At 60.7% G+C, this 57671-nt stretch carries 43 protein-coding genes and 2 tRNA genes (1 of these 45 cut by a window edge); 9 read left to right on the top strand and 36 right to left on the bottom strand.

From position 1 onward, the window contains the following. Together NE591_RS03885 and NE591_RS03880 are read right to left on the bottom strand one after the other, a co-directional pair. Positions 1 to 453, bottom strand: partial view of a hypothetical protein gene (locus NE591_RS03885; protein ID WP_114538960.1) — the 5' portion only. 177 nt of this gene lie to the left of the window's left edge; only the first 453 of its 630 coding nucleotides appear in the window; it begins with the start codon at positions 451 to 453; the stop codon falls past the left edge of the window. Positions 454 to 501: 48 nt separating this feature from the next. Next, positions 502 to 1263 carry a hypothetical protein gene (locus NE591_RS03880; protein WP_114538959.1) on the bottom strand — a complete coding sequence of 254 codons (762 nt, stop codon included), beginning with the start codon at positions 1261 to 1263 and terminating at the stop codon, positions 502 to 504. 66 nt (positions 1264 to 1329) lie between these two features. Here NE591_RS03880 and NE591_RS03875 point away from each other — a divergent pair, with 66 nt between their 5' ends. The 3 genes from NE591_RS03875 (at position 1330) to NE591_RS03865 (ending at position 5792) form a co-directional block, all read left to right on the top strand. After that, positions 1330 to 3495, top strand: a complete 2166-nt coding sequence (locus NE591_RS03875) for a toll/interleukin-1 receptor domain-containing protein (RefSeq protein WP_114538958.1) — start codon at positions 1330 to 1332, stop codon at positions 3493 to 3495. A gap of 111 nt (positions 3496 to 3606) precedes the next feature. Further along, a complete protein-coding gene (locus NE591_RS03870) occupies positions 3607 to 5136 on the top strand; it encodes a RyR domain-containing protein (RefSeq protein WP_227069416.1) in 1530 nt (509 codons plus the stop codon). Between the two features lie 149 nt (positions 5137 to 5285). Next, positions 5286 to 5792, top strand: a complete 507-nt coding sequence (locus NE591_RS03865) for a MarR family winged helix-turn-helix transcriptional regulator (protein ID WP_227069415.1) — start codon at positions 5286 to 5288, stop codon at positions 5790 to 5792. 234 nt (positions 5793 to 6026) lie between these two features. Here the strand turns inward: NE591_RS03865 and NE591_RS03860 are convergent, their stop codons facing one another. The 4 genes from NE591_RS03860 to NE591_RS03845 form a co-directional block, all read right to left on the bottom strand. Then, positions 6027 to 6890 (bottom strand): nucleotidyl transferase AbiEii/AbiGii toxin family protein, encoded by an 864-nt coding sequence (locus NE591_RS03860; protein WP_114538955.1) that lies wholly within the window; start codon positions 6888 to 6890, stop codon positions 6027 to 6029. Then, a complete protein-coding gene (locus NE591_RS03855; RefSeq protein WP_227069414.1) occupies positions 6887 to 7483 on the bottom strand; it encodes a type IV toxin-antitoxin system AbiEi family antitoxin domain-containing protein in 597 nt (198 codons plus the stop codon). Before NE591_RS03855 ends, NE591_RS03860 begins: the two co-directional genes overlap by 4 nt. Positions 7484 to 8082: 599 nt before the next feature. Continuing rightward, positions 8083 to 8940 carry a virulence RhuM family protein gene (locus tag NE591_RS03850; RefSeq protein WP_227069413.1) on the bottom strand — a complete coding sequence of 286 codons (858 nt, stop codon included), beginning with the start codon at positions 8938 to 8940 and terminating at the stop codon, positions 8083 to 8085. 52 nt (positions 8941 to 8992) lie between these two features. After that, positions 8993 to 9070 (bottom strand) — tRNA-Met (locus NE591_RS03845). A 180-nt stretch (positions 9071 to 9250) separates the two neighbouring features. Here NE591_RS03845 and NE591_RS03840 point away from each other — a divergent pair. Next, the gene (locus NE591_RS03840; RefSeq protein ID WP_227069412.1) at positions 9251 to 10291 is read left to right on the top strand and encodes a DMT family transporter; all 1041 of its coding nucleotides are present in this window, start codon (positions 9251 to 9253) and stop codon (positions 10289 to 10291) included. On the opposite strand, the gene NE591_RS03835 is transcribed toward NE591_RS03840, so the two are convergent. From NE591_RS03835 to NE591_RS03760, 16 genes are all read right to left on the bottom strand, one after another. Next, complete coding sequence (locus tag NE591_RS03835; protein WP_227069411.1) at positions 10267 to 11691, bottom strand: amidophosphoribosyltransferase; 1425 nt, start codon at positions 11689 to 11691, stop codon at positions 10267 to 10269. The genes NE591_RS03840 and NE591_RS03835 overlap by 25 nt on opposite strands. 139 nt (positions 11692 to 11830) lie before the next feature. Further along, the gene (locus tag NE591_RS03830; protein ID WP_227069410.1) at positions 11831 to 14554 is read right to left on the bottom strand and encodes an AMP-binding protein; all 2724 of its coding nucleotides are present in this window, start codon (positions 14552 to 14554) and stop codon (positions 11831 to 11833) included. A 92-nt stretch (positions 14555 to 14646) separates the two neighbouring features. Next, positions 14647 to 15486 carry a 1,4-dihydroxy-2-naphthoyl-CoA synthase gene (gene menB, locus NE591_RS03825; protein ID WP_256156338.1) on the bottom strand — a complete coding sequence of 280 codons (840 nt, stop codon included), beginning with the start codon at positions 15484 to 15486 and terminating at the stop codon, positions 14647 to 14649. 187 nt (positions 15487 to 15673) lie between these two features. Next, a complete protein-coding gene (locus NE591_RS03820; RefSeq protein WP_256156337.1) occupies positions 15674 to 16747 on the bottom strand; it encodes a type IV pilus twitching motility protein PilT in 1074 nt (357 codons plus the stop codon). A 19-nt stretch (positions 16748 to 16766) separates the two neighbouring features. Then, the gene (locus tag NE591_RS03815) at positions 16767 to 17186 is read right to left on the bottom strand and encodes a S4A5 electrogenic sodium bicarbonate cotransporter 4 (RefSeq protein WP_173114938.1); all 420 of its coding nucleotides are present in this window, start codon (positions 17184 to 17186) and stop codon (positions 16767 to 16769) included. Then, complete coding sequence (locus tag NE591_RS03810; RefSeq protein WP_227069408.1) at positions 17179 to 17955, bottom strand: hypothetical protein; 777 nt, start codon at positions 17953 to 17955, stop codon at positions 17179 to 17181. The genes NE591_RS03815 and NE591_RS03810 overlap by 8 nt, the downstream gene beginning before the upstream one ends. Then, entirely contained in the window at positions 17955 to 18581 is a 627-nt protein-coding gene (locus NE591_RS03805) for a DUF4860 domain-containing protein (protein WP_227069407.1), read from the bottom strand. The genes NE591_RS03810 and NE591_RS03805 overlap by 1 nt, the downstream gene beginning before the upstream one ends. Beyond that, positions 18578 to 18877: a hypothetical protein gene (locus NE591_RS03800; RefSeq protein WP_022741581.1), complete on the bottom strand. Its 300-nt coding sequence runs from the start codon at positions 18875 to 18877 to the stop codon at positions 18578 to 18580. Before NE591_RS03800 ends, NE591_RS03805 begins: the two co-directional genes overlap by 4 nt. Before the next feature lie 29 nt (positions 18878 to 18906). Further along, positions 18907 to 19959: a type II secretion system F family protein gene (locus tag NE591_RS03795; RefSeq protein WP_114538946.1), complete on the bottom strand. Its 1053-nt coding sequence runs from the start codon at positions 19957 to 19959 to the stop codon at positions 18907 to 18909. A 19-nt stretch (positions 19960 to 19978) separates the two neighbouring features. After that, positions 19979 to 20968 (bottom strand): transglutaminase family protein, encoded by a 990-nt coding sequence (locus tag NE591_RS03790; protein ID WP_256156335.1) that lies wholly within the window; start codon positions 20966 to 20968, stop codon positions 19979 to 19981. A 4-nt stretch (positions 20969 to 20972) separates the two neighbouring features. Continuing rightward, positions 20973 to 23972 carry a hybrid sensor histidine kinase/response regulator gene (locus NE591_RS03785; protein ID WP_256156334.1) on the bottom strand — a complete coding sequence of 1000 codons (3000 nt, stop codon included), beginning with the start codon at positions 23970 to 23972 and terminating at the stop codon, positions 20973 to 20975. 121 nt (positions 23973 to 24093) lie between these two features. Continuing rightward, positions 24094 to 24456 carry an Hpt domain-containing protein gene (locus tag NE591_RS03780; RefSeq protein WP_173111014.1) on the bottom strand — a complete coding sequence of 121 codons (363 nt, stop codon included), beginning with the start codon at positions 24454 to 24456 and terminating at the stop codon, positions 24094 to 24096. A 31-nt stretch (positions 24457 to 24487) separates the two neighbouring features. After that, positions 24488 to 26596 (bottom strand): diguanylate cyclase, encoded by a 2109-nt coding sequence (locus tag NE591_RS03775; RefSeq protein ID WP_197745960.1) that lies wholly within the window; start codon positions 26594 to 26596, stop codon positions 24488 to 24490. Positions 26597 to 26638: 42 nt separating this feature from the next. Beyond that, positions 26639 to 27874: a phenylacetate--CoA ligase family protein gene (locus NE591_RS03770; RefSeq protein ID WP_114548457.1), complete on the bottom strand. Its 1236-nt coding sequence runs from the start codon at positions 27872 to 27874 to the stop codon at positions 26639 to 26641. Positions 27875 to 28006: 132 nt separating this feature from the next. After that, positions 28007 to 28669: a response regulator transcription factor gene (locus tag NE591_RS16205; RefSeq protein WP_114548458.1), complete on the bottom strand. Its 663-nt coding sequence runs from the start codon at positions 28667 to 28669 to the stop codon at positions 28007 to 28009. 436 nt (positions 28670 to 29105) lie between these two features. Beyond that, entirely contained in the window at positions 29106 to 35996 is a 6891-nt protein-coding gene (locus NE591_RS03760) for an InlB B-repeat-containing protein (protein WP_157011882.1), read from the bottom strand. 374 nt (positions 35997 to 36370) lie between these two features. On the opposite strand from NE591_RS03760, the gene NE591_RS16200 reads away from it, so the two are divergent. Then, on the top strand, positions 36371 to 37567 hold the full coding sequence (locus NE591_RS16200) for a helix-turn-helix transcriptional regulator (protein ID WP_114548461.1): 1197 nt from the start codon (positions 36371 to 36373) through the stop codon (positions 37565 to 37567). Between the two features lie 132 nt (positions 37568 to 37699). Here the strand turns inward: NE591_RS16200 and NE591_RS03750 are convergent, their stop codons facing one another. From NE591_RS03750 to purE, 12 genes are all read right to left on the bottom strand, one after another. After that, on the bottom strand, positions 37700 to 38233 hold the full coding sequence (locus tag NE591_RS03750; RefSeq protein ID WP_371130569.1) for an FAD-binding protein: 534 nt from the start codon (positions 38231 to 38233) through the stop codon (positions 37700 to 37702). A gap of 97 nt (positions 38234 to 38330) precedes the next feature. Beyond that, the gene (locus NE591_RS03745) at positions 38331 to 38981 is read right to left on the bottom strand and encodes an FAD-binding protein (RefSeq protein WP_198160983.1); all 651 of its coding nucleotides are present in this window, start codon (positions 38979 to 38981) and stop codon (positions 38331 to 38333) included. 196 nt (positions 38982 to 39177) lie between these two features. Next, on the bottom strand, positions 39178 to 39909 hold the full coding sequence (locus NE591_RS03740) for a response regulator transcription factor (RefSeq protein ID WP_231699539.1): 732 nt from the start codon (positions 39907 to 39909) through the stop codon (positions 39178 to 39180). Then, entirely contained in the window at positions 39906 to 41648 is a 1743-nt protein-coding gene (locus tag NE591_RS03735; RefSeq protein ID WP_114548464.1) for a DUF3365 domain-containing protein, read from the bottom strand. The genes NE591_RS03740 and NE591_RS03735 overlap by 4 nt, the downstream gene beginning before the upstream one ends. A 94-nt stretch (positions 41649 to 41742) precedes the next feature. Continuing rightward, positions 41743 to 42339, bottom strand: coding sequence for a 4Fe-4S dicluster domain-containing protein (locus tag NE591_RS03730; protein ID WP_114548465.1), 597 nt, complete (start codon positions 42337 to 42339; stop codon positions 41743 to 41745). Between the two features lie 3 nt (positions 42340 to 42342). Continuing rightward, positions 42343 to 45009 (bottom strand): molybdopterin-dependent oxidoreductase, encoded by a 2667-nt coding sequence (locus tag NE591_RS03725; RefSeq protein WP_114548466.1) that lies wholly within the window; start codon positions 45007 to 45009, stop codon positions 42343 to 42345. A 419-nt stretch (positions 45010 to 45428) separates the two neighbouring features. After that, positions 45429 to 46736: an ATP-binding protein gene (locus NE591_RS03720; protein ID WP_022741614.1), complete on the bottom strand. Its 1308-nt coding sequence runs from the start codon at positions 46734 to 46736 to the stop codon at positions 45429 to 45431. Between the two features lie 202 nt (positions 46737 to 46938). Beyond that, positions 46939 to 47250, bottom strand: a complete 312-nt coding sequence (locus NE591_RS03715) for a type II toxin-antitoxin system RelE/ParE family toxin (protein ID WP_114538936.1) — start codon at positions 47248 to 47250, stop codon at positions 46939 to 46941. After that, on the bottom strand, positions 47243 to 47548 hold the full coding sequence (locus NE591_RS03710) for a type II toxin-antitoxin system prevent-host-death family antitoxin (protein ID WP_022741620.1): 306 nt from the start codon (positions 47546 to 47548) through the stop codon (positions 47243 to 47245). The genes NE591_RS03715 and NE591_RS03710 overlap by 8 nt, the downstream gene beginning before the upstream one ends. Positions 47549 to 47675: 127 nt before the next feature. Continuing rightward, the gene (locus NE591_RS03705) at positions 47676 to 48377 is read right to left on the bottom strand and encodes an indolepyruvate oxidoreductase subunit beta (protein ID WP_256156333.1); all 702 of its coding nucleotides are present in this window, start codon (positions 48375 to 48377) and stop codon (positions 47676 to 47678) included. After that, complete coding sequence (locus NE591_RS03700; protein ID WP_173111023.1) at positions 48374 to 50680, bottom strand: thiamine pyrophosphate-dependent enzyme; 2307 nt, start codon at positions 50678 to 50680, stop codon at positions 48374 to 48376. The genes NE591_RS03705 and NE591_RS03700 overlap by 4 nt, the downstream gene beginning before the upstream one ends. 417 nt (positions 50681 to 51097) lie before the next feature. Then, complete coding sequence (gene purE / locus NE591_RS03695; RefSeq protein ID WP_173111026.1) at positions 51098 to 51559, bottom strand: 5-(carboxyamino)imidazole ribonucleotide mutase; 462 nt, start codon at positions 51557 to 51559, stop codon at positions 51098 to 51100. A 177-nt stretch (positions 51560 to 51736) separates the two neighbouring features. Between purE and NE591_RS03690 the strand changes: the two genes are divergently transcribed. The 3 genes from NE591_RS03690 to NE591_RS03680 all read left to right on the top strand — a co-directional run bounded on the left by NE591_RS03690 (position 51737) and on the right by NE591_RS03680 (position 53473). After that, positions 51737 to 51967 carry a hypothetical protein gene (locus NE591_RS03690; RefSeq protein WP_173111029.1) on the top strand — a complete coding sequence of 77 codons (231 nt, stop codon included), beginning with the start codon at positions 51737 to 51739 and terminating at the stop codon, positions 51965 to 51967. An 85-nt stretch (positions 51968 to 52052) separates the two neighbouring features. After that, positions 52053 to 52139, top strand: a tRNA-Leu gene (locus tag NE591_RS03685). Positions 52140 to 52471: 332 nt separating this feature from the next. Then, positions 52472 to 53473 carry a hypothetical protein gene (locus NE591_RS03680; RefSeq protein ID WP_173111032.1) on the top strand — a complete coding sequence of 334 codons (1002 nt, stop codon included), beginning with the start codon at positions 52472 to 52474 and terminating at the stop codon, positions 53471 to 53473. 3 nt (positions 53474 to 53476) lie between these two features. Here NE591_RS03680 and NE591_RS03675 read toward each other — a convergent pair whose 3' ends face one another. Next, positions 53477 to 54823 carry a hypothetical protein gene (locus tag NE591_RS03675; protein ID WP_173111035.1) on the bottom strand — a complete coding sequence of 449 codons (1347 nt, stop codon included), beginning with the start codon at positions 54821 to 54823 and terminating at the stop codon, positions 53477 to 53479. A gap of 228 nt (positions 54824 to 55051) precedes the next feature. On the opposite strand from NE591_RS03675, the gene NE591_RS03670 reads away from it, so the two are divergent. Next, complete coding sequence (locus tag NE591_RS03670; RefSeq protein WP_173111038.1) at positions 55052 to 56680, top strand: FAD-dependent oxidoreductase; 1629 nt, start codon at positions 55052 to 55054, stop codon at positions 56678 to 56680. Between the two features lie 168 nt (positions 56681 to 56848). Here NE591_RS03670 and NE591_RS03665 read toward each other — a convergent pair whose 3' ends face one another. Continuing rightward, positions 56849 to 57178: a hypothetical protein gene (locus NE591_RS03665; protein WP_173111042.1), complete on the bottom strand. Its 330-nt coding sequence runs from the start codon at positions 57176 to 57178 to the stop codon at positions 56849 to 56851. Between the last annotated feature and the right edge of the window lie 493 nt (positions 57179 to 57671).

Genomic DNA, 57671 nt, shown 5'->3' with positions numbered 1-57671 from the left:
AGCTTTATCGAGCTTTTGAGCTAGCGATTGTCCCCCGTCGGGCATCATGCGAGAGAAATGCCAATCTTTGGAAAGGATAAAGTTGAAAATGGTTGAGTCAATTCCGCCCGATCGAATCTCACGCCCGATTGCGCTGTAACCAGAAGGCGCAATGCTGAAGAGATGAACTGCGTTGTCGTAGCCGATAGCAGTACTCAGCTTATCGATTATCTTTGAATGAGCCCGATCGCGGGACATGCGACTTTCTGCAATATACAAATAGTGATCAGAGGAGGGGTCGCTGAAAGATCTTCCGGTCGACATTTCTCCGCCAGCCAAAAGAGCTAGCCCGGGGTACTTTGCGGCCGGCGTCTCCTCAATCCAGCTATCCTTAACCCGAAAACGCGCTTGACCACCAGGCTTTATGCTTTCCCAATGCCAGCCGGGCGTCGTCTTAAAGTCCCATCTTCCCATGCTATCTCCTAATATCAAAGCGTCAAATCTTTTGATCGCAAATCCTTCTTAATTCAAAGAGGCGCACTCCTTTGTTGCAAGGTCGGCAAAAAAGGCCTGCGCCTCATGGCTCCCCGCATTTACCAAGACGCCCTCTCCAAATACTGGATGGGTCAGGGGATCGCCCGAATGAAGGCTTCCGTCTTCGTTCGAAAACCACGTCTTAAGCAAATCAGAATAAGGCATGTATTGAGTCGTCGCGCCATCGAAATCCGTACGAGACAAAGGAGTCGTTGACGCCAGTTCTATTTTATTAGGAACAAAGATCAATCCCTGTTTATTAAATGCTGTAAATATTGCACTTTCTAACAAACTTTCGGCGAATAGAATGCCCCATAGAACACCCTTCTCGCGCTTAAACAAATCTAAAGCCAAATCTTCATGCGACACAATCGCTTCTTTCGCAGACCTATAAGCCAATTGCTTAATCACCCCTGCATACTGTTGCGCATACGCCAAGATTGCTTGCCCATCCGCGCCGAAAGGTATATCCACTCTTTCGCGGAAGGCTTTTCTATAGGAGACGAATGAAGATATCTCCATGCTCTTGCTTGCTTCTGGTGGCAGCAAAATCGTCTGTCCAAGCAATGGCATTAACGCAAAAAGCTGCTCCCCGGAATTTGAGTATAGACAACCAACATCCTCAAAGTTTTGTGCGAAATTTCGTAGGCCGCCTCTTTCCATTATGGAGGAAATTATAGAGCACACATTCCATGCTTCGGCAATCCTAAACAATAACTCTTGGTTCGCCTCTTCACTTGCGGTATACAAAATAGCTCCTTCTAGCCAAGAATCAATAAGTGGAGAATAGCTGACGCACTGACGCCTCATTGCCCAATGGAGCTATTTCTTGTCATGCAAGGATCATCTCTTATAATTCCCCTCATGCGAAACGCGGCAACACATACTTCATCCCCCGGTTATGCAGCCTTTATTAGCTATCGGCATTTGCCTCGGGACGCGGAGGTGGCTTGTGAGGTGCAGCGGGCGATTGAGGAATACCGGCTACCACGGCATGTTGCGCAGGCGCACCAAGCCTTTCGTCCCCCTAAACTCGGCAAATGCTTTCGCGACGAGGACGAGCTTGCGGCTTCGCACTCGCTGCCCGACAGCATTCGGGAGGCATTGGCGGCTTCGCGCGCACTAATTGTCATTTGCTCGCCGGAAACGCAGGAAAGCCCCTGGGTGCGACGAGAAATCGAGATGTTCGAGCAGCTCCACGGGCGCGAGCGCATCATTTGCGTGCTGGCCGCAGGCAGTCCCGAGGAAAGCATTCCGCCCATTCTGAAGACGCGCCTGATACCCGACGCCAGCGGCGTTTTGCGGGAAATGCCGGCCGAGCCCCTCGCCGCCGATCTGCGTCCGGAGGCTAAGGCCAAGCGCAAGGCCGAACTGCTGCGCATCATCGCCGCCGTCGCCGGCTGCAGCTACGACGATCTCCGCCAACGCGAGCGAGCCCGCAAGCGCAAGCGCATTGCCCTCGCGTCCGTGGCAGCGGCCCTCACCATCGCCGCCGTCGGCGTCTTCGCCTTCCAATTTCACCAAACCAGCGAGGCGGCGCTCATCGCGGAATCGAAGAGCCTCGCCGCCCAGGCGCTCGACCAGTACGCCCAGGGGGAGACCGCGCAGGCCATCGAGACTGCGCTTCAAGCCCTCCCCTCTTCCGAGAGCGACACTAGCCGGCCGCTCGTTCCCGAAGCCCAAGCCGCCCTCGAAAAGATTCTAGCGCTCAATCCCGATCCGGAGCAGCCCTGGACGCCGTTCTATCTGTTCGAAACGGACGGGGAAATCGTAGATGTCACCTACAGCCAGGAAGGTACCTGGGCCGCCGTCCTCGACGCCACAGGAACCGTGTCCCTCTACAACGCCGACAACGGAACGCTTACGGGCACGGCAACACCCCACGTCTTTGAGCTGAGGGATGACACAGTTCCTGCGAGAGACTGGTTTATCAAGGCCATATCCCCTTCGTGCCTCGTTATGGGCAATGTAACGGGGCCAGGCGGCGTTGTGGTCATTGATCCCCTCACTAATGAAGTCCTCTTGGATCTGGATGACATCTACCCGCTTACGGCAATACCGCTCGAGAACGAGACGGGCTCCTCCGACTTCGGGCTGCTCACGTATGGCACTCGTTCCATAGCGGCTTTTCTCGTTGACGCGCAAGCGAAGAATCTCCTCGCAGGCGCCGAGATGCCCGTCGACCAGTTCCCGCGTATGGCGAACCTCGACACCTTCTGCATTCAGAAAGCGCCTGCAAGGGCCTATTATGCGCTCGATACGGCGCTCGTCACCTTCAATCTCGCCGATGAAACCGCACGCCAAGACACCGTTTCCGATGCCACGATCCAATCGGTGCACTGCAAAGACGACCTCGTCGCCTTTGCAGCGGCAAATATCGAGAACAGCAGCGACGGCATCAACAACTACCCCTTCTCCATCACCGTCGCCAGAAACACGGGCGACGGCTTCGAGACCCTTTGGACCTACGAGGACACCTTCGCTGTCACCGTCAGCACTAGGAACGATACCCCGCAGCCCTTCGCTAGCGTCCCGAAAATAGTCGACATTCTCCACTGCGGAGAAGATCTGGTCCTTGCCGCGGCCGGGAAGAAGCTCTACGCCTTCAGCCTTACAACAGGCGAGGTCGTCTACGAGCAGGAATTCGCCGCCTCCATCGTCGCAGCCCAACCCTGCTTCGTCGAAGAAGACCGCTACGCCATCTCGCTGGCCCTTAGCGATGCCACGCTCAACGTGATCAGTCCGTTGTTCGACGTCACAACCAGCACCGATTCCAGCACGACCGCAGTTCCGTTTACCCTCAATGGCGCATGGCTGGGTGCGGACAATTACGGCAATCTTGTAGCCTACCTGCACACCGCCGACCGGCTGAACCGCATCTACTGTTATCTGTTCCGGCCTTTCTGCGACAGCACCGTTGCCGAGGAGTTCACCCTCGACGAGCTTCTGGCCTATGCGCGCCAGGCCGTCGGCCAATCGTAGCGCATGCCCCTTCATTGCCCAATGTCGGTGCTTACGGCAGGTATGATAGGCACGTTATCATGCGGAATGCGCCATAGCGCACGCGGAAAGAAGGGAGGGATTGGCCAACCAATGACGAAAGTCAGACAGCGCGCGTCCCTTCCCGTTGACGCCGTCAAGCTCGCGCTTGAGCGGGAGCACCAAAAGCGTGAGGACATCAAGCCCATCGAGCTTCTGAAAGTGGCCCTGTCCGCCTATCTTGCCTTCACGTTCAACGAGGACGAAGCGAACGCAAAGGCGACGGCCAAGACGCCTCTCGAGTCAACGGACAGCGCCGCCCTTCGCCGCGGAACCCAGGCGGCCGTCGACCGGCTGCTCTTCAACGCTAATTACTGGCGTGCCGCCTACGAATCGCGCGTTTTCGAAGCCTGCGAGCGGCCAGAGAACGCCCGGCAGTGCCTGCAGGCCCTCTCGGTTTGGACGGCGCACACCCTCAAGCTGAACACGCTGTCGCCCAACGAGGCCGTGGCCACCTTCGAGCGCTTCTGCCCGCCTTTCGCCCTGAACCGACGGCGGGGATCCCACGATCGGGATCGCGCGGGAAAAGGCCCTCTTCCCGATTTCAAGCGCGCCATCAGCCAGATCGCCGCAAGCGGAAGCGAGTCCGAAGCCTCCCTTGAGGCACTGCGCGCTCTGCTAGACACCATGGAGGCCGAGGCCGTCGGCTACGAGGGCCTAGGAACTGAAAGCTCCCTCACCGCCCTGTTCGACATCCTGCCCGCCTGGTGCCTGCAGAACCGCATCGAGCTGGTCAGCGGCCCGTGGTGGGACGACTGCGCCGTCATGAGCGCCATCATCGACGCGCTGCACGCCCGCTTCGTCGAGCTCGGCTTCGGAGAGGCGGTCTGCCAGTACTTCCTCGATTCCTGCTACGAGGCGCTGGACGCCTACCACCGCGACCTTTCCAGCGAGCCCTGTGCCTGGAGCGAGCTCTCCGTTCCGGAGCTGATCGCCGTCATCCGCGAAGAGCGCGAGCGCCAGCCCAGCTTCGAAACCGACGGGTACGGCAGCAACCTGCCCGCGTGGCTCATCAGCAAAGAGCAGCTCATCTGGAACATCTGGGTCTGCGCCCTGTACAGCCCGGCGAGCGCGCGGCCGCTGCTGGTCGATTCGCCCGACTTGCTGGCCAGCCAGGGCTACGCCGGCAAGACCGACGTCATCACCGAGCTGGCCCAAACGTCGTTTCTGCGCTACACGACCGACCGCATCGCGTCGCAGACCGACCAGGAGTACGCCTCCTTCGCGAGCCTGCCGCCCGATTTGCGCGACTCCTCCATCGCCTACATCAGCAGCATCCACAGCAAGCTGGAAACGCTCGGCTACGAAGTGCTGCCCGCCGGCAGCTGCTACCCTGAGCGCTGCGTGGCCGCCTTTACCGCGAGCGAGGTGGAATGTCTGGCCATTCTGGAGCACCGTCGCTGGCTGCGCGAGCGGCAGCGCGCCGGCTGGCGCTACGGCACCGCCAAGGACGTGGAGCGCCGGCGCAGCCCCTACATGGTGCCGTGGGAGGAGCTGCCCGACCGCGCCAAGGAGTGGAACCGCTCGGCCGTGCGCAGCATTCCCAGCCTGCTGGCCAGCGTGAACCTGGCCGTGGTGAAGTAGCGGCGCCTTTCCCGCGCAATAGCGCCGTGGTGAAGCAGCAACGGGTCGGTAATGGTTGGCGGCTGCTTCTGGCGCGGCGACGTCGGGGGCTTCTAAGATGGAGGTCGCGCCTGCCCCTGCGGGCGTCCATCGACGAAAGAAGGCTCATCATGATTGAATCGACTCAGGTTCTGCATCAACTGAAAGTGGCGACCAACTACAGCAAGCTGGCCATGCACAAGTGCGGCCCGCGCAGCTTCAAAAGCGGGCAGGGCGCCATGTGTAAGGTGCTCTACAAGTTCGGCGACGGGAAACTGTCGCTGAAGAAGCTGGAGGAGCGTCTCGGCTGGGACGGCCACGAGGTCGTTCGCGTGGCCGAGAAGGCCCAGGAGAACGGCTACGTGCGCTTTGCCACCAGCAAGAAGGGCAAGCTGTCCGTAGCGCTGACCGACAAGGGCACCATGGTCGTCGAGAAGCGCCTGGCCGCCGAGGACCGCGCGGCCGACGAGGTGCTGGAGGGCCTGTCCGACAAGGAACGCGAGTGCCTGCTGAAACTGACCGGCAAGGTGATTGAGAACTGCAAGGCCATGAGCGTCGATTACCGCACCATCGCCGTCAAGAGCTGTCGCGACCGCAAACCCGGCCACCATCACAGCCACGGCTGCTGCCGGCACTAAAACAGAGCGAAAGAGCCGCCGATCGAATGAGCTCGGCGGCTCTTTTATGGTCGCAAGGAAAGTAGGACGACGAAGGCTCTCGTTGACACCGCGGGCGTTACCTGCAAAACCGCTTTCGCCACCCTTCAAAAACTCTGCCGTGACGGGTTGTTGGATGGAGGGGGTCAAAGCTCTCGCGACCCACAACAGTGTTACATATTGCGTAATGATTGATTACTCAGTATTGCGCAGTAGCTACTCAGCAAAGCACGCCTGCCAGTCAATGGCCTCCATGATCGCTACAACCGTCTCGCATGTCCCGGCGAGGGTCATGTCGCCCACGTACGGATACTTGCGGGCGTACGCCGCCCATCGATCCCGCATGACGGCGTCGGAGGCCACCTCGGCCATCACCGCGCGGTAGCTGCCCATCGCGGCAAGCGTGCCGCGCTTCCCGGATGTAGCCGCAAGGGCGTCCCGGAGCACGTCTGGCTCCACCTCCGCCCTCCTTGTGAGCCAGAGCATGCGCAGGTCGTAGTAGTCGCGCGGGCGTGTGTTCGCGATGCCGCGGCTCACGACCGTCTCCAACTTTTCCGCCAGCGTGGTGGGGAGCGGGTAAGCCATTAGCGAGAGTGAGCGGTTGTCGAACATGAGAGGATAGCTGTACTCGACAGCGTCGGGCGTGATCTTGTCGCCCGTGGTCACATCGACGGTGACAGGCGAGCGCATCTTCTCATAACTGGCCAACAGGTGCACGCGTATGCCCGGGTAGTCATCTGTCTCGCGTATGTCCTCCGTGCGGACGAACTCGAACGAGAAGTCGTCATCGGCCTCCACGGCCGCGATCTCGCGGAACGCCCTCTCTGCATTCTCGTGGGTAAGCGGGAAGCCGCGAACCGTCGCGTCGAGGTCCTTGGTGCTCCGCCTGTCAACGCCCATCAGCGAGCTGATGAGCACGCCTCCCTTGACGACAACGCTGTCACGCCAGGGCGAGAGGGATATCCGCTCGAGCAACCGTTCGAGCAGGTAACTCTGCATCACGAGCTGCGGGGGCACCCCTCCTTCCTTGGCGCGATTGCTGATGATGGCCTTGAGCTGCATCGCATTTTTAGTTCTCACAGCAGCACCTCCAGATAGTTGCGTATCTTTTTCTCCACACCAAGCGCCCGCGCGTAGCCCAGCAGCTTCTGGACGTCCTTCTCGCGGCTGCGGACGTACTGCTTCATCGCCGGGTTGACCACCTGCACGTCAACGGCGCGATGCCCCCGGACGATGTCGCAGAGCGTGCGCTCCAGGTCATAGGCGCTCACTTCGTTGCCGTACGGGGTTCTGACCGTCGTAAGCCCCAGGCCGAGCACCTCATCCGCGCACGTGCGCACCTCGATGCCCGCCTCACGCACCTTGGTAGCTCCGTACGAGCGCGGGAAGGTCATCGTAAGCTGAAACGGCACGCGGTCAGCGTAGCCATGGAGGTAGAGAGCAGCTCCATCCGAGAGAATGCCCTTGGGGAAGCGGAGCTGTGCGGCAAGAAATTCGTCCTCCCATGCGTCCGCCATGCGGTAGACGCCACGCTGCACACGCTCAAGCTTGCCCGCCTTCACCATGTCCGAAATTCGCGCACGGGGAATCCCGGCGTCCACAACCTGCGCCGTCGTCACCAGGCCGCTGCTCGATTCCGCCAAGTCAATGATAGCCTGCACCCCCACCACCACCTCCTCCTCCTCATTGTCCGTTTACGCTGAATATTTTCTCATATTCAGTTAATACGGACAACGGAAAAATCGGAAGAACGCACCCGCCTTCCATCCATCCAGTAGGCACCACTATGAGCGTCACGCCATCTATCAAGATTCAGTGGAACTCTCTTCGCTGGCACTGCCCAACCTCTTGCTCAAATTCCAACAGGCGGCTACCGGCCGTAACGCACGAGAACGGGCAATCCTTGAGGTCGCCGCAGAGCTTGAAATCAGTGAACGGACACCACGACACTTGATCCCTCAATTTGCTGATGGCAGGTTGCTCGTCGCTGAAGGCTCAACCACTAATCGTGTCTACTACACGCCAAGCAAGCCCTGAGAAGAACGTCTCCTTGCGCAGTTCGTTCAGGGTCCATCCGCCACCCAAGCTGCACGGGAGGAACCATGGCTACGGCGACAAAGAGCCTACTATCTCTCGATCTCCCATCGTTGTGCAAAGCTCTCAGCGCGCGCAACCCTTTCCTCAGGGCGCATGCGCGTTATAAAACGATCGACATCAACAGCACTTATAGCGCCAGACTTGCGGGCACCTTTATCGCGGAGCATGTCATACATCATCTGAACCGACAGCGTTGGTAAGCTTCGAACTCCTTCTCGGCTTTCTCGATAGCCTGCTTGTGGGAGATGGCTCTATGCCCTTCGAGCAGCGCTCGACGTGAGTTGACGATTTCCCGATCAAGCTCTTCAACCCATTCAGCCATGGTCATCGCTCGCTCTTCTAGAGCCTGCAATTCGGCATAATCGAGAAAACGAGCGACCAGCAGATTGAGCGTTTGCAACTCTTTTTCGGTGAGATAGTTTTTCGCAATGCATACGTCAGCTTTAGTGAGGTAGTCGCCATCGAACGTCGTCATACCCACAAGCGGCTTGTCGCGGTCGACGCGGTCGTAGATGACCTCAGCCGCCGTGTGCTCGTGAACAGCGTAATGAAGTTTGTTCTGCATGGTAGCGAAGAACGTGCGCATCATAGAGGATTTCGGATCATAGTCGATGGCCGTCGCATAAATGTCCGTTACCTGCTGATAGAGGTTGCGTTCGCTAGAACGAATATCGCGAACCCGCTGCAGCAGCTCGCGGAAATAGCGGCTGCGACCGTCCTTGAGCCGGCGATCATCGAGCGCGAAACCTTTGACAGCGTACTCCTTGAGAACGCACGTAGCCCATTGCCGAAAACGAACGCCCTGCTGGGACTTCACGCGATAACCTACAGAGATGATGACATCGAGGTTGTAGTGCTCGACCAGACGCTCAACCTCGCGCCCTCCCTCGACTTGAACTGTTGCAAAATTTGCAACAGTTGAGCATTCTTCGAGTTCTCCCTCATCGAAAACATTTTGGATGTGCCGAGAGATCGTCGACTTATCGCGTCCAAAAAGGCATCCCCAAGAACGTCTTCCCCAAGCCCATCGCACTTCTCATGCTAAACAAAAAAGCCGCCGAGCGAACTCAGCGGCTGACAATTCTTGGTCGCGGGGGGCGGATTTGAACCACCGACCTTCGGGTTATGAGCCCGACGAGCTGACCAGACTGCTCCACCCCGCAATGGGTTACCTCAAAGGGCGAGGATATATATTACTCGCCTGAGCGCGAATTGCAAGTCTTCGATCACACTTCGCCTCATTCGGCACAATTCCTGCACATGTTTGCCGTCCCAATAGCCTCCAGCACGATTTGTCGCATCGCACACGGATGATCACTCTGCTCCGTGCTATGATGCCGCCTATGCTTTCCCAGATCAGACAAAACGGATTGCCCTCATGGGCCTACAAGGCGGCGCTGCTTTTGGCGGCCGCCATTTGGGGCATGGGCACGGTGGTCATCAAGTCCACCGTCGACGAGTTCCCGCCCGCTTGGATCGTGGGCGTGCGCTTCACCTTTGCCGGCATCATCCTCGGCATTGCCACGGCGCCGCGCATCTCCCGCGCCTTCGCCCGCAACAAGCGCGGACATCTGCGCGACGGCGCGGTGCTGGGCGTCTTTCTGTTCCTCTCCTACTGGTTCAACTCCACGGGACTCACCGACACCACCGCCTCCAACAGCTCGTTTCTCACCACGCTCTACTGCGTGATCATCCCCTTCCTCGGATGGATCATCATCCAGAAGCGACCGACCCGCTACAACATTGCGGCGGCTATCCTGTGCGTCACCGGCGTGGGTTGCGTGGCCTATGCCGGCATCGGCGAGTTCTCGCTGCGCTTCGGCGACTTCATCACGCTGGCCTCGGCTCTCTGGCTGAGCTTCCACGTGCTGTACACGGCGAAGTACGCGCCGGGACGCTCTATGATGCTGCTCACGGTCATTCAGTTCATCGTGGCGGGCCTGCTGGGACTCATCACCGGGCTTATCACCGAGCCCATGCCTGACTTCAGCCAGTTGGGCGCCGACACTTGGATGAGCCTCATCTACATCACCGTGTTTGCCTCTTGTGTGGCCCTAGGATTGCAAAACGCCGCTGTGGCCCGCGTTGATCCGGCCCAGGCGGCGCTGTTCCTTGCCACCGAATCGGTGTTCGGCGTGACGTTCTCCATCCTGCTCTTGGGCGAGGCGCCGGCGATTTCCGCCTACCTGGGATTTGCCCTCATCTTCGTCGGCATCGTCGTCAGCGAGTATTTGCCCCTGCGAGCCGAAAAGATCGCGGCCCAGAAGGCAAAACGGCCGCCGAAACGGCCGTCCTCGATTGCAAGCGGGCCGAAACCCAAGCAACCGACCTCGAAGAGGCCGACGCGTTCATGCGCTAGTTACTCGCGGCCGTCCCAGCAGTAGGTGCAGATTTTCTCCGGATCGATGCCGATGGCCTCTATCATGCCCTGGAGGCTCTGGTAGCTCAGCGAATCGAAGCCCATGTCCTCGCAGATGGTCTTCAGCAGGCACTGGCCGCGCTCGGTGCGGGCGTCGGCGTACTCGGACAGGTGCGCCACGCCCTCCTCGCCTTCCAGCTGGTCGACCACCCGGCGTGCGATGAGATCCATGTCCGACTTGCTAGACGAGAAGCTCAGATACTTGCAGCTGTACATGATGGGCGGGCACGCGCTGCGCATGTGTACCTCAGCGGCACCGGAGTCGTACAGAAAGTTCACCGTCTCGCGCAGCTGAGTGCCGCGCACGATGGAGTCATCCACGAACAGCAGCTTCTTGTCGCGAATGAGCTCGGGCACCGGTACCTGCTTCATGTTGGCGATCTTGTTGCGTAGATCCTGGTTCGCCGGCATGAACGAGCGCGGCCAGGTGGGCGTGTACTTGATGAACGGGCGCCCGAAGGGCATCTTGCTCTCAGTCGAATAGCCGATGGCATGGGGAATGCCAGAATCGGGCACGCCGGCCACGAAGTCCACCTCGGGGCACGCGCCGCGCGCCGCCTCGTCGCGGGCCATGATGGCGCCATTGCGGTAGCGCATCACTTCCACGTTCACGCCCTCGTAATTGGAGTTCGGGTACCCGTAGTACACCCACATGAACGCACACATCTTCATCTCGTCGCGAGCCGGCGCCAAAACCTCGATGGCATCGGGCGCAAGCCGCACGATCTCCGCCGGGCCCAACTCGTACTCATCGTGATAGCCCAGCTTGTGGTAGGCAAAGCTCTCGAAGGCGACGCAGTGGCCGTCATCGTCGGCGCCCACGAGCACGGGCAAGCGGCCCATGAAATCGCGGGCCGCAATGATGTCGCCATCCTCGGTCATAATGAGCAACGTGAGCGATCCGTCGATCTTCGATTGGGCATACTGGATGCCGGCGACCAGGTCGTCCTTCTGGTTGATGAGCGCTGCCACCAGCTCGGTTGAGTTCACCGCGCCAGAGCTGAGCGCCATAAACTGCGCATCGTGGTCTTCGAAGTACTCTTCCACCAAGGCCTCGGCGTTATTGATGGCTCCGATGGTCGTGATAGCGAACGTGCCCAGATGCGAGCGCACGAGCAGCGGCTGCGGGTCGGCATCCGAGATGCATCCGATGGCGCTCGTGCCATGAAAGCGCACGATGTCGTCCTCGAATTTCGTGCGGAACGGCGTGTTCTCGATAGAGTGAATCTGACGCTGGTAGCCATCCTCGTGGTCAAGCACAATCATGCCCGCCCGACGCGTGCCGAGATGCGAGTGGTAATCGACGCCGAAGAAAACGTCCATCACCACATCGCGCTTGGAAACCGCTCCGAAAAAGCCGCCCATGAAATCCTCCGTCTTAGTGTTTCAACGATAGGTCAAAGTATAAATGGTGCACCTGAACGATTGTTGCCTTGCGGTTAATTGGCTCAAAATTCACGATTTTAGGGACAAGGCCTGCCAGATGAGCCAGGTGCGTCCGCGCCTACTCGATGACATAGCGATGCTGCCGAACGGCGGCCACCGCCGCGATGTTCAGCGAGCAGCCGATGCCCGCCTCATGGCCCGGGGCGTTCAGCGTAATGATGCCGTCGGGAGCCGTGTAGGCAGGCACCGTGAGGTCGGCGTCGAAGTAACGCGCCGTGGCACCCAGATCGCCGGGGATGACCACTCCGGGCAGCGTTTGGAAAGCCGCGTGGGCAAAGCGCGAGACGCCGGTGTCGTACATGCCGCTCATGCACACCTCGCGTCCTTCAGCCAGCGCCCGGTGCACGAAGGCGAGCGAGCGCTCGATGCCGCCGAACTTCCCGATCTTCACCATGGCGCAGCGCAGTTCCGGATGATCGAACAGACCGGCGGCCTCTTCGGCGTTCACGAAGGACTCGTCCACGCAGATGGGCATGGCCAGCGTATGCTGAAACGACGCAAGCCGCGTGAACGGATCGCGCAGCGCCCGCTCGCCCCCGGCGGCGGCCAGGTTCAATGGCTCTTCGATCCAGCCGATGTCCAGCTCGTCGTAGGAGCGCAGCTCGGCCAGGTTGTGCAGCCCGAAGCTCTGGTTCGCGTCCAGGGTGATAAGCAGATGCGGGAACGCCCGACGCACCGCGCGCACCGCCGGAAGCCCGCGACCGGGAGCCACCTTCAACTTAATGCGCTGATAGCCCGCGTCCACGCACTCGCGCACTTCGGCCACGGTTTGGGCCGGCGTGCCCAGACCCACCACCGCGCCGCTGTACACCTTGCGCGTCGCCCCGCGTCGATCCCCGGAGTGCGCCAAAGCCACAGCGGCGTCGTCTCCCTCGAGGGCCGCAGCGACCCGGTTCATACGGTCGAACTCCTCGCCGAGCAGCTTCCACAGGGGTTTTTCCGTAACCTTGCCGTACAAGTCCCAGCAGGCCATCTCCAAAGCGCTCACCGCCATGGGGAACGCCTCCGCGCCTTCCAGCGAGAACAGGTCGGCCGCCACCTCGCGCGGGTGCAGGTACGTGCCGGCGATGACCCGGGGCGCCAGCGTCTCGCGCAACACGCGCACGTCGTCGCCGAGGGTCTCGGGCAGATACCAGTCGGTATCGAAGGCCGTGCACTCCCCCAGCCCCACGCGGCCCTTGCGATCGATCACCTCAACAATGACCGTATCGCGGTAAGTCAGCGTCTCCTTCGGCGTTTTGAAGGGCCTCGAAAACGGTAGACGCCCATGGTGGAGCACCACGCGTCGGATGTCGATGTTCTCGCTGAACAGCGCCTCGCAAGCGGCGCGGTCGATCTTGCCAATACCCGAACGGGGCAACTCGTCCACGATGGAGATCTGCTCGGGCACGTACAGCTTCGACAGCCGCTTGGAAAGCGTCTCCCGCAACACCCGGGTGCTGATGAGCGGGGCGTCCGGCGTCAGCTCTACCACCGCTGCCGGGCGCCGGCCCCAGCGCGCGTCGGGCAGGCCGAACACGTAGGCGTCGGCCACGCCGGGAATGCGCACCAGGGCATCGACGATCTCGGCCGGGTACACGTTCTCACCGCCGGAAATGAACATGTCGCCGGTGCGCTCGCGCACGTAAAGGCAGCCGTCGTGCAGCGCCGCCGTATCGCCCGTGAGGAAGAAACCGTCCACGGTGAAGGGCGCCCGAGCGTTGGCGTAGCCGCCGAACACCCCCGGCCCGCGCAGGGCCAAACGGCCGAAGCCGGCTGCGTCCGGTTCCACAATACGGGCCGAATAACCTGGCAGAAGCCGCATACCTCCCGTGAACTGGGGCGTGATCAGCGTGTTCGCCACTTGGCTCGACGTCTCGGTCATGCCGTAGCTGGCATACACGCGCCCGCCGGCCTCCAGAGCCCGGGCCACGGTCTTCGCGTTCAGCGGGCCGCCGCCGAGCAGCACGCACTCGTACTGGGCCAGCGCGCTCGGCCGCGCATTCAGCATGTCCTGCAGCATCTTGTCCACCACCGAGATGTGGGTGGCGTGCATCACCTCGGCGTCACGCAGCACCGCCGCCGCGTCGAAGCGCTCGTAAATACGCAGAGGCCAGCGGCTGCAGACGCTGCGCACGAGCACCTGAAAACCGCCCACGTGGAAAAACGGCAGCACCGCTTGCCACAGGCCGCGCCCCCGAACGCGCCCGGAAAGCACCCGGTTCGACGCCTTCGACGCCTCCACGAGGTTGCCCCAGGTGAGCTCGGCCGCCTTGGGCTTGCCCGTCGTGCCGGAGGTGAACATGATGAGGGCCCGATGGCCGGAATCGAAGACACGGGCGGCTCGTTCGGCGAAGTGGATGGCATCCTCGACTGAGCCGCCGAGGGAGTCGTCCACCCGTCCCGCCCGCTCGTTGCGCAGAAGCGAGTTGCACACCGCCTCGAAGAGCTTGGGCTCGCCGGCCGCATCTACCGTGTAGGCTACGCGCAATCCCGCCCGCTCCAGTTCCAGCACGCGCGTGAGCTTCTCGGCATCGGTCAGCCGATGGTTCAACGCCACCAGGGCGAATCCCCCGTAGGCCGCCGCCAAGGCAAGGAACACGTACATGGGGCCGTTCGGCAGATCCACCGCCACCGCATCGCCTGGGAAGACGCCCTTATCCCGCAGCCGCCGCGCGAGCTGAGAGGCGATGAGCCTCGCCTGGCGATAGGTGTAGGCCGTCTCGTTGCCGCGCCGATCGACCGCCGTGAAGAACACGGCCTCAGGGCGCAACTGCGCGGTGCTTTCGAAGATATCGATCATGAACGGCTCGTGGAACTCCTTGGGCGCGATAAGCTGAACAGGGCACAGGAAGCCCCCCCCCCCCGCCGGCTGCGGCAGGGGGGCGAAGCATCCTACGGAAACTTCGGGAACTGGGTGAAGTCGGGGGCGCGCTTCTCCTTGAAGGCGTCGCGGCCCTCCTTGGCCTCGTCGGTGGTGTAGTACAGAAGTGTGGCGTCGCCGGCCAGCTGCTGCAGACCCGCAAGGCCGTCGGTGGCGGCGTTGAACGATGCCTTCATGAAGCGCAGGGCCGTGGGGGAAAACTGCATCATCTCGGCGGCCCAGGCCATGCACTCGTCTTCCAAATCGTCGAAGGGCACGACCTTGTTCACGAGGCCCATTTCCAACGCCTCGTCGGCCGTGTACTGGCGGCAGAGGTACCAGATCTCGCGAGCCTTTTTCTGACCCACGATGGCGGCCAGATACCCCGCGCCGTAGCCGGCATCGAAAGAGCCCACCTTAGGCCCGGTCTGGCCAAACTTCGCCGTATCGGCCGCAATGGTGGGGTCGCACAGAATAGAGAGCACATGCCCTCCGCCGATGGCGTAGCCGTTCACCATGGCGATGACGGGCTTGGGCACGACGCGGATGAGCCGCTGCAAATCGAGCACGTTCAGGCGCGGGATGTTGTCCTCGCCCACGTACCCCCCGTTGCCGCGCTTCTTCTGGTCGCCGCCGGAGCAGAACGCCTCGTCCTCGTGGCGGCCGCCGTGGTTCACACCGGTCAGCAGAATGACACCTACGGACGCATCGTCGCGCGCCTCGGAGAAAGCGTCGTACATCTCCATCACCGTCAGCGGGGTGAACGCGTTGCGCCGCTCGGGCCGATTAATGGAGATCTTCGCCACCCCATCGCACAACTCATAGCGAATCTCGCGGTACTCTTTACCCACTCTCCAATCATATTTACCCATTAATGCCTACTCCTTATCACACTGGTCGTTCGTAATGTCAGCGAGGTTTCGACTGGTGCCTGCAATTGCCTTGAAGCGCGGCCGAGCGGCCTTCGGGCCGTGAGGGAAAGCGCTGAATGGCAAGGGCAGGTGCCAGTCGGAACCGCAGCGTCGGCCGGTCCGTTCGTCCCGAAGGGCGAACGGAACGCTACATCCCTTCTGTTTCGAAGCGCTTCTTCAGGGCTTCCTGGTGGATGGCGTGCTGCAAGGCCACTTCCTTGGAGATCGTGCCCTCCTTCACCAGGCGATGCAGGCTTTGGTCCATGGTGCGCATGCCGGCGCCGGACGACGAGGCGATGACCGAGTCGATCTGGTGGGTCTTCTCCTCGCGGATGAGGTTGCGGATAGCCGGCGTGGCGGTCATGATCTCGAAGACGGGTACGATACCCCCGTCCACCGTGGGCACGAGCTGCTGGCTCACTACGGCCTGCAGCACGAGCGACAGCTGCATGCGAATCTGACGCTGCTGGTTGGCCGGGAAGGCGTCGATGATGCGATCCACCGTGGAAGAGGCCCCGGTGGTGTGCAGCGTGGAGAACAGAAGCTGGGCCATCTCGGCGGCGGTCATGGCCGTACCGATGGTCTCCTGGTCGCGCATCTCGCCGAGCAAGATGACGTCCGGCGCCTCGCGCATCGCGCTACGCAGCGCCTCGGCGTAGGTGGCGACATCGGAGGGAATCTCGCGCTGGGTGACGATGCAGCCCTCGTGGCGATGCACGTACTCGATGGGGTCTTCCATGGTGATGATGTGCCCCGTGCGCGCCTTGTTCAGCTTGTCGATGATGCAGGCCAGCGTCGTGGACTTGCCGGCGCCCGCAGGACCGGTGACCAGCACGAGGCCCTTCTGGAAGTCGGCGCAGGCCATGACGTCGTCGGGGATGTGGTAGTCGGCGGGATTCGGCAGCGTGAAGGGGATGACGCGAATGACGGCACCCAAAGACCCGCGCTGGCGGAACACATTCACGCGGAAGCGCCCCATGCCCGGCACGGCGAAGGAGAAGTCGTCGTCATGGTTGTGGCCGTCCATGAAGATCTGCTCGTTGCGGCCGGACAGCTCGTAGATGGCGTCCACCAGCTCCTTGGTGTCGGCGGGCATGAGCGGTGCCATGTCCATGCGCACCTGACGGCCGTCGGCGGTGTAGGTCAGCGGCAGGCCCGCGACGATGAAGACATCCGAGGCCTTCTTGTCGATCATTTCCTGCAGCAGTGCCTTCAGTTCCATAGAAGCTCTCCTTATCTTTCTAGCCGAGCCACAGGTTCTCGCCTGTGCCGTCGTCGGTCCATTCCGTTGTGACTTTCCATTGTTCAATGGTGTAGGTATCGTTTTGAATCCGCAGCACGATGGCCAGCGTGCGTCCGCTTTCCATCGAGAACGTGGCCGAGATGAGCTCGCCGTCGCGAACGGCCGAGTCGCTGTAACGCTGCAGAACATCCTCCAACGTACCTTCGGCTAAAGCAGCGTCAATGTCGGCGACGAACTGCTGGCCGACGGATTCCAGCTGGTACGTTTCGGTGGTGGTTGCGGCTTGGCGCTCGGTGGTGGAAAGCTCCGCCAGCGACGTGGTGACGGAAAGCACCGTGAGCACCGCAAGGCACAGCACAATGATGAGGGTGAACAGGCTGATAGGACCGATGCGCACCGAACCGTGGGGCTTAGCCATGGGACACCTCCCCTTCGGTTGGAGCCGCGTCCGCGCCATCGGCGGCCGGACCGCCGGTCGCGCCCACCACGGGCGGCGCCGCAGGATCATCCAGCACGACCGACCGCGTCGCATCGTCGGCCGCACCGGTAGCCGAACGGGCGGTACGGGCACCGTCGGCGGGCACATAGCGCGACGTCTCCAGCGCGTACACGGGGCTCTCTTCGCACTTCTCGAAGCAAAGACCGCCAGGGGCAAATCCAATGCCTTCCTCGGCTGCCTTGGCCGAGTCATTAAGAACCCGCACCTTCCACACCTCAAGCGTCAGGTAGTGCATCGTCCCGGCTTCGGTGTCCTCGGTGCGAAACGTGCACTCGGTGGACAAGAGGTCGGAGCCGTTCTCTACCTCGTGCGCCGGCTGCGACAACCAGCGATCGGCCATGGGGTCGGCCTCGTAGGCTTCCTTGAAGGCAATCGGATCGGCAGCGAACTCCTCGGCCACGTTCGAGGCCAGCACGAGCCCGTCCATCAGATCGGCGCTCTCGCGACCTATGCGGTCGGCCTCGGCGTTCAGGTTCATGAGCACCGCCAACGAGCCCGTCAGAAACACGAGCAGAAGCAGCGCCTCCACGATGAAGGCGGCGCCGGGCCACACGGCCCGCTCCTTGCGTACGCGTCCGATGCGGTCGTTGTAACGGGCCAGGCGCGCGTCGGCGACATTCGCCTCGGCCCTATGGGCGGCCACAGAAGCGGACGCCATGGAGCGACGACTCTCGGATCCTCCGGCCATCACGCATCACCTCCCGCCGCGCGCAGAGCCACCGACGTCTGTCCGGCATCGGTGACGATGGTCAGCAATCCTCCCCCGTAGGAGAAGTCGAAGACGGACGACCGCACGATGGCCGTGGCCTTCGACGGGTCGTAGGGGGCATCGGCCAGGGCGTACTCCTCCATGATGACGCCGTCGTAGCGGTACAGGCGCGTCTCGTACGCCCCGGAGGGCAGCGTCTCACGCAGCACCAGGGCCGGGCCGTCCAAAAGGCAGCGCGTGTCGCTGGCGCCGGCTGCTTCGGGCAGCCCCAGCTCCTCGCGGCCTTGGGCGACGACCATGTCGACTCCCTCTTCGGTCACCCAAGCGCAGGCCACCGCATCAATCTGGTCGTTGGCCCGCACATCGTTGGCAAGCAGCGTAAGCGAGAGCCGCTGGTTGTCGGCCGCGTCTCCCTCGCGGTTCAGCCCGCGATACACGTCGGTGCCGGCCAGGATGGCCATCAGCAGCGTCGCCACGAACAGCGCGAACAGAAGCCCTGTGAACACGCGCCCGAAATCGCGCTCGCGCTGACGCCGCACACCGCCGGCCCCGTAGGTCTTGCTCGACGAGGCGAGCCGGGTCGCCCCTTTCAGCTTCTCGGTCATCGCGGCACCACCACCACGCTGGGCGGCACGTTGGAGGCGAAGGCCTCATAGGTGACCGCGTAATCCTGGTGGTTCACAATGAGCCCGTAATGCTCTTCCAAATAGCTGAGGCGCGCCGGATAGGCCCCTTCCACCGCCGCGCACTGCATGGCCGCATCCAGCACCGCCGTGCGCACCGAAGCCGCCGATTGGGCCTCGGTCTGGGCGCTCGTCATATCCCAGGCAAACCACAGCAGCACGGCCAGCACCACGGCCGCGATGACGGCAACCACCCGCCGGGTGCGCCGCTGCTGCATCTGGGCTGTCTTCCCGTGAATCATGATGGCTAGCCGATCGATCCCATGATGCCGATGAGCGGCAGCATGACCGAAATGAGCGTGGCCCCCACGGCAATGGTGAGGAAGGCGGCCAGGGCCGGCTCGATGTTGTCGATGGCCGCGTCAATTTGCAGAATGGCGTCGTCGAAGAAGTTGGCCGACAGGCGATCGAGCGCCGCGTCCAGCGAGCCGGAGCGCGTGCCGATGGTGAGCAGGCGCGCGTGAATTTGCTCGAACACCTCGGCTTCGCTGATGGCCTGAGCGAGCGAGCGCGGGCTTTCCGCGTCAATCATCAGCCCGTAGGCGGCCGTGGCCTTCACCTTAAGCCCCTCGTGCTCCACCACCTCGATGGCGCGCCGCATGGCCTCGTCGGTGTTGATACCCGAGGCGGTGTAGGCGGCCAGCGCCGAGGCGAACCGGGACACGGCCAGCTGCTCCATGGCGGGACGGGTGGCCGGGAACTTCTCCATAAGGTGCATCACCGCGATGCGCCCCGCTTCCGAGCGGCAGGCGATGGCGGCGCCCACGGCCACGATGGCGCAGATGAGCGTGATGCCCAGCGCCACCCAACCGATGGCCACCGACACGCCCACGGCCCCCGAGGAGCCGTCGGTGAGCGAGCCGGCCATGGAAACGTACACGTCCTCGAACACCGGCAGGATGATGATGACCGTGAAGGCCAAGATGATGCTCATGATGCACAGAAGCGCCGCCGGATAGCCCACCGACGAGCGAATCTTCGCGAAGAGGCGGTCCTCCTCGTCGTAGTAGACGCCGAGGGAGCGCAGCACTTCCTCCAGGCGGCCCGAGGCCTCGCCCACGCCCACCATGTCCACGGCGTAGCGGGGGAAGGCGCCGGACGCCTTCATGGCGACCGCCAGCGTATCCCCGGCGCACAGGCGCCCGTAAACGCTCTCGCAGGTCGCCTGCAGAGCCACATCCCCAATGTCCTCGGAGAGCATTCCCACGGCCTCGTCAGTCTGGATGCCCGCCGCCAGCATCATGGCAACGCTCTCGCAGAAGAGGCTGATGCCTGCGCTATCGAGTTTTGGTTTGGCCATGGCGTCCCCTGCCTTTCTTCTAGTAGGTGTAACGATCGGTATAGCTCGTGCCGTCGCCGATGGTGCTCGCGGCGCCACTGGCGGCAAAAGTCAAATCTACGCGCGTCCAGCTGTTCGGCTTAATGCTGATCTCGACGCTTATCCATTCTCCGTCAATATATACCATGTTCCAAGCATGGTACACATCATCAGGAGAAACGTAGCCGGTAATCACTTGGCAGGGAATGCCAAGGCTGCGCAGCATGGCCGCCCCCAGCGACGCGTAGTCGAAGCAGATACCCGTCCCCGAGGCCAGCGTTGCGTCCGGGTCGGGCACGTATCCTGTGGCCGAGGCCAACTGGGCGGCCTTGTCGTGGTCGTAGGTGATGTTGTCCACCACCCACTGGTAGATGTTGCGCACGACATCGCCCTGATTGGCAGCGCCCTGGGCCAGCTCGCGCGCCTTCGCCACCACGGCGGAGGATTCGTTGTAGTTCACGAACATATTCGGCACGAGGAAGGGCGCCGTCTCGCTGGAAAGGTTCACGTTCTCGATGACGCTGAACAGCTCCACGTAGTTGTTGCCCGAGGTGTTCTGCATAACGCGGAAGGTGTAGGGGCCATCGCCCATGTTGATGGGCACGATGATGGGCGTCCCGTCGCCGGGCAAGTCGTAGTTGTAGCTCATCTCGCCCTTGACCACCTGGAACTTCAGGCGCGCGTCGCTTCTCGCGGAAGCGCCCACGACGCCCTGGGACAATTGCGAGGTATCGATGGCGCAGTCGTTGCCAGTCTGGGCGGCGCCCTCGTTGAAGGTGACCAGGGCCACCGAGCCGGGCACGGAGTAGGCCGGCCCCGACGTGGTGCTCTCGCCGCCGCCGTCGCCCGAGCCCCCGGGAGCGCCGGAGCCTCCCGAGCCGCCTGAACCGCCCGACGAGCCGCCGCAGGCCGCCAGCAGGGCCGCGCATGCGAGCACCAAGGCCGCGGCGAGGGCGATCGCCGCGCGGCGGTATGTCAGCCTACGTGCCAAGAGGCTACAGCCACTCCTTCAGAGTCTTCACCAGAAGCTCGATCTCCATGGGCTTGGACATATGGGCGTTCATGCCTGCCGCCCGGGCCCGGGCCACATCGTCGGCAAAGGCGTCGGCGGTCAGGGCCACGATGGGAATCTCGCCCAAGTCGGAACGAGCATCGATGGCCTCGCCGTCCGGGCCCTGGCCTTCCGCGGTCGCGCGGATGGCCTTGGCGGCCTCGTAGCCGTTCATCACCGGCATCTGGATGTCCATGAACACCAGGTCATAGTGGCCCGGCTCGGCATCGAGCAGCTTCTCCACGGCAATGCGCCCGTTCTCGGCGTGATCGACCTCAAGCCCCGTCATGCCCATGATGTCCATGGCGATGGCGGCGGCGATGGAGTTGTCCTCGGTCAGCAGCACGCGGTGCCCGCTGAAGTCGCTCTGCTGCAGCACCTCGTACTCGCTGGCCGGCTCGCCCTCTTCCTCGTCAGAGGCGAGCAGACCCTTCATCACATGCACGAGGCGGCTTTTGAATAGCGGCTTGGCGATGAAGGCATCCACGCCTACCGAGCGCGCCTCCTGCTCCACGGCCGTCCAGTCGTAGGCCGACAGGATAATGATGGGCATGTCGTCGGAGACAATCTCGCGAATCTCACGCGCCGCCTCGATGCCGCTTTTGCCCGGCATCTTCCAATCCAGGATGACCGCCACGTAGCTGCGATCGTTCTCGACCGAACGGCGCACCGCATCGACGGCATCATCGCCGGACAACACGTAGTCGGGCTCCATCCCGATGGATTTCAGCACCTCGCACGCGCTTTCGGCGGCGGTCTGCTCGTCGTCGGCCACCAGCACCCGCAAGCCCTCCAAAGGCGTCAGATCCTGATCGTCGCCGTCGCGCAGCTTCATATACACCGTCACGGTGAAGGTAGTGCCCTCGCCGAGCTTGCTCTTCACATCGATGGTGCCGTTCATGAGGTTCACCACCGAACGCACGATGGACATGCCCAAACCGGTGCCCTCCACCTTGGTCACGCGCGAATCGTTGGCGCGCGTGAACGGCTCGAACACCTTCTGAACGAACTCCTCGGACATGCCGCAGCCAGTGTCGGAGAAGGTGAACTCGTAGCAGCCCGAGCCCTTCACGCGGCTCGGCAGCTCCTTGATGCGCAGGCTCACCGTGCCGCCTTCCGGCGTGAACTTCACGGAGTTGCCCATGATGTTCACGAACACCTGCTGCAGGCGCATGGGGTCGCCCACCACGTGCTCGTGCTGGATGTCGGCGATTTCCACCTTCAGGTTCAGCTTCTTGTCGTTGATCTGGGGCGTCATGATGGACATGAGGCTTTCCACCGTCTCGGGCAGATCGAAGTCCTCCTCCGACAGGCCCAAATTCCCGCTCTCGATCTTCGCCATGTCGAGCACCTCGTTGATGAGCCCGAGCAAATGGCGGCTCGAGGTGGTGATCTTAGTGAGGCAGTCCTTCACGCGCTCCGGATCGTCCAGATACATCGACGCGATGGCCGTCAGCCCCATGATGGAGTTCATGGGCGTGCGGATGTCGTGGCTCATGGAATTCAGGAAGTCGGTCTTCGCGCGGCTGGCGCGCTCGGCCTCGCGGAAGGCGTCCTCCAGCGCGTTGCGGTTCGCGATCTCGCGCTCCTTCACGTCGGTGACGTCCTGCACCGACAAAAGCACGCTCGTCACCACGCCGCTTCCATCGCGCTGCAGCGGCAGCATGGAGGCCTGGCTCCAGCGAACCTCGCCGGTTTCCTGATCCCGCAGGCGATACTCGAAGTGCAGGTAGGGCACGTCCTCGGTGAGCCGCTCGCGGATGGCCTCCGGCTTCAGCTCCTCCTTCATGCGCTCCGCCTCGTCGTCATCGCAGAAGCGGGTCTGCCAATAGTAGCGGAACATGTGGTACTCGCCGTTGCGGGGCAAATCGTCCTTGATGCCCTCGTCCTTCAAGTATTCGTAGGTGTTGTTGGCCAGATCGATCACCGCGAAACGGTTGAACAGCACCAGCGACGAGTTCACGATGCTCGTCACGTGCTCGCTCTCGCTTAAGAGCTTGCGGCGCTGGCGCATGGTCTGCACGAGCAAAACGCCCGCCACCAGGGCCAAGGCGCCTCCGACCAAGCCGACCAGCACAAGTCCCGCCGCATTCGCCCGGCTCTGCATGCCGTCGGTGATAGAGCTGGGGAAGGTGCGCATGATCAGCCAGTCGTAGTTCTCGATCGGCATCACGTAAGCGGTGCCCGACCCCGATTCGCCCTTGTAGTTGAAGGTGACCGACACGCCGCTTTGCAGCGACGACTCCAAATCGTCGCGGGAGATATTGCCCGACGAGCCCTCCTCGAAGTAGAGGTCGACGGCACTCTTCACGCCACTGCTGTAGGTAGTGGACGAGTGCGCCATCACATCGCCGTCGCGCTCGAGCAAGTAGGTGTTGGTCTGCTCGCCGAAGATATAGGTGCGCAGGAACTTCTCCATGGAGTCCTCGCGATAGGCACCGCAAATGACGCCGACCACTTCGCCGTCGAAGTACAGCGGCGTGTAGAAGATGACCGAGAGATCGTTGTAGAACAGCGAGTTGTCGACGGCACAGACGCCCGATTCACCCTCCATGCCCTGCATGAAGTACTCGCGATCGGCGGCATCGGCCTCCTGGCCCGTGTTGTCGATGGTTCGGCCGTCTTCCAGCGAGATCGTGGTGTAATCGAACTTCGTGTAGTTCGCCAACTGCTCGATGCCGGCAGCGCTGATTTCGTCAACGCCCGAAAGCGTGCTCGCGTACATCGAGGACAAAAGCTTGATCTCGGTCTGCGAGTCGGCCATCCACTCGCTGATGCGCCGCGCCGATTGCTCGGTGGAGCCCTGAAGGTACTTGGTGTTCTGCTCGGAGATGCGCTCGTTGTTCATCGTCGTGAACAACGCGAAGGCGGCGATGACTATGGCCAGCGCGATAAGAATCGAGGCTATGCGGCCGTATCTCGTTTTGTTGTCTGTTTCAGTCATTCGCTGTGTTCCTTTCGGGCTTCAGACCCCTTGGTCCGAACCTCGATCTTTCTGGTTGCGCGTGAAGGCCCGCGCGTCGTGCCCGCCATGGCGGCCCGTTGGCGCCAAGCGCCTTATTTCGCTAGATGATGGCGATGGCGTCGACGACCGTGCTGTAGGCGTCGCGCACGGCCGGCATCAGCTCGGGAACCGCTGCAACATTGGCCGGCACGCCGGCGTCATCGAGGCGCAGCGCGTCGGACAGCGCGGCGGCGGCCTCGAACAGGGGCGTGAAGCCCAAGTCGCGGCTCACGCCCTTCAGCGTGTGGGCTCCGCGATAGGCCTCGGGAAGGTCGCCCGCCTCAAGAGCGCTTTCCAACGTCTGCATCGATGTGTCCTGCAAAAAGATCTTCGCGAACTTCTCGATGCGCTCGTCGGTAAGCAAGCGTCCGCGCACGGTTTCCAAATCGCCGCCCATGGCAGCGTAAGCAATCTCCAACGACATCTCGGTCTCCTTTTATCCTTTGGGTGACAGTCTACTGGTCGGACTCGTCTCTGTCGATGCCCGAGAGCGCCGTATGCGCCCCTTCAAGCAACAAATCTCGCTCTTCCTCGTCTAAATCGCTGTAAAACACGTACCCGCTGCGGCCGCCGCGCTTCTTGTGGTATAGCGCCACATCGGCCCGGCGGAACAGCTCATCGTAGTCGCGCACATCGCTGCCGGCAATGGCCACGCCCATGGAAACCGACAGCGGGAAGCCCTCGAAGTCGCCCTCGAGCGACCGATGGATGCGGTCGATCAGCGGACGCGGATCGACGGGGCATTCCATGCACAAGAGGAACTCATCGCCCCCCACACGGGCCACGACGTCCTCGCCGCGCACGCTTTCCTGCAGGCGCTCCGCGAAGTGCTTCAGCACGCGATCGCCGAATTGGTGGCCGTAGGTGTCGTTGGCCTGCTTGAAGAAATCCAGGTCGCACAGCGCCAGCACATGGCGGTCGCGATGACGGTCGCACGCCTCCCCCGAGCCCAAGCGCTCGGCGATGACCTTGCGGGCGAAGGCGCCGTTGACCACTTCCGTCAGCGGATCGTGGTAGGCCTTGAACTGCAGGTCGATCAGCTCGGCCTGGCGATCGTCGATATCGACGAGTTTGCCAATAGAGCCCAGGTAAACCGGATCGGACGGCCCCGACCACAGCGCGCGGGCCAGAACATGGAACCAACGCAGCTCGTCGCCCACGGTGGCTTCCATCTCCATATCGATCACCGGATCATCAATGGTGGTGGCGCGCAAAAGGCGGCTGAGCTTCTGCAGGTTCTCCTGGCCGAACGTCGCACAGAAGGCCTCGTCGTTGTAGGGATCCATGATGATTTCGGGCAGATCGAGCTTGTGGTCGCTCCAGTCGGACAGCACGATCATCGGCGGCTCTTCGGTGAACTCGAACTGCACCTCATTGCTCATGGAAGCGAAGAAGTGGTATTTCATGCGCTCGTAGTCGAGCAGCTCGAGAGTGCGGCTCGAGGCCTCGGCGTCGCCGTTATCCAGCGTCGCCTCGGACAAATGCAGCGAGTCAATCGAAATCTCGCGGCCCGTGATGCCGTGGTTCAGGCGCTTCTCCAGATCGTCCGCCACCGCCTCCAGGCACTCCAAAATCAGCGGGTTGAACGCGCCGCACTCCCCTTCGCGAATCATGCGCAGGGCCTCTTCGTGGCTGAAGGGCGGCTTGTAGACGCGACGGCTCGTCAGGGCGTCGTACACGTCGGCCAAAGCAACCACCTGGGCCGATATGGGAATGTCGTCGCCCGCCAGGCCGTCGGGGTAGCCGCGGCCGTCCCAGCGCTCATGGTGCCAGCGGCAAATATCCCGCGCTACACGCACGAGCTTCTCGTCTTTGTACAGCTCCAGATCGTCCAGCATATCCGAGCCCACAGCGGAGTGCGTCTTCATGATGGCGAACTCTTCGTCGGTGAAGCGGCCCGGCTTGTTCAGTATCTCCTCGGGAATAGCGATCTTGCCGATGTCGTGCAGGCTGGAGGCCATCGTGATGAGCGAGATGTCCTCGGTGGTCAGCGGATACTGATCGGTCAGGCGCATGAGCTGCGTCAAGATCATCTCGGTCATGGCCTGCACATTCAGCACGTGCATGCCGCTTTCGCCGTTGCGGAACTCCACGATGTGCGACAAGATGTACACCATGAGGTTGTTGGACTTCTCGCGCTCGTACACCTGGTCGGCCACCATGCCCATGAGCGTGCGCTGCTTCTGGTACAGCATGAGCGTGTTCATGACGCGGCGGCGGACGATGTTCACGTCGTAGGGGCGGTTGATGAAGTCGGTCACGCCCAGCTCGTAGGCGCGTTCGATATAGGCGGCGTCGGACTCGGCGGACACCATGATGACCGGGATGTCCTTGATCCAGCCGTTTTTGTTCATGACCTCCAGCACGTCGAAGCCGTTCATCTGCGGCATGACGTAGTCGAGCAGCACGAGCGATATGCCCGCGCCCTCTTTCTGCAACGCCGCCACGGCCTGCTTGCCGTCCTCCGCCTCGATGATGCGGTAGGCATCGCCGATCATGTCGGCAAGCAGTGCGCGATTCAGCATCGAGTCATCAACGATGAGGATCGTCTGCTTCTCACTCAAGCTCGTAATGATGGCTCTCGCCCCCTTTCGAATGCGGCGCGCTTAGTAGCGGCTGTCGAAGATGCGCTTGGTCTTCTTTTCGGAACGCGGCAGCTCGCCCATGGGCACGCCCTTCGCCTCCGGCGTGCAGCCGAGCTTCGCCTTGAAGATGAGCGCGAGCTCCTCCTCGCAGCGCGCCAGCGCCTCGCCTTCAAGCGGCGTCTCGAACAGCACGGTGAGCACGTCGTGGCCATCGACGGCCTCGATCATCACCTGGTATTCGGAGCTGGTGCCGTCGGTGGCCTTGATGACCTCCTCCACCTGGGCCGGGAACATGTTGCAGCCCTTCACCTTGAACATGTCGTCGGTGCGCCCGGTGAGCGTGGCGATGCGTGGATGGCGGCTGCCGCAGGCGCAGGTGCCGGGCACGATGCGCGTGAGGTCGTGGGTGCGGTAGCGGATGAGCGGCGCGCCCTGCTTGCGCAGCGTGGTGAGTACCAGCTCGCCTTCCTGGCCGTCGGGCAGCACCTCGCCGGTTTCGGGATCGACGATCTCGATGTAGACGAAGTCGTCCCAGATGTGCATGCCGTCGTGGGCGTCGCAGGAAATGCCGATGCCCGGGCCGTACACCTCGGTGAGGCCGTAAATGTCGTAAATCTCGATGCCCAGCTCGTCCTGAATGCGGTTGCGCATCTTCTCGCCCCAGCGCTCGGAGCCGATGACGCCCTTCTTCAGGTGAATCTTGTCGCGCAGGTTGCGCTTGGTGATCTCCTCGGCGAGAAGCAGCGCGTAGGAGCTGGTGGCGCAGATGACCGTGGACTTCAAATCCTGCATCATCTTCAGCTGCTTCTCGGTGTTGCCCGGCCCCATGGGAATGGCCATGGCGCCCAGGCGCTCGGCGCCCAGCTGGAAACCGATGCCGGCCGTCCACAGGCCGTAGCCCGGGGTGATTTGGATGCGGTCGAGCGGGGTGATGCCCGCCATCTCGTAGCAGCGGGCGAACTGCGTGGCCCAGTCGATGACGTCCTGCTGGGTGTAGGGGATGATAACCGGCGTGCCCGTGGTGCCCGAGGAGCTGTGGATGCGCACGACTTCCTCGTCGGGCACCGCCTGCAACCCCAGCGGATACACCGCGCGCAGGTCATCTTTCTCGGAAAAGGGCAGCTTTTCGAAGTCGGCCTGGGTGCGCACGTCCGCGACATCGATACCTTCGAACTTCTTCGCGTAGAACGGCGACCGCTCCTTAATGGTGGCCAGCTGATTGGCGATAAGCTCAAGCTGCTCTTTCGTCATTTCCATGGGCGCGCATCTCTCCTTCGGACACATTTGTTGCGAGTATGCCCCATTCTAACAAACTGGCAACAACTCGCACTCGTGAATCACGATAATCGCGCAGGGAAAAGGCGAGGTGATGGCTGGAAAGATGACGGATTAACCCATAGATGGCGGATCGAATCGGTAGCCGAATTTGCGGATGGCCTTGATCTCCGCGTCCCAGCCCATCTTTTTCCGTAAACGCGCAACGGCTATATCGACAGCCTTCGACTTCGAAGGGTAATAACCGTGCCATACGCGCTCATAAATATCTTCTCGGCTAAAAGCGCGATGGGGATTCCTCACGAACAGCATGAGCAGATCGTACTCTTTGGGGGAAAGAACCACTTCGCATCCGGCTATGCGCACCTGCCGCGCCGTCGTATCGATCTCCGTCGTGCCCATGCGCAGCGTCTCGCGGAGCGCGCCGCGTTCGAGAAACTTATTGGCGCACGACAGCAGCTCCCGAACCGAAAAAGGCTTGATGATGCAGGCGCTTGCCCCGATTTCCATGCAGTGCAGGCACTCTTTCTCTTGAGAGGCGTCAAGCACCATGATCGTAGGGATATCGAGCGTGCGAATGTACTCGAGTAATTGAATACTGTCGATGCCCGTCAGACCAAGGCCCAGAACGGCAAGATCGAAATCCGCTTCTACAATGGCGTCAACGGCATCAAGCCCGTCACACACCGTGACGCAATAATGGCCCTCGCGCTCGAAGGCGGCTTTCACGACATCAGCCACGCATTGCTCGCCTTCAACAATAACGATGTTCGCCACGACTATCTGCCCCCTCTCCCGTTCGAAGGGGCGGCCGCAAGGACGGTCGGCGCGGTCGGCGCGGTCGCAACAGAGGGGTCAGCGCCCCTTGCGGCGCCTATTGTTTTCTGGGAGCCCCCCCCCCCCGAGCTGTTTTTTGCCCTGAGGATTAAAAGGGCAGCTGCAGCCGGCCGCACCAGCAGCAGTTCTCTTTAATTCCCTCGGAAAACCCATCGGTTCACCTTTCTCATGCTTTACGGTGCGCAAAGCGAAGCGACTCGCCTCGCGCATCGCCGGATCCGCACCATCCGAAGCGAATCCCGTATCGCCCTTTTGCGATGTTACGATTTTACGCGAATCATACGATGCCCGACGGCTGCTTGGCGTCACCCTGCCCTACTTTCCTGCTAAACACGAGAGCTTGTCCTCTCGTAGCTCCATCCGATGATCCTTCCCGCTATTTGGCGTGTCGACCCCTCGCAAGACGGCGCATGCGCCCGAAGGCTACTACCGAAATGCCCGCCCCAAGTGCTGTTGCCACCAAAAGGACGACCACCCACCAACCCTGCGGATCGCCCGTCTGCGGAAGATGGATTAGCGTTTGGAACCAACTGGAACCGCCTCTGCCATTGGCCGCACTCGCGCCATCCGTCGCGGGGAGAATAGCCTGCTTCTCGCGATCGTAACCGCAAACCGAGCACACCTCGTGACGACGCCCATCATCGGCCATCACCTCGCGGAACTCATGAGCCCCCGCAGCCGCCTTGACGTTGCAGACAGTGCACTCGCGCCAGTGCCCCGCCGCATCGGCCTTCCAACCGCCGAACACGTGCCCCACCGACGGGATGGGCGTCGCATATCTCGTTGCGCCGCAATGCTTGCAATGATTCGATTTCAGACCGTCCTCAACGCAGGTAACGGGCTTGTCTACCGTGAAATTCGCCTCCCACTCGTGGGGAAGAACATCGAGCGGCCGTCTTTCAACGGCGTCACACGTAGTGCAGGTGCGCTTTTCGGTTCCTTGCTGAACGCAGGTCGAAGGAGTTTCGACAGCCCAGTCGCCCCAAACATGCTCCTGATACCCCCATGCCGCGTACACCGTTACATCGGCATCGACAAGCTCCACGCTATTAACATAGGCGTGGGAGGCCGCTCCATCGCGAGCCATGCCCTCATCGGCAGAGGTGGGCGCCGCCTCATGATCGAAGATGCCGTCGACACGACTGAGCGTCCAGCCGAGGAACACCACTTCCTTGCCGTTCAGGCCGCTGTGAGTGGGCCGAGCACTGCCGAGAGATACCGTGTCGCCGGCAAGATGAAGCCCCTCATCAACGGGAAGCCCCTTAACTGTACCATTTTCCTGAGCGTTTCCGTCGTAGATGATCTTGTATGACGTTTCGGAGAAATCAGGTACTCCGCTATTGTTGCGGTCCTGTGCCCATACGGCATAGAGAGTAAGGTCTTCCGTTCCCATGATAATTTTGCCCGAGACCAGCGCCTTCTTTGCTTCATCTCGCTGCTCCGCTGTAAAGGCATCTTCGTGCTTAGCCCGACTCCAACCTGCGAAGATTTCTGTGATGCCGTCGGGATTTCTGGGCTGCCGGCTGAAGCCCGTATCCGACGTCAACGGAACCGGCGTGCCCTTCCTGATGTCGGTCTGGCCTGCCGGGGCAGAGCCAACGCCGCCATTCAAATCGTAGGAAAGCGAGTAGGTCTCCAATACGTCGGCGACATTGTTCCTGTTGTCGTCATAGCCCCAAGCGGCATAGACGGTTTTATCGGCATCGTCGAACGCAACGCTCGTTACCAAGGTCGGCTCGTCATCGCTGCGGCTCAGGATCTTGGCGGGCCGCTCCGTCCAACCAAGGAAAGCGATGCTCTTGCCGTCGGCAGAGTGATAGATTGGCGTAGCGGTGCTGAGCGTGACGGTTTCACTCGTCAGATGGATTTCGCTATCGCTGGGCAAGCCTTCGATCGACCCTCCCGACTGCGCGTTGCCGTCATAATTGATCTTGTACTGCGGCTCTTGATAGTCCGCCACGTGGTTGCCGTTGCGGTCGGCAGCCCAAACGGCATACAACGTTCTGTCCGCCGTATCGAAAATGACGCTCGTGCCTGTGATGAGAGCCTGCTTGAGCTCCTCCTTCTGGGCCGCCGTGAAGGCATCCTCGTGTTCCGTGGCGCTCCATCCGACGAAAAGCTCATTGGCGTTGCGACGGAAACCTGCCTCCGTGGTCAGCTTGACTTCACTGCCTTTCGCGATATTGCTCACTTGCGCTGGAGGCGTTCCGCTGCCTCCGTTAAGATCGTAGATGAGAGAGTACGTTTCCAGCGCATCGGCCACGCCATCGTCGTCTTCGTCATAGCCCCAGGCAGCGTAGACTGTCTTGTCAGCAGCTCCAAAGGTGACTTCGGTAACCGTAGCCGGCGCCTCATCGGCACGGCCGAAAATTGAATTCGTTTGCGTTTCGGTCCAACCGATGAAAACCACTTTCTTGCCATCTACATCGCTATGCGTGGGCTTGGCGTCGCTCAAGGTCACCTTGTCGGAGGGGATGTGCGCTCCGCTGATCGTGGGCATCGCGCCAACCGTGTCACCGTCTCTAGCGTTGGCTTCATAGGTCAGCTGATATTCTTCTGTGTAGTCAGCTACTTTGTTCCCGTTGCGATCGGCGGCCCAGACGGCGTAGACGTTGGTATTGCCATCTGCATCGGCGTACTTGCTCGTATCTTTAGCGTCATCCGCAGAAACGTCGGCGCCTGGCTTTGACAGCATCGTCACCTCTGTCACGATGCTGTCTTTCAAGTCATCGTGATCCGCCTTGGTTTTTATCACACGGTCAAGGATCGGCGTAGTGCTCCAGCCGACAAAGATGTTGGTACCGTAAGTAAAGGTATGGTTTTTTACCTCAGCGGCAGCACTCGATGCGTCGTCATCATGCCCCAGGCTTTTACCGGAAACCGCACCGTTGGTGGAGAGCTGTTCCTTTGCCCCTATCACATGATGGTGGGGACAGATGATGTCGGTATAGTCACCATTGTTGCCGTGATAACGGACATGGACGGCATCGTCGTTGTAATCCGGATTGCTGTTACCATTGGCATCCATCGCATAGACGGCATAAAGGTGGACGTCATGATCGGGCATGTCATGCTGATCCGTAGAGATGATCTTGCCGATGGTTTCTTGAGTCGCATCCTCCTGAAGAACGTCCGCGATTTTCTCCAGGCTCCAGCCGACAAAGATCGTCTTCTCTCCCTTGTTCAGACTGCTGGTGCCCGTATAATTTGGCGAAACCTTCTCGCCTTCAACATGCTGCGTGGTTTCCGGAGCACCCGCTCCGGTTCCGCCGTTCAAGTCATAGGTCACCGAGTAGAGCTTCTTCACCTCGGCAGCAAAGGTCTTGTCATCCGCATTGATTACCTGCTCCTTCAACTGGTCAGTGGTATACGTGGTGGCTTCGTCTGTCCAGTTCCCCGTGAATCTCCAGCCACTCGAGGCCGTAACCGTCGGAATGCCCTCCTTCAGCGCATCGTTGTGCCACACCTTGGTTGAAGAGGCGCTCAGCGTTGCGTTTTCTGCACTAAAGGAAACAGTATGGGGTTGCTGAAGACCAATCGCCAGATCGGCGGTGCCTTTGCCTGTTCCTTTTTCAAGCGTCACCGTGGCCGTAGCGGTCGTCTCGTCATCACCCAGACCAAACGCCCCTCCACTTTCTGGTAGAGAAAACTTCAGCGGATTATCGCCGTTGGCATCGCTGCTGCCGGGGTTGGCAACAATCACATGGTAGGTATCTGCCCGCCGGCCCGTGAATTTAAACACACCCGTTTCGGTAATTGTCTCGTGGCTTTCGGTGTCGTCGGCGCCAACTCCATTCTGATGAGGTGCACTTACTTTAATCTTACCGGTATAGAGATCATCCGCGTCTTCCGTATAGACGCCATCGAAGTCTTTATCAATAAAGACCTTCCCTTCAATAACGCCCGTCTGGAACTCAACTTGAATGCGTGACAAGGGGTTGTGCCCCTGATTGAGCGTGCTGCCCACGGAATAGGGAGACACGCCGCAAGGCCCAAAGTTGACCACGCTGCCCACAAGATCGGCGCTGCTGTCAAACTTTGGACTCAGACGCAGGTTAACTTTTAGATCCGCATCCTCCGGAATGCTTTCGGTATCACTCGTAGCCGCGATGCGAATCATTTTCACATCGCCCCAATTGGTAATTTTTTCTGCCGTAACATAGTTATCATTCGTAACAGTACTATAGTGAAAAGAATCTCCAGGGGCTGCGCTTGCATCAACCTTGGTGCTGTACGTTACCTGAATATGATTGCGGACTGCAGATGCACCGCTGAGCGTCGGTTCTCCCGTCAGCATCATGTCAAAGTCAAATGCCTTATCTTGCATATGACTATCCCAGAAATCCCCCTCTTTGGGCACCGGAATAAAGTAATAAAAGGCCTGCGCGTCGTCCTTGGAAAAAACTCGTCCAGTTTCATTCTTGAGGGTAAAAAGCATGTCCACAACATGATCCGCATCTTTGAGATAGACCTTGTCGCCCTTTTCCTCGAAGTTTGAGTAGTCGCCTGCGTCATAGTCTGGTTCCGTGTTTGACTTGTCCAGCATTCTTGCGCCGAAGGTGAAGGTCAAGCCCAGCCGGGCCGCCACCACCGAGAGCTTCGCGCCCTTTGCGTTGACGTTGAAGGTGCTGTACCGCACCCTATCATCCATAACCTGATATTGGGCCAGGGTGCCGTTGTTGGATGTGGAGGTCAGGGATGCGCTCTTGAACCGTACGCAGTCCCGCATATCCAAGGTCATGGCATCGGCGTCCTTGGCGATCTCCATATCAAAGGAAATCCCGATCTGGTACTGCCCCAGCCCGTCGGTGAACCAGCCAACCTTTGCGGGGTTATCCGCGTCCATAAAGGTGATCTTGTACAGCTTATAGCCGGTTTCGGCAGCAGATGTTACCTCCACAAAGCTGTATGAGTCTTTGGCAATCTCGGTCCTTTGGGGACTCGTTACCGTCTCCGTAACCGCGTCGAGGAGGAAAACCTTATCCGCCATTCTTCCAACCTCTTGGTATAGCTTGAGGTTTTTGACCGTGATCTTTTCCGGCAGACGGATATAGATTTCCTGATCCGTTGTAATATTGTTGGAAGAATAAGGATAAGCGGACGAGCTGAGCAGACCGTTGAAGGTAATGGTCTCTCCCGCTGTTGCGGAGGTCTTGCTCAGGATCGGCACCCGCTCCAAGGAATTCTCCTCGTACGCCTGCTCCATGGCCAAGGGGATCTCGCCCCTTGTGTTTGTGACCTTTACGGTATAGTTGCCCGATTTGGCCGTGCTATCACCTGAACCGGTATCGTACATTTTCATGGAAGCAAAGTTGGAATACGTAGCCTCGTCTGCGGTCAGCAGCTTGCCGAAGGTGGTAGCATATCCCGACGTGGGATCCTGATCACGGGAGGACACATAGCCCACGTAGTCCTTCTCATAGCTGCCTACGTTGGCCTTGATCTTGGTGAAATACTCGCCCTTGCCAAGTCCTGCCATCTGGGTGGTAAAGGCGACAAAGCCGCCGCTGCTGATGAGGGTGCCGTTGTACTTTTGTTCGGTTGGGTTCGTTGTCGTCGTGTACCAGACTTCCACAACATTGCCCGTGGTTGCAGGAATCTTCTGGGCGGTGACGCCGATTTTATCATTGTTTCCATAGGTGAATTCCACCGTCTTATTGGCGCTCACGGCGCCGCCCTGGTTGACCACATGGAACTGTCCCAGATAATAGATAATATTGGAATCGCTTGCGTAATTATTATAGATTGGCTGATTGTTGGCTTTTCCATTCACGCTCATGCTCTCTCCTGCTTGAGCAGTGAAGCTGAGCGTAGTGCAGTCGCCATTATAGAGATACCACGTACTGTCATCCTGCCAGGTGATCGTTCCGCCCACTGCGGAGGCATCGCCAGTAGTGGGCGTCTTCCCCTCGTAGCATCCGGGGGCTGTCTTACCGGTGTTGAGAATCGAATCGCTGCCCCACCTGACGGCATTTGTAGTTGTGATGTCACAATCGGACGTCCACTTAAAATAGGGGGTAAAGTAATCCTGCGCATACTCCAGGTACAAGTTTTCCCAGGTCAGTTTAACAGTGTGATTGGCATCGTCTACCGTCTTTGTGAAGTTAAAGCCGTCCTTATAGCTATCGTCACCACCCTTGTGGTTTTCCGGATCCAGCAGGTTGAGCCTGGTAGACTCTCCCGCAGGATCCCAGGTGATATGATCGAGTTTCGCATAAATATTGTTGCCATTTTCTGTGTAGTATGGCAAGGCAATGGTGAGCTCCAGCTTCTTAAAGAACTGGGGCATATCGATGTAGTCCTTGTCCGGGTTTATCCAGATTTGCCGCAGGGCAAAGGGCTGATTCGCCGCCGTGGGTACACCAGTCTTCACGCCAATCCGGGACAGTCTGGGGCCGGTCTGGATCGCTCTGTTGTCACTAGGCGTATCATTGTATTTGCCCGTAATCTTTGGAGTGGCAGAGATTGTCTGATATGTTCGATCGCCTGTGTAGACTTCGATTTTGAGCGAATCCTTAAGCTCCTGCTCCTTTGTTCTGTTCCAGAGAACGGTGTCCGGGGCCAGAACGATATTAAAGCTGTTCTTTTCCGCCGTATTTTTGAGAGAATAGGTGATGGTGCCATTTGTGGGGTGGTAGCCGCCGTAGTTGTTCACACTGTGCAGCTGGTCAATGCTTTCAGGCGTTACGCTCTCCGCCATGTCACCCCGCTCGGGGATGGGGTACTCCACCACGGTCAGCCCGTCGGGCACGGTGATCTCCACCTTTTTATTCGCCAGATTCAACTCGCTTTCCACCTCAATGTGCAGGGTGAATTGCTTGTTGAAGTCGACGGAGAAGGAGCTATCATTTGCCAAATTTTGATCGAGTACACCTTCTACCTTAATCAGGGCAGTCGTAATTCGCATTCCCTCAACCGCTCTCTGACCTCCAGATCGGGCGGCTAGGAGATTGGCACCCCGGCTCGCAATCTCCTTCAGGGCGGCATCGCTCCCACCTTCGGCAGCCACCTGCCAGAGCGCGTCGTCCTCAGCAGGAACAAGGCTGGAAGGCGCGGCGCTCAACGAGGCGGTATCCTGCAGGACGTCCACCACATCGAACCCGTCCGAACCCCCAGTAGCCGCAAGGGCGCTCGACACACCGCAAACACCCGCCAGCAACAAGCCCGCCGCCAGGGCCACCGTCCGATTCCTCAGCTGCTCTTTGCGCCTTTGGCGGCGCTTTTCCATCAAGCTTTCCTTGCCATGATATTCGAAACGAGAAACCATAAGACCGTTCCTTCTCGCACGTATTTCGCTCTCTCAAAAACCCTTCGATTTTATCAAGAACAGATTCGGCATAAGTGGAGGTTAAGCCTGATAAAACACTCATATTGGTTTCAAAACGGACACAAAAATGAATCCCTTTTCCAGGGGCTCGAAAGCCGTCTCATGCCGCGGCCTCTTTCTTGACAAAAAAACTTCCAACGGATAGGCTCGGCCCCAGGTTTGCTACATTGTCTTCCACGAGCAAATTGCAGAGCCCGAGACCAAACCCGCAGGAAGCATATCCAGCGGGCCAGAAAATGCCCGTCTAACAAAAACGGATACTTGGGCTTTTCTCGACCAAAAGACATGGTTTGCTTATTTCAAGGGAGGGGATCGTGCAAATCAATCTGAAGGCCCATAGGGTCAACCGGAAACAGGCAGCGCAGATAGCCCTACTCGATGCCATCATCTGGCTCTGGCTGCATCAAATTAATTACGACAGCCTTTTCACCGTATCCTTTATCGACTCTGTTGCAACGCCCGCCATACCAGGCCCACTCATCGGCATCGCCTTGGTCATAGGCATAGGCCGGGCGCGATGGGATCGCATCCCCAAAGCCATTCGCATCGGCGGCGCCCTTGCGGCCACGTTCACGACCCTCGGCTTGGCCCTAGAGCCCCACATGCCCATCTCCAGTGCCACACTGCATGCGACGCTCATTCTTTCCTTGACCGTGGCTTGCACTTTCGCCGCATTGCTTCGACTGGAGACCTTGGCGAAATGCGATGACTTTTCCACGCTATCGGTGGCGCTGTCCGGCTCGCTGCTGCTTTTCTACCTGTTAAACCTGGGGCTCTTGCTCGTGCCGCGAGCCGTATACGACGCTTGCATCATAGCCGCACCCCTCGTCATGCTCGCAGGCGCAAACAACCCCGCACCAAGTTCCACACGCCTGGGGCCTCTGCCCAAGAAGGTACGCCTGTCCTCGCCTATCGTCGTACCGTGCCTCGTCGGTCTCGCAACCGGTTTGGTGGTGGCACTCGGCACGGTATCCATGGCCACCTCCCCCTCGGAGCTGTTCACTCGCCCCGCACCGCTGTTCCTCATCTCGCAGCTGCTCTTCCTGCTGCTCGGCATTATCACGGCGTTCGGCCTCGATTTGCGGAAGGCCACCTACTTCGCCCTCATTAACCTATGCTGGGGCCTCGGCATTGCGATCGGGCTGATCGGCCGTGAGCATTTCATCCCGCTGCCAGACCCTATTCTCGTTGATCTGTCTTCCTTCGTGTGCCTTCTCACCCTTGTGGGGTTCTTCGCCTTCTCGGGGATATGGGTGAACACTCTGGGACGCGCGGCAAGCATGAGTCGCGAATCGGCCGTAGAGGACGTAGCTCGAAAGGCAGGCCTCACCAAAAGGGAGACCGAAGTGGCGTCCCTTCTCCTAGAGGGACGAAGCCTGCGCATTGTGCAGCAAGAGCTGTTCATCTCGGAGGGCACGGCCCGCACCCACGCGAAGCGCATCTACGCGAAACTCGGCATCCACTCCAAACAGGAGCTTATCGACTACTTCAAGCAGAACCTCCCTCATTAGCAAAAGGAATGCTCCCCATTAAAGCGCCTTCCTTCCGTTGATAAAGGAGGCGGCTTCGCCGAAGCGAAGCCGCCAAAGGGAAGGGTATGGGCTGGCAGCGTAGGGAGGGATCCGCTGCCAGCAGAAGTTGGCTTAAGCCTTGGCGGCCAGGACGTGGTTCACGGCCACCCAGCTCATGACGGCGCCCGAACCCAGGCTGATGCCGCCGTGCACGTACGTTCCACCCGATACGCCGGAGGAGCAGTTGCCCACGGCGTACAGGTGCTCGATGGGCTCGCCGTTCACGTTCACGACCTGAGCGTTCTCGTTAATGGTGAGACCGCCGGCGGTGCCGCAGGTGCCGGGCACATACACGGCGCCGTAGAACGGGCCCGTGGCCAGCGGCGCGAGCACCGGGTTCGCCAGATCGGTTCGGCTACCGGCCATAACGCCGGTGGTGTTGATGTCCAGGTGCTTCTCGCCGCGATGGTACACCGGGTCAACGCCCTTGGCAGCGTTCTCGTTGAAGGTCGCAATCTCGGCAGCGAGGCCAGCCGCGTCGATACCCAGCTTCTCGGCGAGCTCTTCCAGAGTGTCGGCCTTCACGAAATGCGCCGGCACCTCCGACGGGTCGGAAGCTTCTCCGCCGTAGGTCTCGTTGAAGTAGCTGTCCTCGCCATCGCCCACGGCGCCTACCGTGTGGCCGGGAAGCGAGTAGGTAGCCCAGCAGGCAGCATCGCAAATGAAGTAGGCGGGGATGTTCACATGGCCCGGCTCGCCCGTGTCATAGTAGGCGAACGCCTGGTTGAACAGGTCGTAGGGACATCTGATCCCACATCTGAGCAGCCGAGAGCGAACCGCTGGCGTCGGCGGCGCCGAGGCTGCCGCGACCCATGGGAATCCAGCCATCCATGGGCTCGTAGTAATCGCCGAATAGCGGCGAGGCTGCGAACTTCCAGCCCATCTCCTCAGAAATCCAGTCGATGAAGGTGCTGCCGTTATCGATGAACGAGTTGAGCACAGCCTGATCGACGCGACCGTCGGTGGCGTTGGTGAAGTACTTGACCACCTCTTCCTTGCTGTCGGTGATGCCGGCGTCGGTGGCGGCGTAGGTCAGCGGCACAGCCAGGCCGCCGCCCGAGGTAGCGGCAGTGCCGCCCCACATGGTTCCCTTCTCGACAAGGCACACCGATTCGGCGCCCTTGGCCGCGGCGACCAGAGCCGCGAACGCACCGGTGCCCGAGCCGATGACGAGCACGTCTACTTCCTTATCCCAAGCAACATCGGCGCCGGCGCTCGCCTTCGCGCTCGCGCCCTTTTCCGCGCCCGTCGAGGGGGCACAACCCGTCAGTGCAGCAGCACCTCCCAGCGCCAGACCAGAGAGAGCAGCCGTCTTCAAGAAGTCGCGACGACCCATTCCCTTGATTTCTCCCATTACTTCCTCCTTTCGGCGAACCAGCGTCCCTGCCGGTTCGGTTACCCCTGCATCGTAAGGACATTGGCGCCTCGCCGTCAGTCTCACGAAAGCGGCGATATGTCCTAAAGCACTCATCCGAAAGGTATGATTTTAGGGAAAATGGCCGATCAGAACCAAAAATGAGAAACGCAGCGACAGCCTATCCCGTCACTCGCTACTCTGCCGCCAGCTTATAGCCAACGCGCCAGACAGTGAGCAGATATCGCGGCTCGCTGGGATTGTTCTCAATCTTTTCGCGGATCTTGCGCATGAACACCGTGATGGAGTTCTCATCCACCTCCGCCGTCTCGCCCCACAGGTGCTCGTAGATGCGGCGTCGCGTGAACACCTCTCCGGGGCTTTCGGCCAAAAGCGCAAGTATTTCAAATTCCTTAGCCGTCAGAGGAACTGTCTCGCCGTGCAAATGCACTTCGTAGCGATCGAAGAACACTTCCAGATCTCCTATGCGGCACGGTTCGCGGCGCGCCAGCTCGCTGGCATCGGTTGAATTTTTGCGCGCATGTTCGATGTCGCCGCGGTGACGCCGCACGTGAGCGTCGATGCGCAGCAGCAGCTCATCGGCGATGAAGGGCTTGGTCACGTAGTCATCGGCACCGGCCTTGAAACCCGTGCTCTTGTCTACGATGTCGTTTTTCGCCGTGAGAAAGATAACGGGAATGCGACGTCCCTCCTCGCGCATTTGCTGGCAGACGTCGAAGCCATTCATGCCGGGCATCATCACGTCGAGAAGCAACAGATCGGGGTGCTCGTCATCCAACAGCCGAAGCCCCTCTCGCCCGCCAAGAGCCCCGCAGAACTCGTAGCCCGCTTCTTCTACGACGGCTCGAAGACTTTCGTGAATGCCCGGATCGTCGTCGATAAGCATCACTTTGATGGGTCGATTCATGATTGTTCCCCCTTCGGAAGGTCTTCGCCACTAGGCCCGCTACCAGATTTCTCGTCCTTCTCTGCCGTTTCTCGCGAAACCGGGCCAGACACAGGGATGCGCACGACAAAGGAAGCTCCCTGGCCCAGCTCGCTTTCCACGCTCACAGAGCCCCCGTGCATCTCGGCGTACTCGCGCACGATGGCGAGTCCCAATCCCGTACCGTTGTAGCGCCGGGTGGATGAGGAATCCACCTGCACGAACTTCTCGAAGATACGTTCCTGATCTGCGGCATCTATGCCGATGCCGCTATCAGCCACCGTAAGCCATACCTCATCGACAGCGTCTTTTGAGCTGGCAGGGTGGAAAGCGGCCCCAAGATGCACGGTACCCCCGTCAGGCGTAAATTTCACCGCGTTGCCGCACAAATTCTGTAGCACGTGGACGAGCTTGTCGAAATCGCCCTGCACGAGCGGCACGTCCGGAGCCACCTCGTTCGTGAACTCCAAATGCTCCTTAGCCGCCAGGGGCCCTACCGTGGCGCGCACGATGCCCACCACATCGCCGACGTCCACCACTTCCAGACTCAGCTTCACGCGACCGGCATCAAGACGACTCATCTCCAGGATGTCGTTGATCATCAGCATGAGCGCCTGGGAGTTAGCTTCGATGCCCGCCAAGGCCTTAGCCTCGTTCTCGTCAGCTCCTGCACGATGCTTGCTCAGCAGATCGGCAAAGGCCACGATGGAAGTGAGCGGCGTGCGCAGCTCATGGCTCACCATAGAGAGGAAGTCGCTCTTGTACTGATTCTCATCCACCAGCTGAGCGTTGACCGCTTCCAGCTGGCGGCGCTGCTGCTCGAGCACCTCGTTAGCCTGCTGCAGCTGAGCCGTCCGATCAGCCACCTCGTCTTCAAGTCCTGCGTAAACATCAGCAAGCTCGTGGGCCATGTCGTTGAAGGCCGTCGTGAGCGAACTCATTTCTTGGGACGATTCGCTATAGCTGAGACGCACATCAAGATTGCCTTCTGACACCTCGTCCACACCGGAACGAATTTTGCCCAAAGGCCGTGTGACCAAATAGGTCAGCGCCACATACACCACGACCAAGCACACCGCCAGCATGACGGCGAAGAACAGGACATCTTGAGCAATGGAATCGCGCTCATTGGCCTGGTACACGTCGAGCGGCATAATGATGCTGATGGCGCCACCGATATCCCCCATTTTCCACCCCTCTTTGGGAGTGCCGGTCACGTCCAGCTCCCCAGCCGGTTCGCCATGGCACTGCAGGCAGGCCTCATCTATGGTCATGGGAGCCACATATCGAAAGACTTGGTGTCCCTCATAGTCGGTAAAGCCGTAGTAGTCGGCACGACTTGCATCGTCGTGGAACGCGGAGAGCGCGGCCGCCTCGTAGCCATCGGGCTCACCAGCTTTATTGCGCGGATTGAAATTCACGAACCGCGTCGTGTAATCGGAATGCATCGTGAAAGACTGACCGATGATGCGACCAGCAATGGCGCAGTGAAGCCCTTGGTACACGCCATCTTCCGTGAAGGCCACTTGGGCCAGGCGGTCTTGATTGGCCACCATGAATTCCCAGACGGCATCCATTTGCTGAGCGAGGGCGCGCGCCTGCTCCCGCAACTCGTTTTCCATTTGGGCATGCTTGTTTGCGGAAGTCCAAACCAAGTTCGCACCGAGCGACACCGCCAGCAGCACGGCGATCAGGCAGAGAAATTTGGTTTTCAGCTTCACTTTCGCCCCCCTTCCACCTTCGACCAGTGTAGCGCGGAAAGCCGGACCGTACGACGGGAGGGAGGTCGCACGGCCCGGCTCGGCGGAAAGGTGGCTACAGAACGAGCTGCTTCAGCTCGCCGGCAAAGGCCGCCTGACGGGCATCGATAACCACCGAGGGATCGGTGGTGGGCTCGGGCAGCACCGAGATCTGGTTCACCCCGTCAGGATGAGCAGCGCGCAATTCCTCGATAGGCCCGAAATCGAGTGCGCGCATGGGGCAAGCCGCCACGCAAGCCGGCTTCTCCCCTGCCGAGCGAAGATCGATGCATCCGTCGCAACGATGCACGACGTTCAACTCCTCGATGAGCACCGGGTGTCCATAGGGGCAAGCCTTCACGCAGTAGCCGCAGCCGATGCACGCTTCATCGTCATGCTGCACCGTGCCGTCTTCCTCGTTGATGTAAGTGGCGCCAGCAGGACACACTTCCACACAGGCCGGAGTATGGCAGTGGTTGCAGGCCCCGGAGTAGTGGAAAGTGGCGGGAGCGGGGAATTCCCCCACTTCGAAGCTTTCCACCCGGCGAAAGAGGTAGCCTACTTCCAGGTCGTTCTTATCCTTGCAGGCCACCTGACACGTACGGCAGCCTATGCACATCTGCTGGTTGAAATAGAATCCCTGCGGGTTCTTGTTCTCTTTCACGTCGGCCATAGGTTACTCACCATCCTTGCAGACAATGCGAAGCGGCTGCTCGGCATCGGGAGCCAAAGCCTCGCCCGTGTACTTCTCAATCTTGCAGAGCGCGGAATTGTAGCCCGACACGCCCTGACCGTTGGGGGCGGGGCCCGTCAGGCAGTTGTCAGCGCCGGCCACATCGATACCAGTCTCTTCGTCCACGGCCACCCACGCGCCGTGAGGCAGAGCCACCACGCCGGGCATGAGGCCCGCATACACGCAGGCGTTGCGCACGCACTGGCCGTAGGGGCTCGAGACGAGCACCGTGTCGCCGTCGGACACCCCGGCCGCATCGGCGTCGGCAGTGCTGATGAACACCGGGTTCGTCCACGCCTCGCGCAACCAGCCGATATTGTCGAACACCGAGTGAGCACGACGCAGATAGTGGGGGTTCATCACCTGCAGGGGATACTCAGCCCCGGACGCGGAGGCGTCCTCGTAGCCGTTGGTCACCTTCACATAGGTGGGAATGGGGGTCACCGTGTCCCAACCCATGGCCGAGAACGTGTCCGCAAGCGTCTGGCTGTATATCTCCAGCTTACCGGAGGGCGTTTCCAGCGGATTAGCCTCGGGGTCTTCCACAAAGTCCTTGAAAGCAATATAGCCGTAGTTGTCGTCGGGAGTGCGCTTGACCTGATACACGCCGAGCTGCTTGAGCTCCTGATAGGCCAGCTTGCCCTCCTGGGGCTCGCCTTCCACGCCCAGCTCGTCGATGTCTTCCTGGGTGATGCCCACGGCCGGCACATAGGTTTTGCCGTCCTCGTCGCACACCTCCATGGAAGCCAGCTGATTGAAATACTGCTGCTTCACATCGAAGGGGTACACATCAGCGCGCGCGATGCCCAGCTTCTCGGCTAGCTCGCAGGCAATGTCCTGGTCGGACTTTGCCTCGTACAAGGGGTCGATGATCTGCTGATAGGCCACCATCATCTCGCGGTTCGACTTATGGCCGAGCGTGCCGCCGAACAGACCGTCGAAGCGCTCCCACTCGGTGGTGAGGGGCAGGATGATGTCGGCATAGCGGGCAGCCGAGGTAAAGAACTGGGCATGGGCCACCACCATGTCCACCTTGCGATGGGCCTCGATGGCGCGGGCCATGCCCACGTTGGTCTGCAGTTTGTTGCCGCTTGAATGGTAGATGACGTGGATGTCGATATCGCGCTTCTCGGCCGGGTCGTAGTGCTTCGTGCCCGTGAAAGTATAAGTGCCATCGATGACAGCATCCCACACCTCGTTGCCATTGATGTGGTCATCCACGGGGTTCTTGATCTCGGGCAGACCGTCCTTGCCGGCCTTAATGAGAGCCGGCCCGCCATTACCCGAAGTCACATGCATGGTGGAACCCGTCATGTGGCCCGACTTGCCCATGTGGCCGCCCATGGCGCCCACGGTCATGACGAGCTGGGGCAGGTTGTCGGTGTTGTTGACGCGGGCCGAGGCAGCCGACACGAGGAAGCCCACCTTGTGATCCTTGCCCATAGCGCGGGCCAGATTGCGGATGGCCTCGGGCGAGGCACCGCAGATTTCGCTGGCCCATTCCGGCGTTTTCGGCGTGTTGTCGTAGGCGCCCTGCACGTAGTCCTTGAAGTTCGTCTGCTGTTTAGCATCGGACGGCATATGCTCGGCATCGAAGCCCACGGTGCAGCGGTTCAGGAAGTCCCAGTCAATGAGGCCCTCAGCCTCGTCGGCCTCCAGCATGGCGTAGGCCACGCCGAGCAGGAAGGCCATGTCGGTGGCCGGGCGAATGGGAATCCACTCCGCATCCAAGGTGGCCGCCGTCTCGCTGTACATGGGATCAACGACGATGAACTTCGCGCCGGCGGCCTTGGCCTGCCAGTAGTTCCACATTTGGCTGCCCGCAGCGCTCCAGGCCGGGTTCATAGCCATCATGACGATGGTCTCGCAGTTGCGCAGGTCGTAACGGTCGTTGATAGTCTGGTCCTGCATGTTGTCGTGATGGAACCCGATGACGAACGGAGTCTTCGACCAGGAGCCATAGGAGTTGGTGTCCCAGAAGTTCGTGAAGCCGCCGAAGGCGCCCATGGTGCGGGTCATCTCGGGATTCCAACCCTTCAGGAGCAGGATGGAGCGGTTGCCATACTGCTCCTTGGCGCGAGTCAGGCCCTGAGCCACCAGATCGAGCGCCTCGTCCCAGCTCACACGCTCCCACTCGTCCTTGCCGCGCAACTCGCCATTGGGAGCGTCCAAGCTCCAGCCGGCGCGCTTGAGCGGATACTTGATGCGATCCTCGGCGAACACCTGCTTGCGCTGGCTGCGGCCGCGCAGGCACCCGCGCTGCTGCGGATAGTCCGGACTGTCCTCGTGGGTGTCGTCGGTCTTCTGGCGCACGACAACGCCGTCTTGCACAAGCACCTTGTTCAGGCAGCGACCACCGCAGTTGTGCCAGCAGGCCGCCGTCTTCCACTCGCCTGACACGATATCGCGACCGACCGGATGGGCAGCTTCAGCATCTTCACCCGTAGCGGCCAAATCGCTCGTAGCCGGAGCGCAAGCAGTCAGCGAGCTAGCCGCGGCCAAAGCCGTAGCAGCCGTAGTGGCTTTGATAAAGCTGCGGCGAGTCAGATGAGCAGCGTTCCGAGTCGTCGGGTGCGAATCAACGTGGAGCGTCTCTTCATTGCGAGCCATAGGTCCTCCTCTTCTCCCTTACTCAGAAGCACGTTCTCCTCAACGTGTCTACAAGAGTACGAGAACCAGACCCCAATAGCCATTACCGCCATCCGCAATCTTTCTTTCCGAATTATTAATTGCCCCGAGGCCAAGCGTTCTTCGAGCGAGTGCAGATAATCCTCTTTGCCGTAAAAATCTCCGCTGCGGGAGATTATTTCACGAATTTTTCTCCCAAATCAGAATTACCCGTACTCCTCCCCTCCGTAGTTCTAATAGGTCTTTGCAGGGAACCCCTTGCAAACTTAGAGGAACTTAGAAGCTATCATGGAAGAAAATTCTTTCACTCCAAGCGGTAAATCCCGCTGGAAGTCCTTTAATACTCGACCAGGCTGTAGGTGTCGATGGATTGGCGCTGGTGCATGATGCGGTACACCGTATCAGTCTGCCAGCGCCCTGAGGGGCACGACGTAAATGCCCTCTTCCACTTCTCTAGCATACGAGCCAATGCCGGTTATCACACAGAGGAACTCTGGAGGACGCCCCTGCGCTCGTGGGTTTTCTGCAACTTTCTTCCGCAGCCGCCTGAGAGATTTCACCGCATCGGGAACCTTCTCTTCGCTGAGCTTGAACTCGAAGGCGGCCCATCTACCATCCAGGGTCTCTATGACAGCATCGGCCTCTAACCCCGAATCGTCCCGATAGTAGTAAACAGCCGCCGGCATCGAAGGATCCATCGCCTGGGCGTATACCTTGAGATCGCGAATGCAAAGATTCTCGAAAACAAGACCGAAGGTCTGCCCATCCGCGAGGAGGGAATCCGGCGAAAGCAATAGCAGGGCGGCGGCCAACGACGGATCGGCGAAGTAGCGCTTCGGCTTCGTCGCTAGGCGCTTTTTTGAGCGCTTTGGCGGCACCCAGCCCGGCACCTCCTCGACAAGGTAGATCGAGCGAAGAAACTCCAGATACGAGGCGAGCGTCTGCTCGGTTACGAGGGATGATGGATTGTCCTCTCCGCCGTACATATCGCTGATGATGGTCTTGTAGGTTGGAGACTGTCCCAAATTGCGGGCAATCGACAAGCACAACCGACGGGCCACCTCTCCACTCTTGCCATGTTTAGGAGCACTCTTTTCGAAAACAAGACGCAGATATTCTCTTGCAACGAGCTGACCGTTTTCAGCGGAAAGATCGAGGGCTTCGGGCCATCCCCCACGGCAGATCAACTCAGCTAGCTGACGCGTATCGTTTTCAACTTTCGCTGGCTGAAACCGGTGAGCGAATAGACCGCGGAGCGAGACAGAACGTTCAGACTCCCCAGACTCGGCCAAGCTGAAGGGATACATCCTCACAGAGCCAATCCGACCCGCACCACTATGCCTGCTCTGGCCCTCTTGGTCATCGGACGAGATCGGGGTGGACGACCCAGTCAGCAGCCACGCTCCCCTTAACCCCCGCTCGTCATCTATGGCATGACGAACTGCATTCCAAATCGCAGGCGCAAGCTGCCATTCGTCTATAACGTGGGGGCGATCGCCTATGAGCATGAGTTTTGGGTCGGCACGAGCCATGTCCAACTCTTCATCCACATAGCTGACGCTTTGCGCGTGGGCCAAAGCCGTCCACGTCTTTCCGCACCACTTCGTACCAGCCACCTCTACGGCCCCGAAGACCTCGAGATAGCGCTCTATTTGCTCGTCCACAAGACGCGGCAGATATCCATTCTTTACAAGCGTTTTCCGAGGCATGGCCCACGCAACCTTTTCTCTACGAGCGGCTTCTTTGCATCGACCCTATACTATCAAACTATTCATGGTTTTCCGAGTTTTTGATTCATGGTTTTCCGAGTTTTTGATTCATGTTTTTCCGAGTTTGATCGGTTGAGGGTTGATTGAGATCAACTGTTTTCGAATTATACCTTGGCAACCTATACTGATTCTGGATTGAGTGTTAATACTCAATCAGGCTGTAGGTGTCGATGGATTGGCGCTGATGCATGATGCGGTACACCGTAAGCGTAGTGGCATTGTAACGGTAGTAGATGATGTAGGGGCCCGCAAGCGTCGTGCGGTACTCGTGCTCGAGATGGTCGTCGGTAAAGTGGCCGCCGGCGTCCGGAAAGGTTCGTACGGTTTCCAAAGCCGCATCGATACCCTTTATCGCATCGAGGGCCGCCTGGGGCATTCCCCGCTCGAGGCCGAGGTAAATGGCGATGGACTCCCGATCGAGCTGCGCCCGCGGACGCCATGCAAGATCAAGCATAGTCGAGCCCCCATACCTTGAAGATTTCGGCCATGCGCGCGTCGGATTCCTCCGCTGTGAGCGCCTCCGGGCGGTAGCGCTCTTCAATTTCCGCCTCACGCAAGGCGAGGAACATGCGGTTGCGCTGAGCGGCGGCCTCATAAGCGGCGCAGTCTTCCAGCACATAGGCCGGTACGCCGTTTTTCGTGAGGATGATGGGTTCCTGGCTCTCCGTCGCCTGAGCGCACACGTCATTGAACTGCGTGCGCAAATCAGTGATAGGTCGAATAAGCGGAAGCGCTGCCACAGCGGCTGTCATAAGGCACCTACTTTCATTACCATAATTATGGTATTAATTATAGATGCTTTAATTGACAAATCAAGCAACACGTCTATGAGAACTCTTGCATGTTATTCAGCTAGAGCAAATTATCCGAGGCCCTCTGTTATCCGAAGTTGGCGACGGCGGTGTCAATGGCGGCGAGGTTCATGGCGACGAACTGGGGCTTCACGCGGGCGCGCACCGCATCTTTCAGCTCGTCGACGGTGAGCGGCACACGGCCCTGGGCCACGGCCACGGCGAGCAGCATCATGTTGAGGGACTTGCGGGAGCTCGCACCGGCCTCGCGCACGAGGGCCTCGTCGTCTACGGGAACGAACAGGGGCACCGGGTAGCCTTCCACACCGGGGGCTTCGGCGTCCTGGGTGTTGGCCTTGGCATTCGGCGCAATGGCGACCTCGGCCGCTTGCTCGCGGGACGCCTCCGCCTGAAGAGAATTCGCCAAAGCCGCCACCACGTCGCCGGCGCGATAGGGCGTAGACGACAGGGCCGCGGTCACCGGTTGGATAGCCGTCGTCGCCGTGACGAGCACGCCGCCGGGCGCCAGAAACGGCAGGGCGCGGGCTGCCTCGCAGGGCTCCAGGGCGATGACGACATCGGCCGTGCCGGGGGTGATGAGCGGCGAGTACACCGCCTCCCCGTTCGATCCCATGCGCACGTGGCTCGTCACGTTGCCGCCGCGCTGGGCCATGCCGATGGTCTCGGCCGTGCGCACCTGCCAGCCCTTGCTCTGAGCCGCCTGGGCCAGCACCTTCGCAGCCAGCACCGTGCCCTGGCCGCCCACGCCCGCAAGCAGGATATCGATCATCGGGCACCCCCTTCTTCCACTGCATCTCCGCCGCATTCCAACTCTTCCCCACTGAAAGTCAAACCAGAGATCGGGCCGGTTTGGAACGGATCGGGGTTCGGGGCGTAGATGGTCGGTTCCACTGGAGCCGCCCCGCCGAAACCCACGGCACCCTGGATGGCGTCGAAGGGACACACCTGGGTGCAAAGCCCGCAGCCGTCGCACAAGCCCGTATCCACAAAAGCTTGGCCGCGTGTGCCCGACTTCGGACCGCGCAGCCCCTCGTCGAAGCCGATGCCGGGGCACCCGATGGAGGTGATGCACTTCTTGCAGCCCGTGCACGTATCAGCGTCGATAGTCACCGGCGCATCGGGCTTCTTCAGCTGGATGCACGGGGCGCGGAAGATGATCGCCGACGGGCCTTCGAAGTCGATGGCCGCGCGCGCCGCCGCCACGGAGCTTTCCAGGCTGTGCGGATTCGCGAACCCAATGTGCTGGACGCCCAGACCGTGCAGCACTTCCTCAATCACAATGGGACGCCGCCGCTCGCCCATGAGCGTGACGCCCGTGCCGGGGTGCGGCTGGCTGCCGGTCATGGCCGTGGTGGCGTTGTCCAGAATGGCGAAGGTGACGTCGTGACCGTTGTACACGGCATTGGCGATGCCGGTCATGGCGCTGGCGAAGAACGTGGAGTCGCCTACGAAGGCCACCTGCTTCTTGCCCGGCTCGGCCACGGCGAAGCCCTGGGCCATAGTGATGCCCGCGCCCATGCAAAGGCAGGTGTCCACGGCGTCGAGCGGCTGGGCATTGCCGAGCGTGTAGCAGCCGATGTCGCCGCACAGCACCGCCTCGCGGCCGCGGAGCGCCTGCTTCACGGCATAGAAGCTGCCGCGATGGGGGCAGCCCGCGCACAGCACCGGCGGACGCACCGGCAAGGGGCCGTCGTAGCCGAGGTTGTTGGCGCCGATGATGGACGCCACCAGGGCGGCAAGGGAACCAGCCTGTCCGCACCCGGCGTCGGGGGAGGCCCCGTGCTCAGTCTCGGAAGAGCAGCGCGAGGGCGGCGGTACCTCCTCGCGCGCAGGTTGCGCAGCGAACGGAACAGCCCAGTGGGCTGTTCCGCCGAGCGAGCCATTGCTTGAGCACGTGGAGGTGCCGCCGCCCTCGCGCGGAGAGTCAGCAGACGCGCTCGTGCGGTCGAAGAACCTTCCCAGGCGGCCGGCGATGTTCTCCGTCGTGTTCTCGCCGCGATCGTTAGCCTCGCCCGTCAGCTTGCCATGCACCCGCAGCGGCAGATGGCGCTCGCCGGTCAGCTTCAGCATTTCCTCTTCCAGCACGGAATCGAGTTCTTCGAAGACGATCACATCGGTCAGCTCCTCGGCGAAGGCCGCCGCCGTCTCGGCCGGGAAAGGGTAGGGCGTGCCTACGGCCATGAAACGGTAGCGGGGCACAGGAATTCCGGCGCGGGAGGCCTGGGCCTCAATAAGCGATAACGCCTCGCGGGCGTAGGCTGCCGATACGCCGCCAGCCACAATGCCCACCGCAGGAGCGGACGCTCCAGCACCTTCGACGCCATTCTGCACGACGCCAATCGTCTCACCTTCCCCGCCCCCTTCGAACACTTCGTTGAACTGCGCAAATGCAGGGTCGTGAGCGTAGTCCCAAGCGATCTGGGCCAGGCGGCGGTTAATCTCGCCGTGGCCTTCGTAGGCACGCTTGGGAAAAATGACCCATTTGGGATCCTTCTGGAAGCCCCCTTCAGGCAGCGGACGGCCATGAGTCTCTTCGGCCACCTCGAAGAACGTGGAGGCGTGATTGATGCGCGTGGTAGGGCGCACGATGACCGGCGTGTGGTAGCGCTCGGACAAATCAAACGCCGCCTTCATCATGGCGAAGCCCTGCTCGGGCGTGGCCGGATCGAGCACCGGCACCTTCGCGAAGGAGCCGAACCGGCGCGTGTCCTGCTCGGTTTGGGAGGAGATGGGGCCCGGATCGTCGGCCACGAACAGCACGCAGCCGCCGCCCGTGCCCACGTAGTTCAGCGACATGAGCGCATCGGAAGCGACGTTCAGCCCCACCTGCTTGCAGGTGAACAGCACCCGCGCGCCGCAGTAGGACGCGCCGGCCAGCATCTCGAGCGCCGCCTTCTCGTTGGTGGACCATTCCACATGCACGTCCTGGGCCGCGCCCGCCGCGTGCAGCTTCGCCACAGTTTCCACCAGCTCGGACGACGGCGTGCCAGGATACCCCGCCACCACGTTCACCCCGGCCTCCAAAGCCGCATGGGCGAACGCCTCATTGCCCATCAAAAGTTTCTTCACCATGTTCGTTCCGCCACTCTCGTCAACCTGTTGGAACAACCTATCCGCTGGCGTCAACCTAACGGACGCTCTTTCCGTCGGTATCAACTTACTATCTACCCGCCGACTCAATCTACTGGGACAATTTGCCTATCGGCTTTTCGCCAAAAATTGCGGTTGTTAGCATTTTCTGCAGACATTCGAGACGGAAGACCTCGCCTCATGTCCACTTTCTGCCCCTAAATTGAACCATTTGCCCTCATTATCGTCATTTTCGCCCCTTAGATTTCCCGCGGCTCCACTGCAGATGCTAACAAACGCAATTTTTTGGGAAAAATCGGAGGCCAAACTGCCTGCAACCACGAACAAGGCCGCCTCTGCCACGCAAACCGTCGAGCAAATTGCATGGCGCAGACCGCACCCATCACAAGACGAGAACGCTTACGACGCCATCTCTGCCTTCAGGTCGGCCACCTTTTGCAGCATGGCCTCGTCGTTCGTGCCCATCATCTGCACGGCCAGAATGGCGGCGTTCTTCGCGCCGTTGATGGCCACACAGGCCACCGGCACGCCCGAGGGCATCTGCACCATGGACAGCAGCGAGTCCAGGCCGCCCAAATCGCTCGTCTTCATGGGCACGGCGATGACCGGTAGCGGCGTGAACGCGGCCACCACCCCGCCCAGATGCGCAGCCTTGCCGGCGGCGGCGATGATCACCTTGATGCCGCGGTCATGGGCCGTTTCCGCCCACTCGTGCACCACGGCCGGTTTGCGGTGGGCGCTCGCCACCTTCACCTCGTAGGGCACGCCCATGGCGTCCAGCTGGGCCATGCACGGCTCCATGGCCGGCATGTCCGATTCCGATCCCATAATGATGCCGACCACCGGCGTCGCGTCTGCCATATTCGCGTCCTTTCCCTCGCGTCTTCAATGCCCTCCATTATAGAACCGTCCCGTTGCAAAACGCCTACGAATGGCCGCGACGGGACGGCTCGCCCACCTGAAGGCGTAAGGTGTAAAAGATACATGAGGTCACGCGGAGCGCTTCAGAGTGCCACGTGCAAGTTGAAAGGAACCGCCATGAGCGAAGAGACGCTGCAGCAGCACCTGGAACAGCAGGAGAAGCATATCGCCGACCACGAACGCGCGGAGAAGCACGCCGAGAAGGAGCGTGAGCACCGCGCCGACCACGGCATTCACGATTACATCGGCCACGAGATCGCCCACGAGGAGCGCGCCGAGCGTCGCCAGCAGAACGAGACCGATGCCGCCCTCGCGGAAGCCGCCGACACCATCCTGCGCGGGGAATAGACGATTCCCGAAAAAACTTCTTGCGCCCGCGCGGTAAGTCGGGTATTATCAACTACGCTCTTTTGGCAAAGCCGAAACAGCACCTGCGGGCGTGGCGGAATTGGCAGACGCGTACGGTTCAGGTCCGTATGGGGGCAACCCCATGGAGGTTCAAGTCCTCTCGCCCGCACCACTTTAAAGCACCAGGCCAGCTTGATAAAACGAGCTGGCCTAATTTGTTTCTCCGTCCCCCAGGCGCAAATGATCAGCCGATCAAATAAACAATAGCCTGGAAACCCCTTTGAGCCTTAACCTCGAAGCTGCCCGGGCGTGACGGAGCACCTGCCGTCATTGGAGCGCGCACTGATAGCTATTCGGCGATAAGCGCAAATGAACGTCAGTTTGATTTCCCTCCCGTAACGAGCATCCCGGCAGCGCGCACCCTTCGCATTGAAAGCGGGACAATGGGAGCGTCGGGGACCCATACCCGACGCTCTTGCCGTCTATTCCAGGAGGTGCGTTGCCATGAAGCACTCCACCATGCCCGCGGCCGCGAAGATTGCCGTCGGCGCTGGCGCTGCGGTCGCAGGCGCCGCGGTGGCCTTCGCCCCCGTACTCGCCAAGCGCCATCGCGTGCGCGCTACCTGCAAGCCCTTCTACAGCGAGGCCACGCGCCACTTCAAGATTCCCGACATCAACCACGGCTTCGTGCCCCAGGATCTCTTCTATCTGGACGACGAGAAAACATGGTTGTTCAGCGGATACATGGCCAACCGCAAGCCCTCGCCCATCTTCCAGGTGGGCGAGGGCGGCGAAGTGCGGCGCCACGAGGTGCGCCTGCCCGACGGATCGCTTTATCGTGGGCACGGCGCTGCCATCACAGCTGCCGGTCCTCACGTCTTCCTTACCGTGCGCGACGGCTTCGTGGTTCTCGACCGTGCCGCCCTGGCCACCGCAGCCGACGGCGATACCCTTGAGGCCACCGGCCGCCGGGCCATTCCCCTTGAGCCCGCGTTCATGAACGTGCAGAAGGGCATGCTCTACATCGGCGAGTTCCAGCACCGGCTGTTCTACCCCACGCCGAAAAGCCACTGGCTCACCTGCCCTTCCGGCGAGGTGAACCCGGCGCTCGTGTACGCCTACGCGCCGCATGCCCACGGGCCCTTCGGCTTCGGCGAGCATCCGGCGGCGGTGTACTCCATTCCCGGCAACGTGCAGGGGCTATGCGTGACGCCCGACGGTAACATCGCGCTCAGCCTGTCCTGGGGTTTCGGCGATGCCGAAGTGCGCATCTACGACCCAGCTCGCGCGCATCGAGGAGGAAGCTACCTGGTGGACGGCCATCGCTGCCCGCTGTACTTCCTGGACGACGCGACCCTCGTGCAGACGCTGACGGTGCCGCCCATGGCCGAGGGCATCGACGAAGTGGACGGCGAGATATACTTGGCCAGCGAATCGGCGAGCAACCTGCACCTTCTCGGGAAGTTCTACGGCGGCGGCCACGTGTACTCATTCCCCGCGGAGTAGACGCTAGGCAAGTGCGGCGCGGCCCGAACGAGCGAACACCACATCCCCCATGTGAGGCACTGGGGAGAACACCTGCTTCTTGCCAACTTCGGCAAGGGAGAGAAAGCCCATCTGCACGAGCTTCTTCAAATCGGCGCGGGCCGTAACGAGCGTGACGTCATAGCGGCGCTCGTAGGTTGCTGCGTCGATGCTTCCTGACGGGTTCATAACCAGCTCCATGAGCAAGCTCTGCTGGCGATGGTTGAGCCGCGTATCGGCCGCCAGCGCCGCGTGGCACCGGTCGAACTGGGCTACCATGGCGTCGGTCTCGCGCTCCAAGTCATCGAGACCGCGTTCCAGAAACTGCAGCAGCTGTCTCAGATAGGGCGTCGTATTGTTGCCGTAACGACTATGGAGAATGGCCTGCCCGAAGGCGAAGGGCAGTTCCTGGGCCGAGGGCAGCCCCAACTCCCAATCGAGCAGAGCCCGAGAGAACGACACGAAGGCCAGCGCCCGCATGCCGATGCGCTCGAAGAACAGGCGCCGCAGAATGACCTCCATGAACCCGTTCCACCGAGCGAAGGGAAGTTCCTCGCAAATGAGGTCGCAGGCAATGACAACCGCCACGACGCCTTCGGCGCGACCCTGGTACGCCTCGTTCACATGGGTGCTGATCAGCTCGAGGCACCAGCTCTTCTGCTCGGCGTCGTAGCGTGAAAGCGGGTCGTTGCCATCGGCGCTTCCATAGGCGTTATAACTCGTCTCCGGGCGGCGCATGGGCCGATAGGGAAACGCCGCACAGCCTTCATCAAGACGAGACTGGATCTCCCCGTAGAGGGACTCGTCGAAGGCGCGGTCGCAATACTCGTCGAGCGACCGCAAAACGGCGAGGGCGTTTGCTGCCAGACGCTCTGCCGGCGTTGCAGGTGTGCGCGTCCCCGCCGCAAGAGCGACTACCGCATCGGGGTCGATCTCAACCCCATCGCGGGCCGCAGCAGCGGAAAGATCGGCCACGAGAAACGGAGACTTCCCGTAAGCGCTCCGATATTGAGCCAAGCGGGCATCAAGAGTCCCAGCAGTACGGCCGCGGTGCATCAAGCGCGCGAGCACGGCGCTCATCTCCGAGGAAATGCTGTACCAGGAGCCTTCTCCCACACATGCCTCATCAGACTGGCTAAACGGCATCTGCTCGTCTACCCCCACCAAGCGGACAAATTCGATGACCTCCCACATCGTTTCGGGAGACAAGCCGGCCGGCATGGGAAGGCCCTGGAACTGATCCCAGGAAACAAGCTCTCCGGCATGCCGCGTCACAAAAGCCGCAACCTCCTCGTTGCGAATGAACTCGCTGATGCTCATGGAATCGCTCACCGCAGCCTCACCTCTCCCCGCAAACTTCCCCTGCCCTGTGCGCCCTATAATAGCGCCAGCTTTGCTTCGGAGCACCCCAAGGCTCCTGAAAATTATTTTCAGTTGTTCGAAAAACTGACTTTGAACTGCGTATTCTTCTGAAAAATACTTTTCTTGAACCCCTCTTTTCCCTCTGCACACAATGCGGCCGTTCCCTAAGGGACGCAAATCGACAAGGAGGAGAAAAGCATGGAGCGAAGGGATTTCCTGAAACTGGGATGCGTTGGCGCGAGCGCCGCGGTAGTGGCCGGTCTTGCCGGCTGCGCCCCTCAAACTAAGTCGGGGCCGACAGAACTTGCCGGCACCAGCGCCAGCGACGTGAACTGGACTGACGAGTACGACGTCGTCGTAGTCGGCGGCGGCGGGGCGGGTTTCTGCGCCGCCATCGAAGCCGCCGAGGCAGGCGCGAGCGTGCTCATCATGGAGAAATCGGGCACCTGCGGCGGCGACACCGCGCTGTCGAACGGCATGATCCTCGGCGCCGGCACTCCCCAGCAGGCAGAGCTCGAGGGTTGCACCGACGACTCGGGCGAGAAATTCGCCGAGGAACAAATTGCCTACGCTCAGGGCTTCGGCGACGAGGACATGATCCGCGAGATGTGCATGGAAAGCGCTGCTGCCGTCGAGTGGCTCGTGAACGACTGCGGCCGCGTGTACGCAACCGTGGACGTCGTGGCGCCGGTCAACGCCTACACCGACGAGTTCTACCCGCGCTCTCACTGGGACTACTACGCTATCATAGCGAGTATTCACGGCGAGGAAACCGACCCCACGGCGACGCATTTCGGCTGCCTGCAGAAGAAGGCCAACACCTACGAGAACATCACCGTCAAGACCAATACCGAGGCGGTGCACCTCATCATGGACGGCAAGGAGGTCGTGGGCGTGCAGTCTGCCGACGATGACTTCTTCAAAGCGAGGAAGGGTGTTATCCTGGCTACCTGCTCCATTGGCGACAACATGGAGATGGCCCGTGCCATGAACCCTCAGCAGTACTGGGGCCTGTATCAGCGCGAGGTGAACGGAGCGCCGGTGCAGGTAGGCGCGAGCCCCTATAACACAGGCGATGGCATCCGCATGGGCCTGGAAGTAGGCGCTGATCTGGCCCTCAGCGAAGCTTGCGTCATGCTCGACACCCTCTACTTCGGCGGGGTAGGCGAGGGGCGCGGCAACAAGGATGAGAACATCTACAAGTCCACGCCGGTCAAGGGCGCGATCATCGTCAACCCCCGCGGCAATCGCTTCGTCCAGGAAGATGCTGACTGGGGTTATATCAGCACTATGCAGTACTTTGAGAACGCCAAGATGGGCGGCGGCCCCGACTGCAAGATCTGGTGCATCGTCGACTCCAACCAGACCGACTACATGGAAAACGTCGTGCAATGGATGATCGAGCAGGACACCGAGGGCCGCTTCGTGAAAGTTGCCGATACGCTGGAGGAACTTGCCGCCGCAGCCGAGCTGCCCGCCGATAACCTCAAGCGCACGGTGGAGAAGTGGAACGAGTACTCGAAGAAGGGCGTCGATCCCGATTTCGACCGCCGTACCGACTTCGGCCCCATCGAGACTGGCCCGTTCTACGCGATCCGGATCGTGCAGAACCCGCTTGGCGCCTGCGGCGGCCTGCGCACCGACATCGAGACGCGCGTGCTGAACACCGCCGGCGAGCCCATCGAGCGCCTGTTTGCCGCCGGGCAGATTGCCTCGGGCATGTTCACCGGGCCGTTCTACCCCGGTTGCGGCTGGGCCGTGCTCGGCACGGTTCACTGGGGCCGCAAGGCCGGGCGCAACGCCGCCGCTTTGGACGCACGAGCCTAGCCCGTCTTCCCTGAAGGCTCGGCCTCCCTCCCCTGCCGAGCCTTCTCCTTCATGCGGCTCGGCTACCCTGGCCGAGCCGCCCCCACACCCTCCCCTTGCGAGAGGCCGCTGCCCCCAACGCAGCGGCCTCTCGCTTTCGAGCAGACAGAAGCCAACTGCTGCAGGCCACTACCGCGCAGGCTTGGAGGTGAGGTGCCAGCCGTTGCAGTAGGGGCACTGGTACACGTGCAGCGGCGGGGCGCCGTGCTCGGCGCATTCGGCAGCGGTGAGCTCCGCCTCGTAGCGGCTGGCGTAGCGGTTCTTGCGCTCGCAGGCCCTGCGGCGCAAGGCTGCCTCGTGAGCTTCGTCGCGCGCGGCGCGGGCAGCCGATTCGCGGGCGAAAGGGTCGCGGCCGGAATCGTCCCCGAGGCCGAGTTCCGCGAACAAGTCGCCCTCGCCGAGCGATGCGGCGAATTGTGCCTTCTGCTTCTGCCATGCCGAGCGCTTCTTGCTGCCCATGATGCTTTCCCTCCGAACCAAAAACAGGGGCTGTGCTGCCGCGGCCACCATGCTATAATGCGAACAGACGGTGCCCCGTTCTGCCGGGCGGCGTCGGTTATTTGATTAAGCCGGGTTTACTTTCGACAGGTGGCCCGGCTTCTTCTTTGGCCAAACACCGTCCGTCACTCCTTCCTCACCAGAGTAAGTCCGATGATTCCGATAACCACAAGCATCAGATCGCACACGGCGATCACGGTCTGGGTGTCCATAGGCAGGCTCCTTTCATGAAGCTGCCCGGACGTGACGGAGCACCGGCGGACATTGTAGCGGATGGGACATACAAGCGTCAGAAGCTCTACCAGAATGCAGCGGCTTTCCGCAAAGCGACTGTGCTATACTTGACGTTGTATTATTGGTAGACCGTGTGGGAATGAAGGATTGTTACTCTTTTGACAAGGTTGCGGGAGCGCTGGAAAAGAGCGCCACGCCCTGAGGGACGTTGCAGCAATGC

Source organism: Adlercreutzia sp. DFI.6.23 (genome assembly GCF_024462535.1).
GTDB classification, from domain to species: Bacteria; Actinomycetota; Coriobacteriia; order Coriobacteriales; family Eggerthellaceae; genus Adlercreutzia; species Adlercreutzia rubneri.
Note: the sequence above shows the minus strand (reverse complement) of the source record. Positions and strands in the feature narration are given on the sequence as shown.

Bases quoted from the DNA above. Each gene is read 5' to 3' on its own strand.
- NE591_RS03875 (WP_114538958.1), top strand. From the start codon at position 1,330: ATGGAGCTATTTCTTGTCATGCAAGGATCATCTCTTATAATTCCCCTC.
- NE591_RS03870 (WP_227069416.1), top strand. From the start codon at position 3,607: ATGACGAAAGTCAGACAGCGCGCGTCCCTTCCCGTTGACGCCGTCAAG.
- NE591_RS03865 (WP_227069415.1), top strand. From the start codon at position 5,286: ATGATTGAATCGACTCAGGTTCTGCATCAACTGAAAGTGGCGACCAAC.
- NE591_RS03840 (WP_227069412.1), top strand. From the start codon at position 9,251: ATGCTTTCCCAGATCAGACAAAACGGATTGCCCTCATGGGCCTACAAG.
- NE591_RS03835 (WP_227069411.1), bottom strand. From the start codon at position 11,691: ATGGGCGGCTTTTTCGGAGCGGTTTCCAAGCGCGATGTGGTGATGGAC.
- NE591_RS03830 (WP_227069410.1), bottom strand. From the start codon at position 14,554: ATGATCGATATCTTCGAAAGCACCGCGCAGTTGCGCCCTGAGGCCGTG.
- menB (WP_256156338.1), bottom strand. From the start codon at position 15,486: ATGGGTAAATATGATTGGAGAGTGGGTAAAGAGTACCGCGAGATTCGC.
- NE591_RS03820 (WP_256156337.1), bottom strand. From the start codon at position 16,747: ATGGAACTGAAGGCACTGCTGCAGGAAATGATCGACAAGAAGGCCTCG.
- NE591_RS03815 (WP_173114938.1), bottom strand. From the start codon at position 17,186: ATGGCTAAGCCCCACGGTTCGGTGCGCATCGGTCCTATCAGCCTGTTC.
- NE591_RS03810 (WP_227069408.1), bottom strand. From the start codon at position 17,955: ATGGCCGGAGGATCCGAGAGTCGTCGCTCCATGGCGTCCGCTTCTGTG.
- NE591_RS03805 (WP_227069407.1), bottom strand. From the start codon at position 18,581: ATGACCGAGAAGCTGAAAGGGGCGACCCGGCTCGCCTCGTCGAGCAAG.
- NE591_RS03800 (WP_022741581.1), bottom strand. From the start codon at position 18,877: ATGCAGCAGCGGCGCACCCGGCGGGTGGTTGCCGTCATCGCGGCCGTG.
- NE591_RS03795 (WP_114538946.1), bottom strand. From the start codon at position 19,959: ATGGCCAAACCAAAACTCGATAGCGCAGGCATCAGCCTCTTCTGCGAG.
- NE591_RS03785 (WP_256156334.1), bottom strand. From the start codon at position 23,972: ATGACTGAAACAGACAACAAAACGAGATACGGCCGCATAGCCTCGATT.
- NE591_RS03780 (WP_173111014.1), bottom strand. From the start codon at position 24,456: ATGTCGTTGGAGATTGCTTACGCTGCCATGGGCGGCGATTTGGAAACC.
- NE591_RS03770 (WP_114548457.1), bottom strand. From the start codon at position 27,874: ATGGAAATGACGAAAGAGCAGCTTGAGCTTATCGCCAATCAGCTGGCC.
- NE591_RS03760 (WP_157011882.1), bottom strand. From the start codon at position 35,996: ATGGTTTCTCGTTTCGAATATCATGGCAAGGAAAGCTTGATGGAAAAG.
- NE591_RS03745 (WP_198160983.1), bottom strand. From the start codon at position 38,981: ATGGGAGAAATCAAGGGAATGGGTCGTCGCGACTTCTTGAAGACGGCT.
- NE591_RS03740 (WP_231699539.1), bottom strand. From the start codon at position 39,909: ATGAATCGACCCATCAAAGTGATGCTTATCGACGACGATCCGGGCATT.
- NE591_RS03730 (WP_114548465.1), bottom strand. From the start codon at position 42,339: ATGGCCGACGTGAAAGAGAACAAGAACCCGCAGGGATTCTATTTCAAC.
- NE591_RS03725 (WP_114548466.1), bottom strand. From the start codon at position 45,009: ATGGCTCGCAATGAAGAGACGCTCCACGTTGATTCGCACCCGACGACT.
- NE591_RS03720 (WP_022741614.1), bottom strand. From the start codon at position 46,736: ATGCCTCGGAAAACGCTTGTAAAGAATGGATATCTGCCGCGTCTTGTG.
- NE591_RS03715 (WP_114538936.1), bottom strand. From the start codon at position 47,250: ATGCTTGATCTTGCATGGCGTCCGCGGGCGCAGCTCGATCGGGAGTCC.
- NE591_RS03710 (WP_022741620.1), bottom strand. From the start codon at position 47,548: ATGACAGCCGCTGTGGCAGCGCTTCCGCTTATTCGACCTATCACTGAT.
- NE591_RS03705 (WP_256156333.1), bottom strand. From the start codon at position 48,377: ATGATCGATATCCTGCTTGCGGGCGTGGGCGGCCAGGGCACGGTGCTG.
- NE591_RS03700 (WP_173111023.1), bottom strand. From the start codon at position 50,680: ATGGTGAAGAAACTTTTGATGGGCAATGAGGCGTTCGCCCATGCGGCT.
- purE (WP_173111026.1), bottom strand. From the start codon at position 51,559: ATGGCAGACGCGACGCCGGTGGTCGGCATCATTATGGGATCGGAATCG.
- NE591_RS03690 (WP_173111029.1), top strand. From the start codon at position 51,737: ATGAGCGAAGAGACGCTGCAGCAGCACCTGGAACAGCAGGAGAAGCAT.
- NE591_RS03680 (WP_173111032.1), top strand. From the start codon at position 52,472: ATGAAGCACTCCACCATGCCCGCGGCCGCGAAGATTGCCGTCGGCGCT.
- NE591_RS03670 (WP_173111038.1), top strand. From the start codon at position 55,052: ATGGAGCGAAGGGATTTCCTGAAACTGGGATGCGTTGGCGCGAGCGCC.
- NE591_RS03665 (WP_173111042.1), bottom strand. From the start codon at position 57,178: ATGGGCAGCAAGAAGCGCTCGGCATGGCAGAAGCAGAAGGCACAATTC.